The following is a 57,671-nucleotide window of genomic DNA, read 5'->3' as shown; positions in this document are numbered from 1 at the left end:
TGCCTGCCGTATCCTTACGACTGCCGTTGTCAATCTGTGAGGCGTTGAGGTTTAAATCTTTTTGACTTTGAAGCGTGCCACTTTGATTATTGATCTGTTGAGATTCAATAGTTAACTGTTGCCCTAAAATTTGACCTGCGCTGTTATCAAGTTGATCCGCTTTGATCGCAACATCGTGCTTGGTCGAGGCAATTACACCTTTCTGGTTATTCAGTTGCTCCGATTGCAGCTCGACATTGTTCACTGCCAGTAATTTACCCTCTTGGTTATTGATCGTCTTGCTATCAATCTTCAGTGCCTGTTCACTTTGAATACTGCCCGCTTGGTTATTTAACTGTTGTGAACGAATCTCTAGTGCTTGAACTGCATTTAACTGGCCTTTCTGATTATTGACATTGCTGGCTTGAATATCAATCTGGTTGGCAGAGAGCTTACCCCCTTGGTTCTCAAATACCTGCCCCGTAAATTTCAACTCAGGCAGTTGTAACTCACCGCCAGTATTATTGATCTTGTCCGTAACCTTCAAAGCCGTGTCATTATTATTGCTGATTTTACCGCTTTGGTTATTCAGTTGATTTTCGACCAGAATGACGCCATCAGCGAATGTCTTTGGAACGATGTCTTTAGGTTGAATGACTTCAACTGTACTGGCATCCTGCGCGCTACTGTTCTGTCCCGGATTTTTAACAGTTGGTGGAGCTGTATTGCCGTTTTCTGAACCATTATTGCCATTTGAACTGTCTTGTAGCGCACGACCGATATGTCCTTGCTGGTTGTCCAGCGTCTTGGCCGTGATGTTGAGTTTTGATCCGCCGACTTGTTCAATTTGGCCTTTTTCATTGCTAAGTGTTTTGGCCCTTAGCTCCAAACGTCCCGCATTGATCACACCTTGGTTATTATTGATATTGCCTTGGGCATCTAGCTTGACTTCATCCAGACTGGCGATCAGACCCGCATTTTTAATATTTGTGGCCTGTAGCTGAATCTGATTTTGAGTACTACTAATATTGCCTGTATTTTCAATATTCTGTGCCTTAAGTTCAATCTGATCTTTGGCCGCAACAAGATTACCTTGGTTAATCAGATCCCCATTAGCATTGAGCTTTAGTGTCGATTCGGTACTGCTGATCGAACCTGCATTGCGTACTCCCAGACCACGCTCAGTCCCCACCAAGAAAATCTTGCCTGCATACATGCCGCCCAATTTTCCGACATCCAGTGCAAAGCCTGATGGATTGCTTGCTGAACCATTTGCATTTGGGTTTGGCGTATATTGTGGCGTGGTTGGGTCTTTGACTTGAATCTCATTTTGACCTAATACCACATTGAGTTCTTTGGCATATAGACCTGCATTGACTTTCAATGCCTGCGCATAGACATCGGTAAATGGAGTGAGACTACCATTTAAACCTTTACCTTCGATGGTGACTTGTCCCTCACGAACACGGAAGGATTCAAGATAGCCTTGATTCATCACTGCTTGACCCGTCGTCAAGCTAAAGCGATCAGCATTGATCACGCCGCAGCCATCACAGACCAAACCTGACGGATTGGCAATCACCACCTGTGCCGACTTGCCTGCAACCTCAAGGTAGCCCCTAAGCTGGCTTGGGTTACTACTGTTGACCTCATTGAGAATAACTTTAGCTTCACCTCTAGCAAGATTGGCATTACCTTGCACCCAACCGCCAATCTGAGTTTGCGTGTTATTACGTGCATTATTCAGGATTGCGCCTTCCTGCCCCACATCAAATTGCGTATAGGTATTACGCGATACACCACCAGCACTTGGGGTCTGAATGTTGACCTGTACCGTACCATTAGCAGAATTGAGAATTTGCGGTTGTTGATTATTGGGTGCTGAACGGTCTGCAATAATTTGGGTATTGGCAATACTGCTTAATGGCATAATATAGACCACTGCGCCCAGCATACTAATCACGGCGAAATTCAGAGGATTCAGTTTTTTATAAGAATGGACTGATGGCGTCGCAGGCGCATCAGGTGCTACAGCACCACTTTGACCTGCTGTTTTGGTTCGGCTTTTTACAATTTCTGCAACCGCTATAAACAGACCACGTGCCTGACTAAAAATAACGCGATATCGATTCTTATTCATACCTAAATACCCAATCTTTATTTATTTAATTCATTAAAAAAACATCAAAAAGTGTGGACTAGTACATCCAGTTCACACTGAAACCTGTCGTAAAATCATCGGTTTTAAAATATTCTGGTTTTTTCAACGGCGCACCGACAAAAGCGTCGTAACTCACGGACTTAAACACCTGTCCACGTAAGCCCACAACTGCACCTAACAAACTGGTGCCGACCAATGGGTTGGGTTGATACGCAGTGGTTCCACCCACTTCACCATAATCAATGCCGCTGTACCACTGCATTGGAAGTTTCGCAATTGAGCCGCTCAGTTCATTGCGAACCAAAAAGCCATTATCAGCCATCAGGGTTTGTTCACCATCAAAACCACGTACTGTGTAACGGTTACCAATCGAGAAGCGATCTTGTGGTGTCAGTGCTTTATTGCTGTGTTGCATACGCCACTCAGCCAGATATTGTAGGTTTTGTTGGCCGACTTGAAATGGCACTTGCAAACTGGCATTGGCCTGTAAAATACCGACACGGGTATATGCTTCGTTAAATTGTTCTTCTGGTGCACGCATCGCACTAAATGCACCCGTACCTCGTTTATAAGTGACATTACCTGTCAGCGTGGCATTGGCTAAATATTCACTATGATCTAAGCTAGCTTTCCAGCCTGCGGTTTTTCGACGCTGCACTTCCACTTCAACATCATTGATAAAGTTCTGCGACTCACGATACCAACCACCGACACTCGCAGAAGTCTTCCGTTTGGCATCTCGGTACAACACACGGGATAGATCAGCGCCAATTAACTTACTTTTACCGCTATAGTTATAACTTTGGTTCGCACCAGCGACTGTCTGGTTATAATTGGATTGGCTATAACTGGTGTTCAATAACCAGTATTGATAGGGAATGCTATAACTGAGGTAGAAGCCATCTGTACCTCGTTTACCAGAGTCACCGCCACCTAAGTCGTGATTATAACTGCCATAGAACAGGTCATTTGCGGTCAATAGATTATCTAAGGACAAGGTTGCCGTGCCTTGATATTTACCCGTTGAGTCCGATCCTGCATCATCAATACCCAAATGTAAACGATAGGGTTTGGATTGTTGCCAAGCGAGTTCTAAATCACTATAACCAGGTTCAGTACGCTGCTCTGAAGGCTTAATTTTAAAATCAGCTTCAACGGTTGGCACTCGTTTAAAATTTTCTAAACCCTGTTCAATATTACGTACATTGAGAATGTCGCCTGATTTCACCGGTAATGCATTAAATTTATGTGCACGTTTTGAAGTACCATCAACAAACTGAATTTGATCGACCTTACCTGCAACCACTTTAAGTTGAATTGTGCCCGAAGCAATATTTTGTTGTGGCAATAACATTCGCGTCGTAACATAGCCATGGCTGATCAAATCATTCTGGATCAAATCCAAAGCTTGATTGAGTCCCTGCACCCCGATACAGCGTCCAATCAAGTTATATTGACCCTGAGTTACTGGGCGCATAGCAAAAGTAAACTGACGAGCATCTTCGCCGATCAGTACAAATTTTTTGATTTCAAAACAAACTTCTTCACTGTGCGACTTCAAAAACTGAAGTTGTGGTTTGTGTTGTAATTGCTTTTCCAATCCAGTTTGAACGGATGGTTCAGGCTGTATTTGTTTCTGTAAAGCTTCATCGCGTTGTTGCTGGCGCTGTGTAGCATCGGGCTGTAAGACTACACCCGTTGGTGGTTCAGCAGCATAAATTGATGTTCCAAGTAAACTTAACATAATGAATATTTGGTTTTTTTTCATTTTTTTAGATTCACATTAAACAAATAGTAAAAAATTTTAGTTGGATTATTACCAATTGGTTAAGCGCTGTAAATAAAAAAATGATATTTATCTCTTTTTTTATCATTTGAGTGATCAATTTAACAATAAGTACTTGTTAGAAAGTTCTACTTCGTTTTGCTGAAATGCTAGCTTGATTAAATATTGAGACTCATTCAAAAATTATCTTTTCATTAAATACTTACACTCCTTTATTCAAAAATAATTTTTACTTCTAGAACCCCAGACCTCCCCAATAGCATCAAAATTTCAAATACAAAACAGCATGAGCCATCTTTCAGGTTCACGTTAATTTCGACGCTTGACTTCAGTTAGATTAAATTATATACATTAATAATGATACGTTTCGTATCATTATACAAAACTACAAGAACAGGTGTATAAAATGGTAGGACTAATTGGAATAGTCTTGTCCTTAATATTGTTGATGTATTTAGCATATAAAGGATTTAGCGTAATCGTACTTGCGCCCTTACTGGCATTATTTGCTGTCGCATGGAGCGGCCTCAGCGACCAACTACTTGGCTTTTATTCCCAAGTGTTTATGACAGGTTTAGGCGGTTATATCATCAAATACTTCCCTCTATTTTTACTAGGTGCAGTATTTGGAAAATTAATGGAAGATTCTGGCTCTGCACAAACCATTGCCAATTTCTTTGTGGAAAAGCTTGGTCATCATAGAGCTATGCTTTCGATCGTGCTGTCTTGTGCAATTTTAACCTATGGAGGCGTTTCACTTTTTGTTGTCGGTTTTGCAGTTTTTCCGATTGCCTCGGCATTATTTAAAGAACTCGGCATTCCTAAACGCCTGATCCCCGCAGCGATTATGCTAGGTGCACTCACCTTTACCATGACCGCATTACCAGGCACACCCGCAATTCAGAATGCAATCCCAATGCCTTTTTTTGATACTGATCTCTATGCTGCACCTGGACTCGGTGTTTTAGCATCCATCTTTATCTTGATCACAGGTATGTGGTGGCTCAATCGGCGAGTTAAAAAAGCGGATTTAAGCCTCGAAGGATATGGCAACCATCTCGAAAGTCATCATGAACAAAATCTAACGAGTGCCAAACCAAGTCTTATGGTCGCGTTTATTCCAATTTTCATAGTGATTGTGAGCAACTTAGTCCTCACTAAACTGATCTTACCTTCACTGGATACCGCCTATTTAGCAACGGATCAATTTGGGAATACCTCACTTAATTCAGTGATTGGATTATGGGCAATCATATGCGCCTTGGTTTTGGCTTGTTTAAGTATCATTGTTCTCAACTGGAAGTCTATTGTTGATATCAAAAACTCAATCCAACAAGGTGTTTCCTCATCCTTTCTACCTATTTTTAATACTGCCTCAGAAGTCGGCTATGGTTCAGTCATTGCATCTTTGGCAGGCTTTATTATTTTACGAGACTTTCTTGTCGGCATTGCCCCCAACAACCCACTTATCTCAGAAGCAATCGTGATCAATGTATTAGCAGGTATCACGGGTTCTGCTTCGGGTGGTTTGAGTATTGCGCTGAATACAATGGGAGAAACCTATAAGGATTTGGCCTTTCAACATGGCATTTCATTGGAACTGATGCATCGAGTTGCCTCTATGGCTTCTGGTGCACTGGATTCACTTCCTCACAATGGTGCAGTGATTACCATTATTACCTTGTGTGGTTTAACCCATAAACAATCTTATTACGACATGTTCATTGTCGCCGTCATCATTCCACTGATCGCGCTGAGTGGTGTGATCACACTGGGATCAATATTCGGTTCATTTTAAAAACAATCAATTTTGACGTTAATACGGAGAATTAAAAATGTCATTTTCAACACACCTTCCAAGGATTATGGAAATTGGAAAAAATGCGAGAGCTAAGCTTCCGATGATTCTAGAAAGCTTAGGTGCAAACAAGCCACTGATTATTACCGATAAAATGATGGTTTCACTTGGGTATATCAAGCAAATTCAAGACCTGCTCAAAGCAGCACATATAGACAGTGACTATTTTGATGGAACCATTCCAGAGCCGACCTCTAGCTCCATCGAAGCAGGTGTAAAATATATTCAGGCGCAGCAGTATGATGCCATTATTGCGATTGGTGGTGGCAGCCCAATTGATAGTGCTAAAGCGATTAGTATCTTAAGCAAACATGGCGGAGACATCTCTGATTATAAATTCCCTAGACAAGTCAATGAGCTAGGTCTGCCCATCATTGCCATTCCAACCACAGCAGGAACAGGCTCCGAATGCACGCGTTTTACCATTATTACCAATGATAAAACTAGTGAGAAAATGCTGTGTGCTGGGCTCGGTTTTCTACCAATCGCGGCGATTATCGACTACGAACTCACCCTATCTCTGCCTCCACGTACCACCGCAGATACAGGTATTGATGCACTTACCCATGCCATCGAAGCTTATGTCAGCAAGAAAGCCAGCCCATATAGCGATGCACAAGCGCTTGCAGCGATGAAACTGATTGGTCCAAATTTGCAGATCGTCTATCACCAACCCAACAATGAACGAGCACGTGAAAAAATGATGCTTGGCTCTACTTTGGCAGGTATCGCTTTTTCAAACGCCTCTGTTGCACTGGTACATGGTATGAGCCGACCCATTGGTGCTTTCTTTCATGTTCCGCATGGCTTATCTAATGCAATGCTGCTTCCTCTTATCACAGAGTTTTCTATTCAGGCAGCACCAGAACGCTATGCCGATTGTGCCAAGGCAATAGGTTGTGCACATCCAGATGATACAACTGAGCTCGCCAATCAAAAACTCATAAAAACCTTAATCGCGATTAATCAAGATTTGAAAGTCCCCACATTGGCTGAGTTCGGTGTAGACAAACAATATTTTGATGAAGTTGTTCAGACCATGGCCGAGCAAGCACTTGCCTCAGGTTCACCATCCAATAACCCTATTGTGCCGACGATTGAGCAAATGGTCAGCTTGTATCAACAACTTTGGTCAGCATAAACGCTTTCATTTTTTATAACAGAGGAAAAATTCACATGGAACTCATTGGACATTTTATTCAGGGTGCAATCAATACAGCACATACACGCACGCAAGCCATCTATAACCCGTCATTAGGCATACAAACAAAAGAAGTCGCACTTGCCTGCAAAGCAACCGTGGAGGAAGCAATTGCAGCGGCAGAAGCGGCTTTCCCAGAATGGCGCAATACCCCAGTGATCAAACGGGCTCGCGTCATGTTTAAATTTAAGGAATTGCTGGAAAACAATGCTGAAAAAATCTGCCAGCTGATTGGTGAAGAGCATGGCAAAATCGGACATGATGCCGCAGGCGAATTACAACGTGGCATCGAAAATGTTGAGTATGCTTGTAGTGCCCCTGAATTTTTAAAAGGTGAATTCAGTAAGAATGTCGGTCCTGCAATCGACTCATGGAGTGAGTTTCAACCTTTAGGGGTTGTTGCAGGGATAACCCCGTTTAACTTTCCGGTTATGGTCCCACTGTGGATGTTCCCAATGGCCATTGTGTGCGGAAATACTTTCGTGCTTAAACCTTCCGAACGTGATCCATCCTCCACTTTATTTATCGCTCAACTGCTCAAAGAGGCAGGACTTCCTGATGGCGTATTAAATGTGGTGAATGGAGATAAAGAAGCAGTTGATACTCTGTTGCACGATCCTCGTGTGCAAGCAGTTAGTTTTGTCGGTTCTACACCCATTGCAGAATATATCTATCAAACAGCAACTGCGGCAGGTAAACGTTGTCAGGCTTTAGGGGGCGCAAAAAACCATGCCATTGTCATGCCCGATGCAGATTTAGATAATGTTGTTAGTTCCTTATTAGGTGCTGCATTTGGTTCATCTGGCGAACGCTGCATGGCCCTTTCAGTCGCAGTCGCTGTAGGTGATGACATTGCCGATCAAATGATTGCAAAATTATCCAAAGAAATCGATTTGCTCAAATATGGCCCATACTCCAATAAAGACAATGATTTTGGTCCAGTGATTACGGCGCAACATAAAGCCAAAGTAGTCAACTATATTGATAGTGCAGAACAACAAGGCGCCAGTGTAATTGTCGATGGACGCAATGCAGCACCCGAAGGCTATGAAAATGGTTTTTATGTCGGTGCCACACTCATTGATCAAGTAACACCAAATATGACCAGCTATAAAGAAGAGATCTTTGGTCCCGTACTGCAAGTCATCCGTGTAAAAACCATGCAAGAAGCCATGGACCTGATCGATAGTCATGAATATGGAAACGGCACCTGTATTTATACCCGTGATGGAGAAGCCGCACGCTATTTTAGCGATAACATTAAAGTGGGAATGGTCGGCATCAATATCCCGCTTCCAGTGCCTGTCGCTTATCATAGTTTTGGCGGTTGGAAGCGTTCACTGTTTGGTGATTTACATGCCTACGGGCCAGATGGCGCCCGTTTCTATACGCGTCGTAAAACCATTACTCAACGCTGGCCAAGTACCAATGTTCGTGAAGGTGCTCAATTTTCAATGCCGACACTCAACTAATTTTTACTCACTAGAAAAGAGTGAGCTGAATGCTCACTCTTTTCTACACATCAATCAATTTATTTAAATCATTTGCCGCCTGACGTAATAAAGGCTCATATGACACGAGATCTTCAAGAGACTTTCTTATTGTGGGTGCATGTACATAAAGACAGGCCACAATGGTACCAGCTCTTTGAATCGGGACTGAACAAGCCACCATCCCCGAAATAAACTCTTCATTATCAGTGCCAAGTTTATTCAAAAAAATTTGCTCCAGATTTTCTTCAAGTAATACTGGATTGGTAATGGTATTTTTAGTGAGTTGCACAATCGGGAGATGTTCTAATATATTTTTCCTGCGATTTGCAGGCTGAAAACTTAAAAATAATTTTCCGCTCGATGTACACCACAAAGGTACGGTCGCACCAACGGGTAAATACACTTGTAGCGGCCAATTCGCCTGCACTCTGTCGGTATAGAGCATTTGATTATCACTGAGTATCGCAATACCACAAGTTTCATTAATCTGATCAGATAGTTTTTGCAGGATTGCCAAGCGTTCCATCTTTCGAGGTTCCTGCTCCCAAGCATTCATCAGCAGCGTATAGGTGCGATCACCTAAAATATAACCCCCATACATATCCGTCTTTACAAACTTTTCTTGTTCTAAGGTTTGCAATAAACGATGGATACTTGGCTTTGGGATATCCAACTCCACTGAAAGATCTAAAGGTGATGGTGGATGTTTTGCAGTTGAAATTGCCTCAATAATGTCTAAAACCCGAGTAATGGATGAACCTTTTTTATTCATTTTTAAGTCCCAAAACCTGCATCTCGCCAATTTCTTTTCGAATACAGCGCATCTATATTTATGAAAATTACCAATATTCAAGATAGTAATCGTGTTAGGAACCTGGATTCAAGTCATTCTTCCGCTGTAAACAGGAAAGTTACTTTTCCAATAAGCAAACTTATAAGAGAATAATTCTCATATCTAACAATTCATTACTTGAGCTTATGTGAGCTTCTTGGCATCGTTTGTCAGTTGCTTCATTATGGGAATCTCCTGCCGATGGCTAGTCCAGCGCAAGCTATAAGACATAAATTACTTAACACTTTCTTTTCAAGACATTCTGTTTGGTTTCTTTGTATTTTTACTGCTTTAACCATTACTTGGTTTAAATTTACCTATACCCCACATACCATTTATTATTTTATATCCGATACGCTTTTAAACGGTCTTTGGTTAGTCACTGGATTGCTCAGCATTGTTGGTTTACGCGACTTACTGCAAAAGAAACATGCAATTTTGAGAAACTATCCAATTTTGGGACATTTTCGTTTTCTGTTTGAAGATGTTCGCCCTGAAATTCGTCAATATTTCATTGAATCGGATCAAGATGCCCTGCCTTTTTCACGTATGCAACGCAGCCTTGTTTATCAACGTGCAAAAAATGAAAATGCGGATAAGCCCTTTGGTTCAATCATTGATGTCTATGATCCAAACTATCGCTTCATTGTACATTCCATTGCCCCTTGCCCACCTGCGGACCCAGAATCTTTCCGTGTGCTGATTGGTAATGCGCAATGTAGCCAGCCGTATAGCGCATCGATCATGAATATCTCAGCAATGAGCTTTGGTAGCCTCAGTGCCAACGCAATCCGTGCATTGAACAAAGGTGCACATTTAGGCAACTTTTACCACGATACTGGTGAAGGCAGCCTAAGTCCCTACCATTTAGAGCATGGTGGCGATATTGTCTGGCAAATTGCCAGTGGCTATTTTGGTTGCCGTACCGCTGAAGGCTTATTTGATCCAGACAAGTTTGCACAGCAAGCCAAAAATCCGAATATTAAAATGATTGAGGTCAAGCTATCACAAGGTGCGAAACCAGGTCACGGCGGTATTTTACCCAAGCATAAAATCACTGAAGAAATTGCTCGTATTCGTGGTATTTCCAGAGACCATGACTGTGTTTCCCCTTCTAAACACCCAAGTTTTAACACCCCGGTTGAAATGATGCATTTCATTCAGAAGCTTAGAGAGCTTTCAGGTGGCAAACCAGTTGGCTTTAAATTGTGTATTGGTCAACCTTGGCAATTTATGAGCATTGTCAAAGCCATGCTCGAAACCAAAATTGTGCCTGACTTTGTGGTGGTTGATGGTTCAGAAGGCGGAACTGGCGCAGCACCAATCGAATTTAGCGACTATATTGGTACGCCACTCAGAGAAGGTTTACGCTTTGTGCACAATACACTGGTGGGTGCAGGACTTCGTGATCAAATCAAAATTGGTGCCAGCGGTAAAATGATCAGCGCCTTTGATATTGCCAGCACCTTTGCCTTAGGTGCGGATTGGGTCAATTCCGCACGTGGCTTTATGTTTGCGGTAGGTTGTATCCAAGCACAAAGCTGCCATACCAACCAATGCCCTGTTGGTATTGCAACACAGGATAAAGATCGTCAGAAAGCGATTGATGTTCCAAGTAAAGCTGAACGTGTGTTTAACTTCCATAAAAACACCCTGCACGCCTTATCTGAAATGATAGCAGCAGCGGGTTTACATCACCCATCCGACATTAAAGCGCATCATTTGGCACAGCGTATGAATGACCGTGAAATCAAAAACTATGCACAGATCCACTTCTTCTTAAAAGAAAATGAATTGCTGCATAGCGATTTAAATGATGACGAGAATTTCTACTATCGTATGTGGAAAATGGCGGATGCCAATCAATTTTAATATAAACGTTTAAGCCAATAAAAATCACCACTAGTAATAGTGGTGATTTGGTTTTGCATGTAAGAAAGCAGGAATTAAGCCTGTCAGCGCAGCACGAATATCAGCACGTTCATTAATTAATTGGTGTGAGCCTTCTTCCAGCATCAATAAAGTCTGCAATCTAAACTTACGGCGAATATATTCAATGTTATAACGCCAATCTACGGTTTGATCTAAAGCACCCTGTGCGAGCCACACAGGAATACGACATGCTGGTCGCTGTTCCATTTCCAGCATCCATTTTGACATCGCCAAAATCCAGTCCATGCCCATCATTCGAGGTTGCAAAGGATCCTTTAAACGGACAAAGCGTAAAAATTCAGGATTATGATTATTACGACGGAAATGTCGTGGTACTTGGCTTTTGATTCGACGGATAATGCCCAGACCAACCGAGTTATGCCACCATGCCGTTTTCGCAGGCCGAATCAATGGCGACAACAATAATACCCGATCGACAATAGGATCTTCTCGGCGTTCTGCATATTCAAGTAAGTGATGCATCCAAATTGCACCACCCGTACTTTGCCCAATCCCTAACCACGGCTTCGGTAATTGTTTCGCACCACGAACCGCATCGTAAACCGCGTGTAAAACTTGCTGATAGTGATCAAAATTCTGAATACTGGCAGGTGAACCATTGCTTAAGCCATGTCCAGGCAAATCGTAAGTAACAACACTAAAGCCCTGCTCCAGAATTTCTTTGATAATCGGTTGATAAATACCGCTATGTTCCAAATAGCCGTGCAGCAAACATACCGTACCCTGTAATTTCTGTTGATTAGGCTGAAACACTTGGACATGTACACGGAACAGTGGCATTTCTACATAGCCCTGCCAATGTTCACCATCCAATAAATGTAAACCATATAACTTACGATACGCCTGTAATGGCTTTGAGATCTCTGTGGCACGAGATAAATCCAAAGGCTCAAGCACCTGAGGTGTGGTCTCACGATTTGGTACAGGTAAATCCAGTTGTTTTAAAATTGTCGGATTTAAAAATGGAATATCGGACATTAGGGTATCTCTCGACAATCACTTGAGCCAAATAACATATCACGAATCGTAGCCAGCATTTCATAGTTGGCACGGCGGCTATGATCATAGTTTTGTTCACTTGGACGCCATTGCGTTAAGGTCGTTGGCATTGGCGCCATGACAGGCACTGTCTCAATACCATTTAAAGCAAACAAACGTCGTGTCCGTGGCATGTGGTACTCATCGGTAATCAAAATGACGGTTGGCGCGCCACCTTTCTTTTGTAGTAATAGAGAACTAAATCGAGAGTTTTCACAAGTATTCATACTGCGATTTTCTAACAATTTAGCATCCACGCCACGCTCTTTTAACCATGCCTGCATATAAGGTGCTTCGACACCACTCAGTACGATTGGTAAAGCATATTTCTTTTCGACTTGTAAGGTTTTTTCCAAGCGTAAGCGTGTGTAATTATTCACCACAATATCTTTACCATTGGCACCAAGAGTTAGGCCACCACCCAATACGACAATTGCATTCGGCTGTGAAGCACTTTGTGGCTCAACCAAGTTCTCTTTATTATTTTTCAATTCAATCAGGTCTTTATTGGTCTGATCTTTATCTTCTTCCTTCACAGGTAAAGCAATTGGATAGGTTTCTAAAAAGGCAATATATTTACCCATCAATGCCTGATTATCAGGTGTATTCCACTGTAAGAAATCTAATGGTGTATTCATCACAACAGCTGAGCTTGCTTGATCCTGCTCAGCTTGTTGTTCACTCATCAATGGAATATTGGGTTGCTTTTTTTCATCTTGGCTTTCTTTTTCCTGCTCTTCAGCAATCAGCTCTTGTAACAACTTATAACGTGCTTGTATTAATCTTAAATCTTCAGATTGCTCAGATTGAAAGCTCCTCTCCATGAGTTTCAAATAAGCCTGACGAGCAATCCATAGGTTCGAACCAGGCTCTAAGGTTTCGTGCTCACTTAACGCTGCAGGGCGCTGACTCTGCGCTGCAACCTCATTGACATCAACAGGAACAAAGCGGTTCAAACCTTTCACCACCAGCTGTGAATAAAAAGGCGAATATAAAAAAAGCACAAAGCAACCCAGTAGCACGAATAATATGGTAATTACTCGTACTAAACTGACCATCCAATGTACTTTCGTCATAGATTTCTTCATCCGAGATGAGCTTGAATCAACCCTTGTTCACTATATAACACAGGTTCAGGCTCTAACTGAATACTAAACTTTTGTTTTACATCACTTTGTACAGTTTGATAGGTATTTTGTACATCCGCCAGCGTCGCCTCCGCATAATTCACCAATACCAATGCCTGCTTATGAAACATCCCGACTGGTCCGAATTGCTTACCTTTCCAACCGGCTTGGTCAATCAACCAACCTGCTGCCACTTTAACATTGCTATTTGCTTGCGGATAATGCGGTATGTTTGGAAATTGTTGAGTAATCTTGTCGAATTCGGCTTGTGATAAAATGGGATTCTTAAAAAAGCTCCCGACATTTGGAAATTCTTTAGGATTCGGTAATTTACTTTGGCGAATCTGGATCACCTGATTTTGTAAATTCTCTGCAGTCAGCTCGTCACCAACCGCTTGCTTAAGATCGCCATAATTCAATTTCAACTCAGCTGTTTTCAGCAACTTAAACGTCACACTGACAATGATGTAACGATTGGGCTGATCTTTGAAAATACTATGGCGATAAGCAAAATGACAATCTTCTGCTGCAATTGAAGTAAAATGTTTTAATTCACGATCATAGACTTGCACAGATTCGATAAACTCACCGGCTTCAACACCATAAGCACCAATATTCTGTACAGGTGAAGCACCCACCAATCCCGGAATTAAGGCAAGATTTTGTAACCCAAACCATTGTTGTTGCGTGCTATACAAAACAAAGTCATGCCAGACTTGGCCTGCCCCCACTTTAACTATAACCGTACTCTCATCTTCAGCCAGAACATCAATTCCTTGGATATTCAAATGTAAAACCAAGGCTCGAACTTGCTGGGGCAATAGCACATTACTCCCACCCGAGAGTACCAAAACGTTTAAATGCTGATGTTCAGCAAATGCCAGTGCTTCAACAACATCATCAGGCTGGTTAATCTGGACATAATGTGAAGCAATAGCATTCAAATTTAATGTATTTAAGCTTTTAAGCTGAACCTGTGCTTGTACCTGCATATTAAATTAAATCCTATTACCCTACTTTCATTTGCTTTGTAAAAATATCGACCCATGCTTGGCTGCTGGATTCACACTGATCGAGTACTCGATCAAACCCATCTGCACCACCATAATAAGGATCAGGTACCGCTTGTTGGCTAAAATGAGGATCATGCTCACTCATTAACGCTAACTTGGCACGAATCTGACCCGCACCAAATTGTTGGGCGGCTTCAGACATCAGTGTTTGAATATCGTCAAAATTGTCATGATCCATCGCCAAGATCAGATCGAACTCAAGGAAGTCTTGTAAAACAATCTGTCGTGCACGTAAATTAGATAAATCATAACCACGTTTTACTGCATGTTTTTGACTGCGTGCATCTGGTGCTTTATTTGGATGATAATTACTTGTTCCGGCAGAATCGACCATCACATTTAAGCCATGCGCATCACAATAATGTCTAAGAATGGCCTCAGCAGTTGGCGAACGACAAATATTTCCCAAACAGACACATAACACCTTATATTGTGTTGCCATCAGAAAAACCTTCCAATATTTTGTTTTATAAGAAGATTAAAGTGTTGCATGCAAAATTCCTGCAAAATAAACGCGAAACGATTCAATGTCATTATGCCTGAATTGACCATTCTGACATCAATGTATTTTGTCAAAAATTGCATTGATTTGAAAGGAAATAGTGTTTATCTCTATTGAATTTTCTGTATGAATATGTACTTTTTTGAAATTAACAATGTCTACAGTCTATGTATCCATGCTATTTCTTAGGCTTATTTAACAAGAAGCAATGCATTAGACTTTAAGAAGAGGAGGATAAATATTAAAAAATCATGATCTCCTTTTTGAGCACTAAGAACCGTTCATACAAGTTACTATATGATTGATTAAGCTACATCAAGAAATTTTAAATTAATATTGACATATTTGCGTCACTGGCAGAGTTATAATTCTATTCGTATTATTATTTATAATACGCCTTATTACTGTACGCGACACAGAGTATTTTTTTGCCAAGCTATATATACTTATACCCATTTTAAGCTTCTCAGCAATTTCTTCTTTTTGTTTAACACTGAGTTTTTCGGGTCTACCGACTTTTTTCGTTAGGCTTAATTTTGTCGGTTGATTTTTATATTCAATTTTAATTTTCTCAAAATCGTTACATAATTTTAGGATATGCAAAAAAGAGTTCTTGATATCCCCTGTTAACTCTTCATGTGTATAATCTAAACAAATGAGGCGAATTTTCTTATGATCTATAAGACCGATGGTGTTTAATATTTCTAAATAATCACTCCCTAAACAATCAATCCCCTTTGTAATCAACAAATCTCCTTGCTCTAAAGAATAATTAATTACCCCCATGAATTTCTCCCTATAAACTATTGATTTATCAGCAGTAATCTCTTCAAAAACCACTCTATTTTTTTGAACACTATAGTTGTTATAACTTAGGAGAGAATTAAAATCGGCAATAGTTTCTTCTGATACACAATCAGTTCTTAAATAAGCATACGTTCTCATATTCATCTAAATCAAAAACTACCTTAAGTAGTATTTTTGAATCTCCCCGCAAAATCATTAGCAAAGGCTATAAATATCAATAACCTACTATACAAACCAACTAAATTCAACGATAAACCATAAACAAGTATTATTTAAAAAAACGTGAAATTTATACCTTTTGATAAATAGTCCATACTTGTAATTAATCGCATTCTATTCAATGAAACAATTACAAAAGAAGTTAATTTAGTTAGCATTTTGTGTCAAAAGTTGTCATTTTACTTTTTAGTCTTTTTTTTAGCTAGACAATCGGTATTGAATACCACCTCCACCTAAAACATAACATATTGATAAATATTAATTAATCAAGAAAAAATCTATTTGCGTATGACAATTTTCTGACCATTTATTAATTTATGATGAACTATTTGGAAAAGCTCGTTTTTTTTTGGCCCAAAATATTTTAATGTCTATTTTTTATCAATACAGACCTTTCTACATTTTATTTTGCTATCATAGCGCCAAAAATCAAGCATTGAGTCACACTATTATGACTAAACGATATGTAGTCGTCGGATTCCCAACAACAGGCGGCGGTGAGGTAATTAGCGGAAATAAAAATTTTCTAATTAATGGCAAGGCAATTGCCTGCGTTGGTGATGAAGCAACTTGTCCTACACATAACACCGCGGCATTTATAATGACAGGCGATTCAGCAACCCAGTTCGGGGGCATGCCAGTCGCACGTGAAGGTGATTTACTTTCATGCGGTTGCACGCTGCTACTCCCAAGCACTGAATAAGAAAAAATAACAATTAAATAGTGTTTTTTCACTGATGCTGGCAAGAATATTGGTTGTTTGTCCTGTACAACTAGATAAAAGAATAAGAAGCATCTGCATTGATAAATTACTTTTTTAAGATTAATTCACACTTTGCAGCACAGCGCGAAAAACCGACCTAGCTCTTTCCCTCAACTTTTTTCCAACACGGTAACTGACCAGCTGCACTATAAAAATCACCGACATTCAACTTCTTTAGCACAGTTGAATCCTTCAAAGCCTATACGCGAATGTCATATGCAAGGCTAAGCAACGTATCAAATTAATACTGATCATTAACCTGATTTCTATTGGGCTGGTTTTGATACCACCAAACTGATATTCATATTAAACCTCACTAAATCGATTAACTTGAGTTTATGTGAACTTGCCACCTGCTAGAACACATCCAACATCAAAAAAGGTTTGATGCTCATTTTACTTTGCTTTTCCTCTAAACAATAAAAAACCGACCTAAAGATCGGCTCAACTTTAAAATTAATCTGCTCACCAATAAATGAACTTTTTTAGCGCCTATCAATATACTCTAAATAGCCCCTACCGCTAAGATCTTTTCCTTGGAACATCCCTCGCCACTTATACGAAGAAACATAACCTGCCGCTAAACCATAGCAATATGTTGTATCCACTTTAGCTTTGATTGCTAAAACCTTTTCATTATCATGATGTGCAGTCCATTCGAATGTTTCAGGTACATACATGCTATAGCCATCAGGTGTCATCTGAGGTTCAGTCTGATTCTTAGTAACTTCAAATTTGATATCACCATTAAATTGAGTTGAAGTACCATCGATATTACGGTAATAAACTGATGTTAAAATTGGTTGATCTTCATAACAAATAAACGCAAGTACCAATTGCTGTTCACCATCTAAGTTAATTACTTGATAACTAAAAACCTTTACAGGAATTTGAATACTATTTACTAATGTTTGATTTTTAAGCATTGATGTTGCTATAGCTTTCCAAGATTCAAGGGTGCAAAGTCCATTTATGTCTATACTTTCACCTTTTTGAATAATTCGTCCTTCATATTTCATTAATACGCTAAAATGCTTGTATAAAGAGCCATAGGCAAACCATGTAATGGCTTCGGTAGGCACTAGCTTTACTTCAATTTGAAGATCTTCTCTATTTGTAGCTAGAACAAACCCATCATCAATTTCTGAGAGAACAGTTTCGTTGTTAAAATTGACAGAAAATGGCTTTTCACTAAACTGAATATCATCAACAATAGAGTACGTTTTAAATGCTTCATCAGTAGATGATAAAGCTGTTCCATGCACTAAAGAAGCAGTATCACCTTTTCCTCTAGAAGACATTTGATAATCTGAGTCAGTGATAGGGAATCCAACATAACCTATTACGGATGCCCAAGATAGATAACGATATGGTTCAGGTAAGTCAGGTACCATGATCCCGTAATGTGTACTTCCATAACGCTTGTAATCAGTATGCGGACGTAATTCAAATGCTTTAGGAAGTGAGCCTTGCTTTTCTGGGCTTACTGCACCCAATAAAAATCCAGAGAACTTAGCTAATTTGCTATTAATGATATTTTGAATGCCTTTTAACTCTGGATGACTTGAAACTAACATAAACATTTTCCACACTAGGTTTCTTAAATCAATATTAGTTCCATATTAGAACTCACATCTATTTTTACAAATGTCAAAAAAGGACAAAAATAAATCTGTTTTTTGTTTATACAGACTGAAACATTAAAAGAAAACGTACGAATGTGATTGTTTATAGATTAGATCAAACTGCTCTTATCTTTTTTCTTTGCCTGTTTTGGACTACCAAAGTAAAAACTGCAAACGGATGTCAAATAAAACCTAGGGCAGCGTTATTTAAGTTACTGTTTCCCATGGCATATATAAAGAATAAAGCAATCGTGAAAACAAACTACAGTGCAACAAAGGCCAAATATTCTTGAGTCTTTTTACTTGGCATCAATAACATCTTTTAACCGTTCTTTTGTTTGCTCATATTAATTCTTACGCAATTCACAGATCTCTTGAGCCTGCTTATCTTCAAGGAATTTTACATACAACTCATGAAAAATGTGATCATATCAATGAAAACCTTCGTCCCAATCAATGCTTGCTACATACGCTGCCAATGATGCCCCGATGGAAATAAACGCACAGTTTTGCCTCATTCTTTGGTGGAATTGTATGCTTCGCACTGTTGAATACTAACTACAATATTGAAAATATCCTTAACTAAGTTGGGTGTTAGTATAGGTGTTTCAAACTCACTAAGTATCCTAACAAGGAAAAGTTTCAGCTTCTTAGTAATATGGGCCATTTCAACGATTCCATCCATAGAAGTGCAAAATTAAACCATCTTAAAAACTATGTTCTGCAGGAATGTCTTGTCTCTTAAGCCTATCTTTCATCCACCTCACTGATATCTAGGTAGAACACTCCCAGATGCATATGATCAGGATTAAAATATTTTATGTTCAAAACGAAGAAATATAGGCTCTATCCATCGTCATAATTCTGGTATCGATGTAAAATTTGGTCTGTCTTTGACAAAAAATCTAATGAGGTGGTTATAGTCTTACCACGAATCCATTTATCAATGATAAAAAAAATCTGCATCTTGGGGAAAATGCAGACAAAACGAGAAATTATTAACAATATATATTTTATTTAAGCTAATTCATTCATATTATTTTCAATAAATATGAGTTTAATTTTTCATGAACCATTATTAAACCTTAATCCAAGTAAAATATTTATAACTTTATTTGTATATCCGCGACAGATTTTTAAACATAGTCATAAAATTAAATACATACCAAAATCTTACTTAACACTTACAAGATAATGTTGTTAAAATAATTTTTAAAACAACCTTTCTCTTTAAAAATAATTACCACATCTTTCGGTTTAATTTTAAAACCACCAAAAGATAGTTTTATTTCAAACAATATTGTTTACTTTAAAAGTAAAAAATCTTTTTCTTCCTGTGTCTGGTTCATTCCAAATTGCAACATTGAATCTTGGATTGCTTTTAGCATAAACGTTCGATTAGCAGGGTTTGACTGATCTGTTTCGTCCCAATTATGAGGATTCCAACCATTTTGTGAAGAAATTTGATCTGATTTAATTTTCAAATTTTCTAAAGTTTTTTTAATGAATAAATAGCCTTTTAACTTGTCATCCTTGAACACCTTTGTGCCATCTATGTATGTTCGGTTTACTAAATTTGGTGGAAGATTTAGTTGACCATTTGTTGTATCAGAAAGTACTGCCAATCGATGCCACAGTTGATTGTAAGGCACCTCATAAACTTCTGCTATTAATTGCTCTTGTCCATCTGGCAAAGGAGTTAAACCATTTCCACCTTGAGTCCCCAAGCGTAGAACTCTTTCAGCCCAATTTGTCATACCTTCTAAATACCAACCACCTTTAAATTGATTGTATCCATACTGGTAAAGGTGGAAAATCTCATGTGTCACTGTTGTCCAGTAGTTCCCTGGAAACTCTTCTATATTATTTCGAATATAAAGATTAAGAGCGCACTTACCTTCTTTAGTTGGTTTATTAATAAATATTGAAGGATTTTCATACGCTACACCATTACCAGTTAAAGCTGTTAAATGGATATCAATGAATTTTGCTGCACCAGTATATCTATCACTGTTTAAAGGATGAGTAAAACCAAGACTGGTTAAGGCCTCTGTGGTTGTCGTCGCTTGAATCGCTACATTTTCAACATAGTCAGGAATGCTGTTATTGTTTGCATCGCTTTGATCTGGGATATAATCTGCATTTGCAGGGTTAGATGAATAGAAAATTCTAAATTCACCAGATTTATAAACACTATTTAAATTTGGAAGTGTTGATGCAGATGTCCCACAGGTTACGGCTGCATGAATTTGATTTGACATAAATAACAATATTAAAGCATTCAATATACACTTCATTTCTATACCTTTTAATTTATGATTTTGGGATCTTTAATAGATAATTTTTATCTAAATACTATTTTTTAAATATAAAAGTTTACTTACACAAGGTTTTAAAACTATAAATAATTAATTTAATAACTACTTTCCAAAAATTCTTTTAATGTAAAATCCATCTCCATACATTTGGAGTTTTCTTTACATGCTCTAGACTAATACCTTTGACTTATTAGATGAGAAAAGCCATTCTGATGAGTATGATTGTTTCAAACATAGGACAGCAAAACCTAAAGCACGATCTACAGCTGAAACAGAGAAATAACATTGGAGGTAAATAAATAAGTAAAACATCAGCCATCAGTTTTCTAATCTAGTGATTTCGAAAAAACGTATCCTTATTTCAAAGTTGCAAATTTCTACCTTACATGAGATACATACACTCACTATTTTTCTACATAAGAAAATAGTTAAAAGTGCATAAGGCTTGGCTGGCCACTTGGAAAAAATGACTGAGCATTATGAGTTTGGGTATGAAATTAGCTGAAACGATGTAAATGCTAGTATTAAACTACCATTTGCAAAAGTGACAGAAAAAAAGACTACAAAACAATAGCTTAAGTTATTGTTTTCGTTACACTCTAAAAGTACTATTCCTTGCGAAAAATCTCGACAAAACGGCACCATAAAATTCAATAATTTCAATATGATAAATAGGTGAAAATGCATAAGACCTTATAGGTCGTTTTGAACAGCATAATCACCTCAAAGTTACACTTTTAAGCGCGTCTTATGTTAATTTATCTAGGCAGTGAAACCTCTAGTCACTTGATATAAAAATATTGTTTTTATTATGAAAAATAAGGATGTATGTATGAACCCGTTTCAATTTCAAACTGTTCCCAACATCATCGCGGGACTTGGTTCGATACAAGAACTTGAAAATGTTTTAACACAACAAAATTATCATAAGGCATTGATTGTGACCGATGCAGGAATGATACAGCATCAATTGCATCAGCCCATTTTAGAAATTCTGACTCAGATTGGTCTTGAATACATTATTTATTCCGATATCCAAGCTGATCCGCCTGAGCATATTGTATTAGAAGCTGTTGATTTTGCAAAACAAGAACAAATTGATGTGATTATCGGTTTTGGTGGCGGCAGCTCAATGGATGTGGCCAAAATCATTGCCTTGCTCGCCCACCCTACGCAGCAGCAAAACTTAAGTGAAATCTACGGCGTAAACCAAGCCAAAGCCCCTCGTTTGCCGCTGATTCTCATCCCAACCACAGCGGGCACAGGTTCAGAAGTCACCCCCATTTCAATTGTGACTACAGGTGCAACCACTAAAATGGGCGTGGTTTCGCCCATTTTATATGCCGATGTTGCCATTCTAGATGCGACTTTCACTCAAGGCTTACCTGCACATCTTACCGCGGCAACAGGCATCGATGCTATGGTACATGCCATTGAGGCTTATACCTCAAATATTAAAAAGAACTTTTATGCCGATATGCTGGCTAAAAATGCATTGAAATTACTCAATCATAATTTAGCCAAAGTCTTGAAAAATGGAGCTGATTTAGAGGCACGCCAAAACATGTTAGTGGGTTCCATGTTAGCTGGACAAGCCTTTGCCAATGCTCCCGTTGGTGCAGTACATGCCCTCGCATACCCATTGGGTGGGCATTTTCACCTTTCACATGGACATACCAATGCATTGGTACTGGTTGAGGTTTTAAAATTTAATGCACCCAAAGCCAAACAACACTATGCAGAATTGATGCAATTACTCGACCCTCGGAGCACAGGCTGTACCGATGGTTTATGTGACCTGTTTATTGACCATATGCAGAATCATCTGGACCAAAGTGGCTTAAGCTTGAAGTTGAAAGAACTCGATATTACTGAAGCGAAATTGCCACAACTGGCCAAAGATGCGATGTTGCAAACTCGGCTGCTGCAGAACAATCCAAGAGAAATGACCGAGCAAGACGCATTACAGATCTATCAGGCGATTTATGCATGAGCAAACCGACTTTAAAACGACGCGAACAATTTAAGTTCTTTTTCCCCATCCAAACCCGTTGGGCTGATAATGATATTTATGGTCATGTCAACAACGTGACTTATTATAGCTATTTTGATACCGCAGCCAATTCATTACTGATTCAGAAAACAGGTTTCGATATTCATCACAGTGAAATTATTGGTCTAGTGGTTGATTCAGCTTGTAGCTTTCAACAGGAACTGTCGTTTCCAGAAATAGTAGAAGTGGGTGTGGCGATTGGTAAAGTTGGAAATTCATCACTCAGATACGAACTAGCGATCTTTAAACAAGGCCAGGACGAAGCTGCTGCTCAAGGGCATTTTGTCCATGTCTTTGTGGATCGGATAAGCCGAAAAAGCACCACCATTCCAGAAGCAATGCGGGATGTTCTAAACCACTATTTATTATAATTTCAAATCGCAGAAATAAACATGCCACAACATTGTATTGAACGATGTTGTGGCATGCCATGATTAATCTAAATCATTAGATATGTGGTAAAGCATAAGGCACGATATCTTGGAAGGTACGACCATGCACATTTTCACCAATCGCGTGCATTTTCCATGCATCATTGTGGCGATAAATTTTTGCAATAATCAAACCGGTATGTGCACCCTGTGAAGACAGCTTATAACTTGCAATTTCTTGATTGTTGGATTGATCCACCAAACGGCAGAAAGCATTTTCAACTTTCTCAAAGGTCTGTCCGCGAAAGCTACTTACAGTAAAAACCAACGATTTTACTTGTGCAGGAATCTGGTTCAAATTAACGCGAATGACTTCATCATCACCATCGCCCGCGCCGGTTAAGTTATCACCCGAATGCTGGATACTGCCATCTTTACTTTGTAATTGACCAAAGTAAACCACATCTAGTACTTGTTTGTTATCATCAAATAAAATGACAGAAGCATCAAGGTCAATATCCCCACCGCCACCACCAAAGCCGAAAAAGCCTTTGCTTTTCGCAACGTCCCAACCCACACCTAAAAAGATTTGTTGTAAGTTGCTGCCATCTGCTTTCTGTAAGCTGATTTTTTGGCCCTTTTCTAAATTAATTCCCATGTACTTTTACTCCTCTAGATAAAAATGATTATTTTAATTTGATTGATTACGGTTTAAGTTTAACTTCGAAGTTAACCACTGCAGCAAATTGTTGCGGTTTCGAGAACAGATCACCACCTTACCTTGACCCGAGAAACGTAACACCATCCCTTCACCACTGGTTACACTATTGACCAAGTTGCCAAGAAAACCACTACTCTGTGACGTAGATACCGACAGATTATAGTTTAAGCGTGAATCCCAACAGACCACATGTCCATTATCAATAATAACTTCTTTGTTTGGTTCAACCTCAAGCTCAAACAAGGTACCACAGCCAGATACCACCACTTGACCTTGTCCACTGGTTTCCATCACCAGAAAACCGCCTGTATTACCAAAAAATGCACCACCGAGGCTGCTGTTTAAACGGGCTTTGACTTCAACCGAGTCATGTGCTGCCACAAAAGCCCCGTCACTCAGCAAATACTGCGTCGCACCGACATCCAGAATCTGCATATCACCATCCAACGCCGCCGACAACAGACAATCGCCATCACCGCGTACTGCTTCGATATGCTGCTGAAACAACGATTCATCATTGGCAAAACGACGTAAGAGGGATTGCATTAACCCTCCTTGCAAACGCCCTTTTAACTCCAAAGGCGCTTCCATCATCACCATAGCATTACTTTCGCAATAGATTTTGTCGCCACGGCGCATGGATACATGCAAGAACGGTTCTGGTGAACCAACTAAGCTAAACTGTGCCATTGTTTATTCCTTTTAATTTCTCACAATCTGATGTTGCTTCGCAGCGTTTAACCAATCAGGGAATTCTTGCAATAACAATTCATATAGACGTTCATCTGAAACGCTGTCAATGCGATCTAAACTAAAGAAATTACAGTTATCGACAATTCGACCTGACATTTCATCCAGCTTTTCTAGTGCGCCATAATCTCGCCCACCAATCCCGACAAATTGCCAGAAAATAGGCAGTTTGGCCGCTTGTGATAATATTTTCTGCATTTGTCGACGGCTGCCCACACCACCATCCGAAATAAATAAAACATAAGTCGGGATTTGATCTTTGAATTTTTGGAAATAGTTAATCACAGCTTCAATCGCTGGAATTTCCTCATTATAACGCGCCCCAACTTGCCAGTTCTTCCAGCCACGCTGGGTGGTGTTAATGAAATCATTAACATTACTCAGGGTCACATCATCCAGTTGCGTTGTTTTAGCGGCAAAAGCCCAGCATTCAAAACTGCCATCATCATCAAAATGAATAGCTAGTGGCATCAAGCGATTCACTACCTTTTGCACATCACCGCGGCGATATTGCCCATCCATTGAGCCAGATGCATCCAAGACCAGTGCCACGCGTGCGGTTACACCCAGTAAGTTTTTCTTTTCCAGTTGGACCAGTGATTTTTTGGTCAGATCGATAATGGATGCATTGCCCGTTTTTTCGGCCTTTTGCAAAGATAATTTTTTCTTTAAATCGATATTCGATTGTGGTGCTACTGGTGTCGACTGTTGTGCTGTTGGCTCTTCGGCAACCTCTCCACCAAAATGTTGAATTAAGGCAGCAAGACCGGCATTAAAGCCTTGTCCAATAGCGGCTAAACGCCAAATACCGTCTTTTCGATAAATCTCAATCAGCATGGTGGCACGTTCTTGATCAAAGATGCTGCCATCTAACTTCAGTTCAGCAATCGGCTGTAACTGCAAGTTAAGAATTTGAATCGTCGCTTGCTGTAATTGTGACATGATATTCTGGCCATCAATTGCAGCGGTCAAAACCAGATGTTGAATAGTTGCAGGTAGTTTTGCAGAATCAACTAAAAAGCGACTGCATTTATTGTGATTTTCAATCAGACGAACCGCTTGGCATGGCGTTTCAGGCTGATTATAAAAGGTCATGTATCGTTCATCACTTAAACGATACTGTGGATCAAGTCCAAAACTTGCGATATCTAAATCAAAAGCGGCTTGATATTGAATCTGGATATAAAAAGAGGATTGCCCCTGTAAAACATCAGTTAGTTTTATTTTTTGTCCGCGTACTAAATTCAACATATCAAGGAATAACCTATTTTTATCATTTATAAATATCGAAAAAAGAAGATAGTGCCTAAACACTATCTTCCACAGGTATCTTAAACAGAAACACCATAAGAAGCTGCTAAAGGCCCTAAGCCACCAGCAAAACCTTGACCGATTGCACGGAATTTCCACTCGCTGCCATGCTTATAAAGTTCACCAAAGATCATTGCAGTTTCAGTGCTGCTGTCTTCAGACAAGTCATAACGTGCAATTTCAGTACCACCCGCATCGTTACTTACACGAATGTAGGCATTCGCAACTTGACCAAAGTTTTGGTTACGGGTTTGACCATCATAAATCGTAACCGCAAAGATCACTTTTGCAACGTCAGCCGGAACTTTACTCAAGTCCACGCTTAAAGTCTCGTCGTCACCATCGCCTTCACCGGTACGGTTATCGCCATTATGAACGACTGAGCCATCAGATGACTTTAAGTTATTAAAGAAAATAAAGTCATTATCTGCACGAACCTTACCGCCTTCATTGACTAAAAATGCAATTGCATCAAGGTCAAATGCAGCACCATCAGTCACGCGTGGATTCCAACCTAAACCAACAGTTGTTTTTGTAATGCCAGGCGCTTCTTTGGTTAAGCTAACGTTGCCGCCTTTGGTTAAACTAATTGCCATTTGAGTTTCTCCTTATTAAATATCAACTCATTGTTTATTTCATTTCAATCATGGACATCATATAAATGATGTATCCATGCATTTTTATCAAGCTTGTGTTTGTTGTTTACTGTAAGCAATCGAAGATAATACAGCCCAAATGATGAATGCAATACCAATCAAGCCTGTTACAACTTCAGGCACATGACCACCTGTTCCGGTATAAAGCATAATTGCAGCCAAAGCACCAATCGCATAATGTGCGCCATGCTCCAGATAAATAAATGCTTCCAATGTGCCTTTCTCAACTAAATAAATCGTCATCGAACGGACAAACATTGCACCAATTGCCAGACCAAGCATAATCACAACCACATCACTTGTGATCGCAAATGCACCAATCACACCATCAAAACTAAACGAAGCATCTAATACTTCGAGGTAAAGGAAACCACCAATACCTGCTTTGACGATATTACTTGAAGTACCAGTAACCGGTTTTTCATCGGCTTCATCATCTTCGCTGCTGCCTTCAAGCAAATGACCCAATACCTGTACACCGATATAGACCACGATGCCCCAGATCCCCGCGACAATCACGATCAGTTTTTGTTGCTCAGGTACAAAAGCAGCCATGGTCAGTAAAGCAATCAGTGACACAAATACTGACATCGCTGGAATATTTGCTAGATTCGATAAATGGGTTTCCAACCAATGGAACCAGTGCGTATCTTTACCATCATCAAACAAGAAGTTTAAGAACACCAACAGCAGGAACATCCCACCGAAGGCAGCAATTTCAGCATGGTGTGCAAGTAACTTTTCTGAATAAGTTTTTGGATCATTCAGTGCCAGTTTCGCAACTTCAATCATTCCCATGTCAGCGGTTACACCAACAATTAAGAGTGGGAAGATTAAGCGCATACCAAATACAGCAACTAAAATCCCGACGGTAAGGAACAGTTTTTTCCAGAACTCATCCCAGTTTCTGAGTACTGATGCATTGACAACAGCATTATCAAAAGACAGGGATACTTCCATGACCGCTAAGACAGTCGTAATCAATAAAACTTTAAGCATCATCGCGAAACCAGCATTTGGGCCATGCGTAAAGCCCCACCATGCTGATAACCCTAGACAGATTACGGTAAAAATAATTGAGAAACGAAAATGTTTCATTTTTTTCCTTTTCTAAACAGCTTTAAGCTATTCATCATTTATGTGTTGAAATGAGAAGCTTAGCCGACCTGAATACCATATTGTTGGCACATCGCAGCAAGCCCACCAGCATAGCCTTGACCAACGGCTTTAAATTTCCATTCGCCATTGTGACGATAAACCTCGCCAAATACCATGGCAGTTTCAGTTGAATAATCTTCTGCCAAATCAAAACGAACCACTTCGACATTGGTGTCTTGATTCACGACACGAATAAAGGCATTGGCAATCTGACCAAAATTCTGGCCGCGTGCTTGTGCATCATGAATGGTCACAGTAATCGCAATTTTTTCAATTTCAGGTGAGACTTTTGACAGATCAACCAATAAGGTTTCATCATCACCATCACCTTGACCTGAACGGTTGTCACCCGTGTGCTCGACTGAAGCATCTTGAGATTTAAGTTGGTTGTAGAAAATAAAGTCGTGATCACCACGTACTTTGCCTGTTGCAGTTAATAAGAATGCACTCGCATCCAAGTCGAATGCTGCACCGTCAGTCGCACGTTCATCCCAGCCCAATCCAATTAAAATACGGACTAAATTTGGGTCTGTTTTACTTAGGGATAAATTTCCACCTTTATTTAAACTAATTGCCATTTTGTTTTTTCTCCTCGTTTGAACACTTAAAATTCCATGGTCTTAATGACTTTTACATAGATATCGAAATTGTTGTTATCTAATACATCATTAAATATCAACTTTATTTACTGCCTGCAACCCAGCGCAGACCAAAACCAAAGGCTTGGTCCAACTCCCGATGTCCAGGCACATAGCGCACATGACGTTGTACTTGAATACTACCGCCTTGATTCACCAATTCAACAATTCCACACATCCCCAAAGGTTGCCCTTCAGTTAAACGGATTTCAATCGGAGGTTGATCTGGAACATAAATGGTGACCACTGCATCTGTTTCAGCCCAGTTCGGTACACCCTCATAAATAAAGGCAAATAACACTACACGGCGAATCTGCGACCAGTGCTGTCCATTAATTCTGAGCCACTCACCCTCTGTTAATGCACCAGTACGGTCATCCGCAGAAAGCTGAATAAAGGGGAATCCGTTAAAATCACCAAACCGATCACCTAAAGCCTGAATCACCGATTTGCTACCATCGTGCATCTCGAATAGGCAACCTAGGTCCAGATCAATACCTTGATTTTGGTTGAGTAGCTTTTTAAAGAAACCACCTGACTGAGCTTGTTGAGTCCGTTGGTTCCAATTCAGATTAATTTTAATCTCACCAAAACCGTGAGCCTGTTTCTGTAAATTAATCTGGCTATTGCGTTTATCTAAAGTAATTTTGCTTAAATTAAGTTTAGGCTGAGGTGCTGGCGCCGATACAGGTTGAGGCACTGGTTCAGGCGTTGCAGCTTGATCACTAATTTCTACCCCAAAATGTTCGGCTAGCGGTTGTAAGCCACCATTGAACCCCTGATTGACGAAGCGGAATTTCCACTGCTCTTTATGACGATAAACTTCGGCCAAAATCAGTGCTTTTTCAGTCTTTTCAGCACTTTTTACCGTCGCTGTTGCCGTGAGCTGTCCATTTTCCCATAATTCAATCTGAATATCTTGAATCGCATTGATTGCACCTTGCCCATCAATCGTTGCACACATCGCAAGCTTGCTGATATCCGCATCGAACAATTGAGTGTTCAGATTGAATTGCGCGATATACGGTGCTTTTGCTGTCGCCTCGGTCAATTCCACACTACGGTTCGGTGTCTGCTTTTGCCCATAAAAAATCATGTCCGCATCACCACGAACCTTCGCCTGTGCATTCAAGACATAGGCGGTGACATCTAAACCGATATGCGCCGTTAATGTAGTTTTAATTTTCACTTGGCACTGTGACTGGCTCAATGCCAAATTGGCGCCTGTAATAAGTTGTTGCATCGATTATTCCTATATTTTTTGATTTTATACTTTTAGCCCAAACACTTTTGCCCGTTCTAAAATCCGTTCCGCCCAACGACGATGGGTTGCGGGTTCAAGCATACTGCCATGACAGGCAAATACAGCTTTGCTGCCATCCTGTAAAATACCCTGCGCTTGTTTTAACTCAATTTCATTGACCTGATAAGCCTGATGCACAATCGAGATCTGTGCAGGATGAATCACGGTTTTACCCGATAAGCCATGCTGTAAATCCAGATATAATTCATCCTGCAACAATTTCACCTGACTAAAATGCTCACAGACAGGTGCACTCAGCGCAAAACCATAAGGTAAAAACTGACCTGCTAGATTTGCAATAAGTGTGCCGATAGGCGTTTGGTATAAGGTCATATCACTCGGCCGACGTAAGGCCAAACAATTGAGTAAGTCATTGCCTCCAACCCGAAGCACCAATACTTTATGAAATTCTGGCAAGGCTTGTCTCAACTCTTTCATTTGCCCCATATCAAAACTATCAGCTGTTTCAAGCGTAGGCATATAATGAAGTTCTGGAGGAAGAACGCTAAGCCATTGCTTTAAACTGGCTAAACCAAATTTCGGCAATACCATGCCATCTAAAGCGGTGATTTCTTGCCATTCTGCCAATTCGGCAGCCATCGCAATATGACGAGGGCGAATAAACACTTTCGGATGTTGTTCAAGGCGCTGTTGCTGTTGGATTTGCTGCAATAACTGTTTGAGATTTTGTTTGGCAAATGCGATCTCCTGTTCAGTGATTGCATCTTCCAGACAGATCACTAGAGAACGCAACTCTGGATATTTTTCACCCTTCACCACAGCCCATAAGTCTGGACGCGTGGCAGGCATATATAATGTTGCCCCTAAAGATAATGCAGATAACATAAAATTATCCTTTCCCCAATTTTTGAATCAATGTAATCGCTCTATACGGCGCAATTTGATCACCGACCACTTGTACAGGTGTCTCAGTGACTTGCGTTAAATAACGTAATAAACGGGTATCGGCATCATCAGCATCGCGAAGCAAGACCAGATCCGGTACTCGTCTTAAAATCGCTCGGGTTGCTTCAGCAATACTCGGTTTTATCCGATTTATATTTTGAATGTCGTATTCTTGGGCCAGTTTCTGTACCACCTGCTGGCTTTGATCTTGTTGTGTCAGTTGTTGCGTTTGCTCCCAAACTGCATTCGGTTGTGGATTAAGCTGGGTGCGAATCTGGTTGATGCGCTGAATAAACTGCTGCGAAATATCAAATTCTTTTAAATGGCTATATTCAATACAGCGATGCCATTGATCGATATTTTCGGCATTGATTTCCTCGGCACTCAAGGCTTCACCTTCACAAATGCTACGTGAAATAAGACCTGAAATGGTCGACCCCAAAATACCAGATGGAATCAGCCAGTCATCGCCACTGGCCGCCAACCATGCACAACCGGCAATATCCGACAAGACCACCAACGGTAACGGTCGCTCTGCAAAACGAGCATCATCGCCTAAACTACGTTGTAATTCTTGGCGAATCGCGCCTTTCCCCGTCCAACCATCCACAAACACAATCGATTGGTGTCCATGTTTAGCAATAATGGTTTCCAAGGCAGCAAAATCGATACCACGGTCTCGAATAATACTGATGCCATAATGTACACAGTCACAGCCTAAGTCCTGTATCGCATGATAAAGCAGTACACCTAAGGGGACGCCCGCACGTACAAAACTCACCAATACAATTGGTTCCTTAAATGCTGTAACCAAAGTTTGTGCCAACTGCTGAACTTCTTGAGCCAAACGCTGCTGCCCTTGCTGCATGGCCTGTTCAAATAACTGTAAATGACGTTCAGTCGGTGCACTCTCCAAACTGATCATTTGCGAATAATGCTTTTCACCTGATTGAATCAGACGTTCTTTTTCAATGGTATCGGTTGGTTCAATATGCGTCCGTTTAAGTAAAAAAGTCACTTGTTCTGCTTGGTAACTACCACTAAACCCTTGTTTTAAAATTAATTCACTTGCTTTATCTTTATTGATAATCGCCATAATATCCTTCTTGTTTATATTGCTGCGTCAAATTATGTTTTACCCAACGATTCAATTGACTGTGGTTCGGCATGCCCCACCAATGACATAGATTCAAAAACTCTACATCGGACAAACTATCGCCAAAACCGAGAATCGGGCGTTGTTGAGACGCAAACTGTTGCAATAAAAAACGGGCTGCATTGGCTTTACTTACAGGTTCTGGAATCAAAGCCAAGTTATTGCCATTTAAATGAAAATAGAACCCATCCAATACATCTGGGCTTAAGCTATTTAATAGTTCTGGTAAGAAATTCGGTGCATAAGGATTATCATTTTCGGTATTTTGCTTGGCAACCACATATAAGCCCAAACCTTGCTCTTCGACCACCCAAGTACGGATAGAACCAAAATGGGTCGCCTGTTGCTGTACCACCTCAATCAAAGCCTGTTGCCGCGCTTGATAAGGGGCCAATGCATGTTGCATCTGCGCATGCCAATCCAGATTTACACTAAAATCTGCATTCAGTACCGTACCGCCATGAGAACAAACTGCGCCGTACTGAAAAGGTAAATGTACCCGAGACAATGCTTCTGCACTTCGTGCTGTGACGGGAATCAAATGTGTACTATGCAACAACCACTGCACAAAGTGCTGCTGAATCGGGTTCATATACGCCAATGCTTGTCCCTGTTTGTCCGTGGTGACCATTTTAAAGTCAGCTTGGGGAACAATACGACGATGGGTCTGGAATAAAGTATCATCCAGATCAACCAACATGAGCGGCGTTGCAATATTTTGCGTATCAAATAAAAAATTAGTCATTCGCACTACACAGATTAAGAGTTTGATGTGGAAATTCTACTGCGCTGATAACTTCAGCATTTGGAATCGCATCTAATAGACTATTGGCGACGGACTCAGCACAGGTTTCCACTGTAATGAAGATTCGATCATACTCTAATGGATTGATATTGTAGACAAAGTTCTGAATACCTAAACCATAGTTATCTGAAAAAGCCAAAGCAGATTCAATTGCATGTCCCACTGCAATCGGTGAGCGGGTGATCGCACTAAATTTCACCTCTGCACCCTGTCGCTGCAAATCTTCAGCCAATAAGAATGAAGACCAGACATATTCACCGCTTCCTAATACTAAAATCCGTTGCTGAGGTTCGACCTGCAAACGAATATAGGCAGAAGTATCCTGAATCGGTAAACGTCCCCAAGTCGGTTCAGACAAGGTCGCGTACTCACCAAATGCCACGGTATCGACTTTGGGCATATTGATCTGTGGTGGATTTTCGGCATCTTGCCAATGCCATTTACCCGTCATCAATGCCACGGACTGACAATCTAATCCAGCAATATGAATACCTGATGACCAATCCGCCAAAGTAGCCGTCACAATATGGGAAATTTGATCAAAACCAGCCGCTTGTAGTGCAGACACTAAATTGATAAAGGTTTTTCCTGTAGAAGCTTCATCATCAACCAATACAATACTTTTACTGGCTAAAATTTTCTTTTGGATATCAGCATCAGGAGATCCATACAACAATTGATCTTGCGCGTGGCTATGTTCTTCTAAAAAGCGAGCCAATAACGGTGCGCCTTCAACAGGATGCCGAGTCGTGGTGACATACAGTGCATCTGGATAGCGTTCTTGCAACACTTGATGTACACCCGCACCTAGACCTACCGCAGTTTCTGCCATCCCAATCACCAAGATTGGTTCAGGTAAATCACTCGGAATCAGTTGGGCTAAATCAGTAAACGCGTGGCGCATCACTTGAGGACTCACCGGAATATGTCTCCCCAAGACTTTTGAGACAAATAAAAAGGCTCTTTTGGGATTTATTCGTTCAGCAAAACCGAGTAAATCCTGCCATTTCCAGTGACTATTTTCATCGGGCTGTAAATCCAGTTTGCCACGTTGTAATTCAATCTCAATCATATAATTCTTAAATCTAAGTTAAAATAATATACATAATGGTCTTTATATTACACAAATACTCTGACTTATGCTGCGTACAGTGACCGAACTTTTCATCTTTTCAGGTTGATAATTGAGCTGTAGTGCTTGGGCAATCGCCAAATGCACCAAATTCACGCCGCTCATGAAGGTATGTGCAATGCCACCTGATGGCCGAGAGTTCACTTCCAAAATATACAACTGCTGTTGGTCATTATATCGAGCCTGCATATTTACTAGCCCATCACAACCAAATAATGCAGCCACCTGTTTGGCCAACTCAATCGCTGGATCTTCAAATGTCAAACTCTGGCAGCCATTCTTTTGCTTATAACGTGCGATCGCCCCATGCACCTGACCATGTACGCACAACATATCCACTGAGCACTCCAGTCCAGGAAGAAATGGCATGACCAAATACACAGGAGGCTGTTCTAACTGGCGATAACTCTCAATAAAACTTTCAGGATGCGCCTTGAATCTCATACTATTGGCAAACACATCAAAAGCATCCGCTTTAGGATCTAAATGCCAAAACCCGGAAGCAAAAACCCCTTTGGCAGGCTTGACACACACATCGCCTTTTTGCAGCCAGTCATGATATGCATCTTCTAATTGCTCGGCATTCTCGACAATGGTTGCTGGTGCAACCGCCAAACCGTGTGTTACGCAGATTTGAGTGAACAGAGCTTTGTCATTCAGTTGCTCAATCTGCTCAACCGTATCACAGCCCGCCATGAGACGGATGCCCAATTGCTCGAAGCGCTGTTTTTGCGCCAGATAAAGTTCAGCATGATGCCCAGCAATAATCAATTTGACATTGAAGCGTTGTGCCTGCTGTACAACCCACTCGACTCGCTCTGACAAAGGCGGTTCTTGTAAAGCGATATCAGCAACAGATGTAATTTCAGGACGATCATGTGCATGTGATGCCACCACATGAATTCGAGTATCAAACGGCGCCGTTTTTGCGGCCAAAATTAAATCACGTTGACAAGAATGCGCTTGGGTAAACCAAATGCCGATCGAATTTTCTGCAATGCCAATCTGAGTAAGATCATTCACTATTTGTGTCATACACATTCCACCATTTGCACCACCACTAAGCGGCCTCCATCCTGACGTGAAAGTAAAATTTGTTTTCCATCTAGCAATTCAACTTTTTCGCCAATTGGAATCGTTGTTTTGGTTGCCACATCCATGAGATCAGGCAGATTTTCATTGACCAGCCACCACTGATTTTGGTGAAAAATAAAATAGCCGACACGTTTGGTTTGTTCTGCTGTTAGGCGCTCATTCGGTGCAATCAAATTATTGGCATGCCACGGGTAAAGTGACTGCCCTGTCCAGACCATTAAACGGTGATTATCAGGTCTAAAACTGCCTTCTTGGCGTGCCGAATAGAGGTTCAATACAGGTAACTTGCCTTTAAAGGCTGTACCACAAAATGGACATACTGGTTTTGTTGTATTATCAAATACATACCATTTTTGACCGCAATCGCTATTTAAGCATGGCTGAATCAAATCCACCGTTTTAACTAAAGCCGTTTCCCAATCATTGGCAGAAGGTCGTTGTTGTGGCTGCTGTAAACCCGTCACAAAGCTTTGTAAAAACAGTTCTTTTAAATAAGGGCCTGTCACGGTGAACGGAATTTTTTCAGGATCGGCCCACGGTAAAGCAATTGGACGCACCTGACTAACTTTTACCCGATTGCTCGGATCGGTTGGATGTTCAATAAATAAGGCATTGTCACCCATTGCCAGATTTTCATCGCGCTGCGGATCATTCACATCATGGACTTTGCCACCACGCAATGGGTGTCGATACAGCAAATACATGTAGATCAAGACCGCCAAAGCATGCCGATCGGTCATGATATTTGGGAGGTTTCGCTGTGGGTCGTCTTTTTTTAAATGATTGGTTTTCACCACTTCAGGTGCAATAAAATCAGGCGTTCCGACCACATCAGGCGGATATTTGCCAGGCACGACCAGACCATCAACATCAATTACACAGGCACGGCCAGTTACAGGATCAATCAAAATATTCTTATAGGATAAATCTGAGTGTGCCAAACCTGCTGCATGCATACGGCGCACAGCACGGGCAATTAAAATACAAATACGCAGATAGTTCGACCAATTTCCTTTTTCTTTTTCATCTAAAAACCGATTTTGGTTATTGGCACTGGCAAACCATTTCCCTTCTTTTTCCTTACCTTTAATGCCTAAAAAATCATTATTTTTAGACCCATGTTCAAAGAAAAACTGTTTTTGGTAAGTCGGTGCTGTAATCCCCAACAAACCATTATATTCAATCAAACCATCGGGCCAGCAAAACACATTTTTCCAGTAATCCCCGCCGGCACTGTTGAAAATACCTTGCCATTTATTCCCAACAATTTCCTTTAAGCGGTCCTTCTGTCTTTCCAGCTCAGCATGTGACTGATAGAAATGGTTTTTTTCTTTACTGAAAAAACACACCACATAAGATTTATCAGGAGAAAAATAGACATCTTTCATAGCTCCTGAGCCAATGACTTCATCAACGAATGCAACTGGCCGACCATCTAAAGTTTGACACTGGATAATCTTAGTCATGGGCAAGACCCTCCACATCCACACTCACAGGCTTATTCCATAAAATCGCCAAAGTACGATCATCATGATGCCCTGCACTAAAGAACTTTGACCATTCCAATAAAGCCTGATCTGGGTGTGGCTGTTGCAACTGTGGTTCAATTTCTTGCCATAAGGCCTGCCATTTTTCGTGGTTCGCAAGTCCAGCATCTGTTTCAAAGCGCGGATCGGAAATACCATCTGTCATTAAAATCACAGCTTCACAATCATCGTAATAGCCAATATTGACCCGACTAGCAAACTGCTGTGCAAAACTGCGGTCTAAGAAACGGGTTTGCCCAGCAAACTCGCCACCATCTGGTTTGCCCATTAAACGTACTTTATCTTTGGCATATACAACAATCGCGCCATCGCCCATCCAAAAGGTACTAATAAAGGTTTTTTGCTCGCATTGTTTAACCACAGCCACCAATAAAGTCGTGGCATACGCCTTGGCTGCAACCTGCTTTAACTCGGCTTCCTGCTCAATGGCCTCAATGGCCACTTGGGCTGTTTTATAGAAAGTATCGTGAAAATCTTTATAGATTTTCTGCGCAACAGACTTAGTCATTTCATCATCACTGCCAACTTGCCATTGCTGTAATAAGCGATCCAGATGCGGATGATGCTGTTCGAGGTAATCCGTCAGCGTTTTGGCTGCACTTTGCACCGCAAGTAAAGAACCTTGTCGAGAATAACTGGCACTGCCAGCACCGTCTGCAACAATCAACACTGACCAATCGGTCTCTGCAACTTGAGTAATCAGAAAGTCATCATCACGGAAAGTACCTGCGTGTTCATGTGAGCGCCCGCGCTGGCTACAGGCAGCAAGGTTAAAATACTCAGTCTGAATCAGTTGATGGTCACTATGTGCTTTCTGATAAGGCGCATGGATATCAGGCTCATTGACCTGCCACAAACTACGCGGGTCAGCAGTAATAATAAAGGTCACCTCACCCGAAGACCATGCTTGTGTGGCTTCGTTATTTTTATACTGAAATGCCAGTTTAAATTCACCTGCTTGTAGCGGTATGCCCTGTAATTGTTGTGCTTCATCATCAAATACGATGCCTAAGTCGTCCGGAATTTTGATCGATTCAGAGCAAATCAGCACGTCCTCTTTGACTGGATATTGCATTTGGATACGGGCTTGATAGTCTTGCCCAACACGCGCATTGGGTATCTGAAAATGAGGCATTTTTTTCACCATTTTCACCTCATGATTTGGTTTTCCTGAGGCATTATTCTGATTGTGGTCTGTATTCTTTGCGTCGATATTTGTGGTCGAATTAACTGACAGCAGCGAAGTTGTCGGAAGTGGCGTAGCGACAAAGCAATCATTTATAAAAGAAGGATCAGCTTCTGCTCCAACAGGCGGGGACAAATAAAGTTCATCTAGAAAATCAAGCTGATCAACTGACTCTAATGCATCAGCCTCGGTGATTGGCGTCAGTGCCATTTGGGTATGATCGAATAGCGGTTGGGTTGATTCAGTACTATTGATGCTTTCAGCTTTAGAGATGTAAACTGGCAAGCGACCCTGTTCCAGAATGCGCTGTAATAAAGAATACTGAAACGCTGATGACTGTTCTAATTGAAAGCCCATTAGCTCATAAATCTGTTCAGCCAAATCATGATAGGCATTATAAATTTTTTTACTGCTCAGTAATTGACCAATAGAATCATCATCCAGTAAAAGAGAGTTCTGTTGAGTTTGATCTTGTAACAGCTGCTTTAATGTATTTAAAAAAACTGTCTGAACGTCAGGAGTCAAAGTTTGCGACATGGCTTTTCCTAGATCCAATTGTTAACCACGCCCTCGTTGCACATCGAAGCCGTCCATTCCACCATAACCGAAACTGACTTGGCGACGACACCATGGGCAAGTCACGTCCTCGCTAAAACCGTCATAACACATCAATTGGCCACAACCACACATGGCAAAAGCCGTTTCAGCCAAACAATGCGGACATTCTGGAGTACCTTGTAACAGTGTGGTATTGACCTGCTGCTGATGTTGGGTTTGATCAGACCAGGTAAAATAATCCTCATCAATTTTGCAGCATTCGGTCAATTGAAAATGATATAAATTCAGGTTGATATTTAAATCTTGAGGCGCTTGATACTGAATTTCACGTTCAAATTTCATTAAATAGGGTCGATTCAGCTTGCCACAACGCCCCACAAAGGTGACACAGTTTTCATCCACCAAGGTTTTCTTGGCAGGTAAATCCTTAACCAAACGCATATAACGCTCATCAATTGGCGGTAAATGATCTTGCTGCTGCCCATCCCCAATACTTTTACTTTGTGCAACCACAGAAGCACTAATCCACTGGAAAAACTTTTTAAAGTCTTGTTCATTCAACTCATCAAAAGCAATACAGTGCTCTGTTAATTGCTTGAGCATTGCATAATCAACGTTTTTACCCATTCCTAAGGCAATCAGCGTACAGCGTCGTGCATATTTCTTTTGCCAACGGTAAATCGCATCTTTACATTCATCGGTCGGACGACCATCTGTAAACAAATATACGATTGGTTTCCAATCCCCTTTGATTTCTTCTGTTGTTTTAATCAAATGACGATCAAATTCATTCATCAAATGTTCTAAGGCTTTACCTAAATGTGTCCCGCCGCCCAAAGGTAATTTCGCAGGATAATAAGCAAACACTTCCACTAACGGAACTAAGGTTCGAACAATCCCTGCAAAGGCAATAACAGAAACATATACGGTTTCCAAGGCATATGGATCTTGACGTAATTGCTGCATAATCAACTGGATGCCTTGTTGCATCTGTTGAATATTTTGCCCCGCCATCGACTCAGAACAATCCAATACGAAAAAAACAGGTAAACGACGCATCTTCTGATTATCCTTAATATATTCTTTATTTTATTTACAACACCAACTGTACTTCGGGCGGCGGTGGCGGCAATGAAACAGAACCTGAAATCCCAGCACTACTGCTTCCCACCACGACACTGGCAGACACCCATTTAAAGAACCCTGCAAAAGAGGCCGCATCCATAGTATCCAATACCACAACTTTATCGGTCAGTTGCAGGAGATGCTCCTGCTTGGCTTTTGGCCCAGCGGCACAAGCAACAATACTGGCAAAATTTAACTGTTGTATGACAGGAATCGCTTGTTGGTAAGCATAGACATCGGACGGTGAGCCATCAGTCATCACAAATAACAGCGGACGCCAATCCCCTTTGACCTCATCGGTACTTTTCTGTAATTGCTGACTCACTTGTTCTGCCAGCAATTCTAACGCAGCTCCCATAAAAGTTGCACCTGCACTTGGCACATCGATATCGGCAAGCTGTACTTGATCCAAGGGCGTTAAAGGCAAATAAACCTTAGCTTCCAAATCAAAAGTAATAATACTTAAATGCACACTCTCCAATGCATAAGGGTCTTGGCGCAATGCACTCAACATGGACTGCAAGCCGACGTTCACCGAATGAATTGGCTCACCTCGCATCGATCCTGAGGTATCTAATAAAATATAAACGGGTAAACGGCGCATGTTGTTCTAAACCTTTCTTTAGCCGAAAATCAAATTTTTAAGCGTATTGTTTTAACCATTCTACAAATGAATCGGATTGGGAAGCCTGTCCGACTGCATTAAATTTCCATCCTGCTGATTCACGGACAAGTTCAGCAAACAGTAATGAACGTTGTTGATCATATTGCCCCGTGCCCGACAAATCGAAACGAACCATTTCCTTGCCTGTAGTATCCACTGCACGGATAAATGCATTTTTGACTTGACCAAAATGTTGTTTATTTTCAGCAGCTTTATAGATTTGTACCACAAAAACCACTTTTTGGTATTGTTGATTCAGGTCATTGAGTTTCACGATAATTTGTTCATCATCGCCATCCCCCGCACCTGTACGGTTATCACCGGTTAACCAGATATGTCCAGAAGAATGCCTTTGATTATTAAAAAAGATAACATCACTATTTTCTAAGGTGACATTCCCCTGCGCATCTCGCCCCAGATTATTGACCTTGCCATTGCTCCCCACCAGGAAGGCAATCACATCCAGATCATATTCAGCGCTATTGCCACCAAACAATCCACCAAGAAAGCCTTTTTTCTGTTCCTGAATATCCCAACCTAAACCAATCGTTACTTGAGACAAATTATTTTCAGTTTTACTTAAACTTATGCCTTGACCTTTATTTAAACTCACAGCCATGGTTTTACCCTCTTATTTAATATGTGTTTTGCTTTTATAGTACGATGTTGACTTCAGGCGGTGGGGGTGGCAAATCGCCCAACCCTGTAACTTCTTTTTGCCCTGCATCCACTTTCTGGCTGCCTGTTGAAATACTGGCAGAAACCCATTTAAAGAATGCTTTAATCGTATTTGAATCTGCCGTTGCCAATTCAACAACAACTTCTGTGATTTGTTTTAAAATTGAAGTATCGGCGCCATGTCCCGCTGCGCAGGCCACGATTACCCCTGTTTTGACTTGTTGTAAACGTTGCAACCCTTTACGCCAATCATCTGTTGGCACACCATCAGTCATAATGAAAATCAAAGGTTTCCAGTCACCTTTGACCTCTGCAGTGGTTTTTGCCACTTCCTGTTCAATTTTATCGGCTAACAGCGCTAAAGCATCGCCTAATGCTGTAGTCCCAGTGACCTGTAAATCTGGTGCTTGAAAGACAGCCAATTCAGTTAAAGGCACTAACTGTTTGGCTTGGCTGTCGAAACTGATTAAAGATAAATAAGCCGTTTCCAGCGCATAGGGATCTTGACGTAAAGTCGAAAGTAAAATTTGTACCCCATTTTTTACAGCTTCTATGGGTTCACCATGCATAGAGCCAGAGGTATCAAGTAATAAATAAACCGGTAAACGACGCATTATTTTTTACCCTTATTTCGTTATGATTTAAATTTTAAGCATAGATTACACTTTTAGCTTATCTAAATCATTACAAAGTAAAAAATAAATACTCTTCTGTCTATTTTAGCTAAGGATTGAGCTTAATATTGACCAATTCGGCATCAAAGGTATCGACCAGACTCTTAATTGTTGGCTCTTGGTGCAATAATTCAACCGCACGGTTAAATGCTCGCTCTTTACGCTCATTCTGCATCATTAAAGGCGTATTAGAATCCACTGCAGCATATTGCACACTAAACAGCGTTTGTGGCCATTGTGCTTTTAAAGCCTCCTCCAAACCATGCTGCAATTGCGACAACATCCCTTCATATTCTTGAGGAATCTGAAAAACAGAAGTGCCATTGATCTGTCCTTGCATCACACCATGTTGAGCTAACTCTTGAACCGCAGGTGAAAGCTGGCTGGTTCTAAACCAATATTCCCACTTCTCCAAATTCCACTCACCGTCTAAGACCTGCTCACGCAGTTTTAAAATATCTTGAGGCATCAGATCAGTTTGTCCGTGATCTTGCTGTTGTATTATTGGTGTAACCGGTTTGTCTGCGACAACAATCGGTTCCGAAACAACCGCTTCAAGCACTGGCTCTGCGATGAGATCAAGTGCCTGTTCAGCTTGAGGCTGCTCCAGCTGTTCTTGAAAATTTTGCTCAACAGGAAAAACCAGCACCTCATCCGCCGCAACGATATTCGACTGAATCGTGTGTTGTTGCGCTGATACATCCAATCCAATTAACTGACCATCCTCGGCATCAAACACCATGAGATGAGGATCTTGATTGCGCTGTTCAGGTTCAGGTTCAGGTTCAGGTTCAGGTTCAGGTTCAGGTTCAGGTTCAGGTTCAGGTTCAGGTTCAGGTTCAGGTTCAACGTTAACCGTTTCTTGCTGAACTGCAAACTGATTTTCTATCCTTAAATCCTGTACTGGCTTATGCACTTCAGGGGCTGTAATTTGCGTAACAGGTGTTGCCGTTACCGTGACTTCATTCAACGTTAACGGTCTGAACGCCAGTAAACGCAACACTGTCATTTCGAAGCCTTGCTCTTGCGTTACCGCAAGTTGCAACTCAGCTCGACCTTTACAGGCAATTTGATAATACAACTGCAAATCTTGAGCAGAAATGAGTTTCGACAGTTGCAGAATTTTCTGGTTAATTTCTTCACTATATTTCAGTGCAAGATCAGGCAAATATTGCAGCAATGCCAATTCATGCAAGGTAGAAACCAATTGATCCAAAACCAAAGACACGTCTAAAGCTTGCTGTCTAAATTGTAGAAGTAACTGACTTACTGATGCTTGCTGATTTTGATGAATTGCCAAGATCAAATCATAAATAATGGTTCGGTCAATCAAACCGAGCATATCTTTAACATCTTGATGATGGACTGCACCTTGACCATAGGCGATTGCCTGATCTGTTAAAGACAATGCATCACGTAATGAACCTTGTGCAGATTCTGCAATTTGCCAAATCGCATCTTGATCGGCTTCGATATGCTCTTTATTTAAAATTGCTGTCAAATGTTCCGTGATTTCATCGACGGCCAAAGGACGTAAGGTAAATTGCAAACAGCGCGAGATGACGGTAATCGGCAGTTTTTGTGGATCTGTCGTTGCAAAGAGGAACTTCACATGCTCAGGTGGTTCTTCCAGTGTCTTGAGCAAGGCATTGAATGAATGCGTTGAAAGCATATGCACTTCATCGATCAGATAGACCTTGAAGCGACCCTGCGTCGGCGCATAAGGCACATTATCGAGTAACTCGCGGGTATCCTCAACCTTGGTTCGTGATGCCGCATCGATCTCAATTAAATCAATAAAGCGACCTTCATTTACCGCCTTACAAGTTGCACAAACTTCACAGGGCGTTGACGTCACGCCTGTCTCGCAGTTCAAACACTTGGCTAAAATACGAGCAATCGTGGTTTTCCCGACACCGCGCGTTCCTGTAAACAAGTAGGCATGATGCAAACGCCCACGTTCTAATGCGCTGGTTAAAGCACGAGAAACATGGTTTTGCCCCACTAACTCATTGAAATTACGTGGACGGTATTTTCTTGCCAGTACTTGATACATGAATGCTCCTTTTTGCGTCTTAAGCATACTGTTTTTTTGAAAGTCTGTGAATGAATCCGCTTCTAATTGATCAAGATTAAATACATTACCGCACTTTTAATGACTATTTCCGAGCTTTTCATCACATTCAGACAAGACTTGCACCAATATTCAACTCAAGGGAGAATACGCACCAATTTATGTGTTGTTGGTTTTATTTCCCATGTCTCAATCTTTAACGGTACTCGGCGGCATTAGCGCAGAACAATTTCTTAATGAATATTGGCAGAAAAAGCCGTTGCTGGTCCGTAATGCAATGCCTGAAATTATTGGCTTATTAGAACCAGCAGATGTTCAAGAACTGGCATTGGAAGAAGATGTCACCGCTCGCTTAATCCGTCAGAAAAATAAAAATCCAAATGAGTGGCATGTGAAATCCTCTCCTTTAACCAAAGGTGATTTCCAAAAGCTGCCAAATCTTTGGACACTTCTGGTTCAAGCAGTTGACCATTATTCATTTGATATTTCAGAGCTTTGGAAGAAGTTTCCATTTATTCCGCAATGGCGCCGCGACGATATCATGGTGTCTTACGCACCTAAAGGTGGCTCTGTTGGTAAGCACTTCGATTTTTATGATGTGTTCTTGGTACAAGGTCATGGTCATCGCCGCTGGCAATTAGGTCAAATGTGTGATGAATCAACTGAGTTTTTGCCTGATCAACCGCTGAAACTATTAGCAGATTTAGACATTCATTTTGATGAAGTTCTTGCACCAGGTGATTTGCTCTATGTACCTCCTGGCCTTGCACATTATGGCGTTGCTGAAGATGATTGCTTAACCTACTCTTTTGGCTTCCGTATGCCAAACCTCTCAGAAATGATTGATCAAGTCAGTGATAAATTTGCAGAAAATACCTTACTCAAAAATCCATTGATCGATATTGCGCGCCAGCAAACAGCGCATCTAGGGGAAATTAACAGTACTGAGTTTTCATATTTAAAGGCTCAATTACTTGATTATCTCACTCAGGCACCTGAATTTGATGCAGCAATCATGGCCTATATGAGCGAAGCAAGTTATCCGAACAATATTCCGGAACCTGAAGAAGTTGATGCCAATGATGTTGCTGAGATTATTGGTGCGGATTATCAAATTATTCTAGAACCCGCCTCTCGTTTGCTTTACAGAAAACAAGGTGAATCTTTAGAGTTTTGGGCAAATGGCGATACCGTTTGCGTATCAGAACCATTCATTCCTTATCTAAAGCAGATTGCAGATGGTGAAAGCTTATTGCTAGATGAACAATTGAATCAAGCCGAGATTCTAGAAGATATTACAACGCTGCTGAATACCGCCGTTGTAATGTTATTACCACCAAACGAAAACTAGAACATGTATTTCCCCGTGGATAGAGATTGATCTCTATCCACATTTATCTCAAATCCAGATCAAAAATTAAAACCCTACTTTTTATAATGATTACATTTTAATGCTTGAATAAGAATTTTTTTTTAATAGACTAAAGCCAAGTCATTATAAAAATATTTTATATAAATCACTTTGATACAACAGCAAGGAGTCTGACTTGTGTTTAAAAAAATATTATGTTTTTCCTTTCTCGCATCCTCATTCATTCTACAAACTAGCCATGCCTGCACCCGAGCAGTCTATTTAGGCAACAATGACCATATCATCACCGCCCGCTCCATGGACTGGAAGGTTGATGTCGGCACTAATCTTTGGATTTTACCCAGTGGTGTAATTCGTGACAGCAATGCAGGGCCAAAATCTCTAAAATGGAAAGCCAAATACGGCAGTGTAATTGCCACAGGTTATGATATTTCAACAACTGACGGTATGAATGAAGCTGGATTGGTTGCCAATGTATTATGGTTGGTTGAGTCTCAATATCCAGACACCAAGCAATCTAAAAAACCACAACTCAGCATTTCGGCTTGGGCGCAATATGTACTGGATAACTATGCCAGCGTTGCAGAAGCGGTCAGTGCCTTGGAAAAAGAACCTTTTGATCTGATAACAGACAGCGTACCAGGCGAACAACGCCTCGCAACATTGCATTTATCCATTTCAGACAAAACTGGTGATAGCGCCATTATCGAATATATCGGCGGCAAACAAGTCATTCATCACAATAAGAAGTATCAAGTCATGACTAACTCGCCAATATTTGATCAACAACTGGCACTCAACACTTACTGGCAACAAATTGGCGGAACAGTCATGTTACCAGGGACCAATCGTGCTGCTGACCGCTTTGCACGTGCCTCTTTTTATATCAATGCGATTCCCAAAAATGACAATCCTAAAGATGCCTTAGCTTCTGTTTTTAGTGTGATTCGTAATGTATCTGTTCCTTATGGCCTCAATACAGCAGAAGAACCGAATATTTCATCGACACGCTGGCGAACTGTTGCAGACCACAAACAACAACTTTATTTCTTTGAATCTGCAGTCTCTCCCAATGTATTTTGGGTCGATTTAAAGAAAATTAACTTTAAAGACGGTTTAACGCGTAAACTTGATCTTGGCAAAGATCAACAAAATACTTTTGCTGGTGATGCAACCGATCAATTTAAAATATCAAAACCATTTGAATTTCTTGGTCCACAACTACATCATTAACACTGAAATATTGAGTACATCCTAGAGAGTTGAAAAGATGAAAAAAACTTTAAGTTTACTAAGCCTTTGTATTGTGATGAGTGGCTGCGCGACCTTACCTGACTCTTCTGCCAGCTCAACAGGCAATCTCGCAACCGCAGGCTCTTTAAACTGCAAGGCCAACGAACTATGCCCGAATGTATTTGTTGAATGGGATAAACAACATAAAGATCAATTAAGAGTCGAAACTGTACTCAACAGTAGCTATGATTATTATGATATCAAAGGCCTTACTTTCTTAATTGACGATAAGAGCTTTACTTATCAACCTGTGGGTCCAACACAGCAAAAAGACATCAACCGACTGATTCCAAGACGCTCATCGAATAGCTTTATTCTACCAAGCACATTTCTTTATGAGCTGAAAAAAGCCCAAAATGTTGAGCTTTCGATCGAAACAGACAAAGGCAATATCAAACGTTCAGTCTACACACCAAGCCAGCAATCGATGCTGTATCATAACTTTATCAAGCTGATTGCAACCCTGCCATCGCAACAAAGTAAATCTTAAAATAGAAAATTATACGATGAAAGTCAGTTATTTATTTTAACTATATCTAACTGGCTTTTATATTATACATTTATTCAAAATAGATTCCTGAGCACACATTAAAATTAAAACCGTTGCTTAAATATACACAAAATTACAAACAAGAATAGATCTCAATATAGCCCGATTATTAAATCTAAATAGCCTAAAAAATTAGTTGTCCTTTGAAAACAATTAGATGAATAATCACCAATCAAATAATTTTAAATTATTCTAAGGTTTTATCGTATTTTAAGATTTAATTAATAGTTATTTTCTATAGATATAGAACATTATTTTTAAACCCCGCCCTTGAAAATGCGGACGAAAGAATCATTTAAATAAATAATGTTATTTTTTCCTATGATATTTTCAAAATACCATGTAAAATCCCTGCCAAAATTGCATGATGAAATGCAACATGATGCTCTTGGCGATGGGCGAACTCGAGGCGTTGTATGTCAAAAAAAGAAGATATTATTACCACTGCATTAAGACTTTTTAATTCGCATAGCTATAACTCGATTGGTGTCGATCGAATCATTAGTGAGTCTGGCGTTGCAAAAATGACTTTCTACAAATACTTTCCATCCAAGGAGAAGTTAATTGAAGAATGCTTAGTGCAACGCAACATTAATCTCCAAACTTCTTTAAATGCGACTTTGGCAGAATGTGATCCAGATGATCATCTTGCCCAGCTTAAAGCAATTTTTGGATGGTATGCTGCGTGGTTTAATAGCGAAGATTTTAATGGTTGTATGTTTCAAAAAGCATTGGAAGAGGTAATCAAAATCTATCCTTCTACTTTGCAACCAGCAACCCAGTACAAAATTTGGTTAACGGCTTTAATTGAAAACTTATTAAAGAACTTAGATATTCGCAATCCAACTCATTTAGCAACACTGATTGTCAGCATTTTAGATGGCATGACCATTCAAGCACATGTCAACAAACACTCTGTTGAAATGGATGAATACTGGAAACGCGTAGAGCATTTAATTAGTTTCGAAAAAGCATTAGCATAAACACCAAATATCCCTTTATTTATAAAGGGATTTTTTAAATAGAAAGTTTAGAGATAATTAAAAAAATAAAGCGTGATTTATAGTTATTATTGTGGCTCACGCTTGCGTCTGAGTGTAAAAAGAATAATAAGTATTATTACCCTCTGGCGGTTGCGCTTTAGCACTTCCGATCCTTCTTATGCAGACAGATCGTTCTGTCTTGTTTCTCATTATATATGTTTTTTTGTAAAGCACAATCTTTTTTTTATTTTTTTATATTCATTAACTATATTAATCACTTAATTTTATTGTTTAGTATTATTTAAAAATATATCTAACGATATCCGAACATAATAGCTTCAAACTGGATAAAAACCTATCAAAGCCAGATTTATGTGATATTAATCACACATTTTTAATTAAAAACAAAATATTTAACAGTTTATCGCCTTATTATCACTTTTACTGATATACATTTTCATTAAAAACCATTGCAATTATTCAGTTTTACTACAATTTTTCCGTTATGTGACTTTATACTAGCCACGGCTGTAACCTAGAGAGTATATGCATGCAAAAGGATTTCGAGATCGACGCCATGAGAGAGTCTGCTGGTACAATTGTGACTGTACTGAAATCTCTGGCAAATACTGATCGTTTAATTATTTTGTGTCATTTGGCTAAACAAGAACTTAATGTTTCACAAATTGAAGAATTAACCCAAATCTTCCAACCTACGCTTTCACAGCAATTGATGATGTTAAGAAAAAGTAATGTTGTTTCTACCCGTCGCGATGGCAAACAAATTTTTTACTCAATTTTAGATCCAAAGTTGCAAGTGGTTTTGAATACGCTGTATGAGCATTACTGCCCTCAGGCATAATTCTCAAAAAAATTCAATCGTACCCTCTTTAGCATTTTTTCTGCATAATATATATAAATTTATGATTTAGACTATTGCGCATGAAATTGCTAAACCTAAACCTATCTAAACTTTTTCCTGCGCGAAAATGGTTAAGTCATTATCAGCTTTCCAGCCTAAAGTCTGATCTGATTGCAGCCTGCATTGTATTGGCTATGTTGGTACCACAAGGTATGGCTTATGCAATGTTGGCAGGGCTTCCGCCAATTATGGGGATATACGCCAGTATACTACCCATGATTATCTATGCCTTTACAGGAAGTAGTACGACCCTTTCGATTGGTCCTGTCGCCATTATTTCGATGATGGTATTTACAGCGCTCGACCCACTATTTGCTGCTGGATCAACAGCCTATATCGAAGCTGCTTACTTATTAGCGCTACTTGTCGGGATCATTTCTCTGCTTTTAGGTTTATTGCGCTTCGGTTTTCTTATTCAGCTCATTAGTCATCCCGTTATTCAAAGCTTTATCATTGCATCCGCGTTACTGATCGCCTTAGGACAATTTAAGTTTTTACTGGATATTCCGTTACAGGCAGACAATATTCCTGAGTTTGTACTGAGCTTATCTCAAAACTTGCACCAAGTAACTTTGACTGGTTTAAGCTTTGGGCTAATTTCTGTTTTACTCCTGTTTATGCTTCCGAAACTGATTCGATCCAGTTTTCTAAACAAAATATTACCTTTATTACTGGTTTTGCTCTCAATTGCAGTCATCACCTTTATTGGGAACGATGATCAGGCAATCAAAACCGTTGGTGTCATTCCAACAGGCCTACCTAATTTTCATTTTCCGACCTGGAACACTGAGCTAATTCTGCAACTACTCCCAAGTGCCTTCATGATTGCAATGATTAGCTTTATAGAATCTCTAGCGATTGCGCAAGCCACAGCACTACAAAAACGTGATGACTTAGACAGTAACCAAGAACTGATTGCCTTAGGCTTAGCCAATATTGCTGCGGGCCTCAATTCTGGTTTTGCCGTCTCTGGTAGTCTATCTCGTACAGTCGTCAATGCTGATGCTGGGGCAAAAACCCCAATGTCTGGTGTTATTTCATCTGTATTGATGATTGTAGTCAGCCTTTACTTTACAGGCTTCTTTCAAAATCTACCTCTCGCTGTATTAGCTGCAACAATTTTTGTTTCTATCTGGAAGTTGATAACACTGACTCCATTTATTGAAACATGGAAATACTCAAAAGCAGATGGGTTAACAATGTGGGTGACCTTCTTTGGTGTAACCTGTATAGATATTTCAACTGGACTGATCATTGGTATTGTATTGACCTTTGTTCTACTGCTTTGGCGGATCAGTCGCCCCCATATCGCGGTGATTGGTTTAATTGAAGGAACTCAACACTTTAGGAATATTTCAAATTACAACGTCATTACAACCACAGCTGTGGTTTCTTTTCGTGTCGATGAAAACCTCAACTTTTTAAATGCCCATGTTCTAAAAGGTCATGTAATTACAGAAGTCAGCCAGAATTCGCAATTGCAACACGTCGTGATCAACTGCTCAAGCATTAGCAATATTGATCTTAGTGCATTAGAAATGCTTGAGGATCTAAATCTTGAATTGGCTCAGTTGAATATTCAATTGCACCTCTCTGAAGTGAAGAGTCCTGTTATGGAGCGACTCTGTAAATCCCAGCTAAAAAATGATCTTACAGGTCAAATATTTTTATCACATTATCAAGCAATACAAACACTTTCGCCTGAAATGCTTGTAGAATAAACAGCTTTTATTGGATTTTTTTTATACAAAAGGATGTGTCATGTTTTCATAATTTTTTTTAAAAAACATTGTGTTAATTTTTTCGGGATTTTTAAAGTAATTGAATTGCAAAAAAAATTTTATTATTCACGGTTCTTAGGTATAGAATACCGCGCTTGTTTAACCTTAAACCGTGCATAGGTTTATAAGGCCTTTATATGTTTAATGTACTGTCTCGCTTGAGCTTAGTTAGCAAAATTATTATCGCTATTTTTCTAGGGATTGGCGTCGCTTTGCTCTTTCCTAACTTTACACCCTACTTAAGTTTATTGGGTGAATTATTCATTAAAGCATTAAAGTCTGTTGCACCGATTTTAGTTTTTGTTTTAGTTCTATCTTCAATTGCAAATTTCCAGATAGGTCAGAACTCAAATATCAAACCTGTACTGGTTTTATATGTAGTCGGGATGTTACTTGCTGCATTCAGTGCTGTAACTGCAAGTGTTTTGTTTCCAAGCCAGCTATTCTTACATTTACCGGCAGAAACTGGTCTTCAAGCACCAGGTAGCCTTGCTGAGATTTTAAAGAATTTACTTTTAAGTTTTATTGCAAACCCTGTTCAAGCCATTGGTGAAGCCAACTTTATTGGTATTCTGGCTTGGGCAATTGGTTTAGGTTTGGCTTTACGACACAGCTCTGACACAACCAAGCAAGTTCTGACTGATGTGGCTGGTGCAGTCAATAAAATCATTCATACCGTAATTGGTTTCGCTCCAGTTGGTATTTTTGGTTTGGTTGCCGTGACATTTGCAAGTGAAGGTCTCGCAACACTGACCAGTTATGCCCACTTATTAGCTGTCCTAATCGGCACAATGTTATTTGTTGCACTGGTGATTAATCCAATCTTGGTTGCGATTACCATGAAGGCCAACCCATATCCATTAGTGTTCACTTGCTTAAAGGAAAGTGGTATTACCGCCTTCTTTACCCGTAGCTCGGCAGCCAATATTCCAGTAAACCTAGATTTGGCACAACGTTTGGGTGTCAATGAAGCAACTGCCAGCGTTTCTATTCCATTGGGTGCAACAATCAACATGGCGGGTGCTGCGGTCACCATTACCGTATTGACACTTGCTGCAGTACACACACTGGGTATCCCTGTTGACTTGAGCACCATGATCATTTTATCAGTGGTTGCAACGGTTTCAGCTTGCGGTGCCTCTGGTGTTGCCGGTGGATCTTTATTGTTAATCCCTGTTGCTTGTAGTTTGTTTGGTATATCATCTGAAGTTGCCATGCAAATTGTTGCGATTGGTATGATTATCAGTGTATTGCAAGATTCAACAGAAACTGCACTAAACTCTTCGACTGACGTCCTGTTTACCGCTGCTGTTGATTTTAGAGACCATCCAAGATCATAGGTTACTATGCCACTTCAACGTTTACCTAACTGGATTCAACTCGGTGCTTTCTTCCTCGCACTGAATGCAGGGATGGTAAACGTTTTGGGCTTATTTACAGTCCTCCATCAATCTGTTTCACACATGACAGGCAATGTCAGTATGTTAGCAATGAGTTTGCTTGACTGGCAGCCTGAGCATTTTATCTACCTCAGTCTGGTTATCCTTTGCTTTGTGATTGGTTCTTTTTATAGTGGCTTAATCCTTGGCAATAGCAGCGTTGCATTTGGTCGACGTTATGGCCTACCGCTTAGTTTAGTCGCGATCTTTCTGGTTCTCACTTGGCTCTTACTGCCTTATTTTCCACGCTACGGCCTGTTATGGGCCTGTGTTGCCATGGGCGTACAGAATGCCATGGTAAGCCACTACAAAGGTGCAATTATCCGTACAACGCACTTATCTGGCGTGCTGACCGATATCGGTTTAGCTTTAGGCTATAAAGCACGGGGCTTAAAAGTAGAAAAACGCCGTATTTTTCTGCATCTCCTCATCTTTATCGGTTTTTTATGTGGTGGACTCATTGCGAGTCTGCTTTATCCTTATTTAAACTTACAGACCTTTCTCATTCCAGCAGCATTAAGCTTAGCCATGAGTGTTGCCTACTGGATTTTCTATTTTCGTTCTTCATCAAACTCAAATTTGGATTGAATTATGGTTAAAAATGCATTGCAAGCTCAGCTGTTAAAAGCAGGTTTAGTTGACAATAAAAAAGCAAAAAAAATAACCAAGCAAGTACAGCATGAACAACGTCTAGGACAAAATGATGATGCTGTCTTAAAAGCTGACATCGACCGCGCCAAGCAGGAAAAATTAGCCAAAGACCAAGCACTGGATCAAGAGAAGCAAGCGATACTTGAAGAAAAAGCCTTAAAAGCCTCGATTGTCCAGATGATTAAACATCATAAAGTCAAAGAAATTGAAGGTGACGTAACTTATCAATTTATTGATGAGGGCAAGATCAAAAAAGTCTATCTTTCACAGCAAGTGTATAATGCCCTTGTTTCAGGTTCACTTGTGATTGCCAAAGATCAAGACAGTTACGCTTATTTACCTAAAGCGCTTGCGGAAAAAATTGATCAAAAAATGCAAGGTTTTATCTTGATAAATAACAATACCGAGAAAAATGATCAAACGACGGACGAGGAAGACCCATATGCAGCATATGTGATTCCTGATGATCTGATGTGGTAAATCATCCAACAGTTATGTAAAAACGCCTTTACAAATCGTATATAAACTGTGATCAAGTTAATCTAAAACACCATTACACCTTACAATTCCGTCTCAAAGAATTTATAAGGTGTTTTGGGTTTGGATTATTTAAAGTATTTGCGTAGTGAGTTAAGCCATTACCCTTGGCTAGAAACAGCGATCGCATTCATCATTTTGATTTTGTTTGCGGCCCTTGCTAACTTTATTGCGAAAAGAATTATCGTCCGTGGTATTCGCCATTTAATTACAAAATTTAAATCTCCAAATCAATCAATTTTCGCACAGCATAGTGTGACCCAACGTTTTGCCAATATCGTTCCTGCGATTGTCATCATGAATGGCATTACCACAATTCCGCATCTTCCAGAGAAATTCATCAGCTTTGTACAAATGGGTGCGCAGGCATTTATTTTCCTGACCCTAGCACTCACTGTCAGTGAAGCGCTGAATATCTTTAACTTAATCTATCAACGTAATCCCAAATCGAGAAATAAACCGATCAAGGGATATTTACAGTTAGTTAAGCTTATATTGTTTGTGGTCTGTGGCCTGATGATTTTGGGAACCTTCTTGAAAAAAGATGTGTTTACCCTACTTGCAGGCTTCGGTGCAATGGCTGCGGTGTTAATGTTGGTATTTCAAAATACCATTCTTTCATTGGTGGCCAGTGTACAGATCGCCTCTTATGATATGGTCCGCATCGGTGACTGGATCGAAATGCCATCATTGAATGCAGACGGCGATGTCATTGATATGTCATTACATACCGTGACGGTACAGAACTTTGATAAAACCTTTACCACAATTCCAACCAACAAACTGGTGACTGATACCTTTAGAAACTGGCGTGGGATGAGTGAATCAGGCTGCCGTCGTATTAAACGTTCACTGTTCTTAGATCAAAGTAGTGTTCACTTCATGAGTGATGAAGAACAGCAAAAATTAAAAGATTTCTTACTATTGGATCAATATCTCGATGCTAAGAAGTCAGAAATTGAAGAGTTCAACAATCACTTGAGCAATCAGTCTCGGTATAATCAGCGTCGTTTAACCAATCTTGGGACATTCCGTGCCTATGTTGAGTTTTACTTACGTCAGCATCAAGGGATTGCCCAAAATCAAACCATTTTAGTGCGTCAAATGCAGCCAACCAGTGAAGGTTTACCTTTAGAAATCTATGCCTTTACCAATACCATTGCATGGGCTTCTTATGAGGCAATTCAGTCTGATATTTTTGATCACCTGATTGCCATTATTCCTGAGTTTGGTTTAAGAATTTATCAAGCACCATCAGGTCACGATTTTCAGGTGCTCTCTACTGAACAAACCGATAAAGCCTAATCTAGATCAATAAAAAAGCACCGTCAGGTGCTTTTTTATTGATTGATCTCAAAGTACTTTCTGCACCCTTCCATCCACTCTTGTGATACAGGTGACTCATCTGGATTCTCAGTATTTGCCAATTCACAATCAGCCGCGTTTTTTAAACCATTGTCCATTGGGAAGGAATAGCCATAGTAACCATCACTATTTTTGTTATAACCACCAGTTTGCGTATAGTTCCAATATAAATAAGCAACTAAGGTCAATGTTAGTCCCGACAAAATCACTAGCCATCCTCTTAAACTCATTTTTGCTCTATCATGCTTTTTTTACATTATAGGCATTTTTATTAAACATTTAAGGAAAGGATTCTGATTTATCTGCTGGAAATGTACCTATAGAAAGCTCTAAGCTTGGTTCAATGCAGTAACAAACAGTTTGGTTACCATATAAAAAAGCCCCAAACAAATTTGGAGCTTCTTTATGATCTTTAAAATCTCAGTCCCACTCTAGCTGAAACTGAATATTGGTATTGGTAAAATTAGGATTGAGAAATACCCGATAACCCGCTGTTTTTAGCTCGTTCACAACAATATCGGCATCTTCGCTACTAACTTCATGTTTTGAAAATTGTTGTAAAGCATCTCGATCACCATCACTGGCTCTTAATTTAATCGTACTGGAAATTTTTGAGAGAATTTTATCTACTGTTAACTTTTTAACATTTGCATTAGAAATTGCAGTCGCTCGTGATGCAGGTAACAAAACTTCTTCGTTCACCGTATTCCGCCTGTGATATCAGAATAAGAAAAAAATTATAATATGTTCTATTTCCAGTTTTTCAAGTCCATAAACTCAACTAAACGACAGATTTTGGCGCGTAAATACAAGAATAAAGATTTTACGCCGTAAATAAGCAAATAGAAGCACTTAGACTCGCCTACTGACTCCTGATAAGCGGCTTCATCTGTACATTCTTCTGTGGCGGGATAATCATTTGGACACGCTTGTTTGGTACACCTTGAGCCTCTATATCACCAACTGTTAAATTATATCTGAGTGTTTCTGCTGAAATACTGGAACCATCCATGATCACTGATGCATTGCCCTTTAATATGATCTCCGTTGCAGACGTGCTGTAATCTATGTGATCGGCTTTACCATAGACCATCCCTTTTGCTTCACTCACTTTCTGTTGAAACTTGACGGGGCTTCCCGTAAGCGTAATTTGATGAGGTTGGCCGTTTCTCAATGTCCCAATCGCTTTTGCAGCGTGGATATCAATCGTGCCTTGTCTGATTTGAATATTAGCAGCCGAAAAAGTATTTTGGTTCGGACTATAACGGGTATTTTCAGCATCTAGATAAATCGATTGCTGAAAATCAGACTCAATAGCGAAAATAGACGAGCAAGTGATTAAAATTGATGTCATCAAAAAAATTTTCTTCATGATTTTATTGTTAAGCGATAAATTTATAAGCAGCGAATCTTAGCACAGTTATTTAGCTATCATGCAATTAATGATATTAATTCTTATTTACAATAATAAAAAGAGAGGAAATCTCCTCTCTATAGATGCTTATTTACAGGTGATATCCAACTTTTCAGCATAGTAATCAGTCGAGGTTTTGAGATCAGCCATCAACTTTTCTTGTGTATAGTCTTTAGGTGCCAGTTTTAATAATGCAGGAATATATTTAGATTCATATAATTTTGGATAGTCCTTACAAAGAACACGTGTCTGCTCTTCTTTAGGAGTATCCGGATTATCCAGAATATCCATATATTCGGAAATCTTGTTATCTACTACTTCAAAGCTCTCCTGTGCTTGCTCATTTTTGACTTCAGGCTGTTTACTACAACCTACAAATAAGATGGAGATTAAGCCTAAAAATAGAATTTTACTTTTCATAACAATGCTGCATACGATAAATTCATTGAAATCCGCCGAAGCGGGTTATTTGTTCTAATTTATCATTAAAGTGCGACACCGCAGATATCTTTTGTACCAGTTGGGTAAGAAAAATTTAACTGCGTATGATCAAACAAAAATTCTATGGATATTCCGCCAGTACTCACTTCGTGATTCAAAACTTTCTATTAAAAATTAGACAAAGGATGAAAATAGAAGTGGCTTTGAATCACAAAGCCCTTTCAATTAAGCATTCATTATTACAAATAGATCTCAGGTGGATACGGCGTATCATCACTCACAGGGGTATAGAGTGTATTTTCGATAAAGAAACCATTTGGTGCTTGAGCAATATCAATCGTTACAGAATCTTGCATGATTTGCGGATAAGCCCAGATCAGCTGCTTCATCAGTCCCAAAGCATTATTATTCTGCATATCTCCAAACACACGTTGCCAAATTGGAGTTCGATATGGCTTGTTCTTATCAAAGCCATAAAGATGGGCAATCGAAGAATCAGGAACAAATCCGGCTAAATAAGCGACTTTATCCGCAGGATAGTTCAGATCTTGGCTCGGAATTTCAGCAACAGCTTGGTGCGCCAAATTTAATCGAGCCTCCAATATCCAGTCATAGGCCTCGGTCATCAGATAATCAAAATTAGGGTAAGCATAATGCTCACGCGGAAAGTTAATATCAGTTGCCAAGGTTTCAATCGGTGTGCGAATCGTTGGAAAGAAAATCAATGGACAAACTTTAGCATTTGGGTATTTGGCTTTAATCACGGTGCGAATGTCTTGACAGGTTTGCCCTAATTTATTTTTTAACCAAGCTTTAAATTCATCATACGGCGTTCCAGTTTTATTTACGGCCTCATAGATCGTTCCCAAGTCTGGTGCATACAATCCAGTATCTGCATTAAATGCCAATTTAGTTGGATAATCATAAACACATGGTAAATCCGTACCCTGGTTATACCACCACCAAGGTTCACCAATTTGCATATTTACAGGACAGCCGCCTACAGCCATCGTATCAGCAAACTCAATAAACGCTTTATGTAGATAAGCAAGTGCATTTTGATCACACGGGCTAAAGAAATAACTAGGCGGCTCGTAACCGGTACGACCTAAATTACTATTCCAATCACGTTGTGCCCAAAACTCATTTGCACCTAATGAATACATTTCAAAGCTGACACCAAATACAGGCTGCATCCCAGCATTTTGTAATGCTTGAGCAAAACGCTCATGCCATTTACGTGTACATGGATTTACAACAGATTGATTGGTCACCAACGTATCTGGAATTTGCCATTTATTAATACTACTGTCCCAAGACATTTCAGGATACTTAGACATACCACAATAATGATTAATCAAACCGTGATAGCCCAAAGCCTGCAAATTATCGACCAAGCGCTGTGGATTAAGATCATAATGATCATCATAACTGGTACACAGGCCATAATTATGCTGAGGTACCGACACTCGCTTTAACGTGAGTTTGGCATTTGGCCCAGTGGTCACCGAATTGGTAATACGGATATAGCCCTCTTCGGCTTGGGCTAAAGGCTGGGTAGAATGCCCATTATAACTGCTCGTAAAACCTGAAAACGAAATTCGCTGAATATTGGTCACAGGAAAAG

The 57,671-nt window shown here is 40.1% G+C and carries 53 protein-coding genes (2 of these 53 only partly in view); 17 read left to right on the top strand and 36 right to left on the bottom strand.

Translation table 11 applies throughout. The features are described 5' to 3' along the window. Positions 1–2,119, bottom strand: the 5' end (the start) of a protein-coding gene (locus NDN13_RS03340; protein ID WP_353050821.1) for a two-partner secretion domain-containing protein. The gene continues 9,596 nt to the left of window position 1, outside the view; only the first 2,119 of its 11,715 coding nucleotides appear in the window; it begins with the start codon at positions 2,117–2,119; the stop codon falls past the left edge of the window. Positions 2,120–2,177: 58 nt separating this feature from the next. Then, the gene (locus tag NDN13_RS03335; RefSeq protein WP_251117164.1) at positions 2,178–3,884 is read right to left on the bottom strand and encodes a ShlB/FhaC/HecB family hemolysin secretion/activation protein; all 1,707 of its coding nucleotides are present in this window, start codon (positions 3,882–3,884) and stop codon (positions 2,178–2,180) included. A 448-nt stretch (positions 3,885–4,332) separates the two neighbouring features. Here NDN13_RS03335 and NDN13_RS03330 point away from each other — a divergent pair, with 448 nt between their 5' ends. The 3 genes from NDN13_RS03330 to NDN13_RS03320 are packed head-to-tail and all read left to right on the top strand — an operon-like array spanning position 4,333 to position 8,457. Next, positions 4,333–5,724: a GntP family permease gene (locus tag NDN13_RS03330; protein ID WP_251117163.1), complete on the top strand. Its 1,392-nt coding sequence runs from the start codon at positions 4,333–4,335 to the stop codon at positions 5,722–5,724. Between the two features lie 37 nt (positions 5,725–5,761). Beyond that, complete coding sequence (locus NDN13_RS03325) at positions 5,762–6,925, top strand: iron-containing alcohol dehydrogenase (protein ID WP_251117162.1); 1,164 nt, start codon at positions 5,762–5,764, stop codon at positions 6,923–6,925. 35 nt (positions 6,926–6,960) lie between these two features. Then, positions 6,961–8,457 carry a CoA-acylating methylmalonate-semialdehyde dehydrogenase gene (locus tag NDN13_RS03320; RefSeq protein WP_251117161.1) on the top strand — a complete coding sequence of 499 codons (1,497 nt, stop codon included), beginning with the start codon at positions 6,961–6,963 and terminating at the stop codon, positions 8,455–8,457. Positions 8,458–8,500: 43 nt separating this feature from the next. Here the strand turns inward: NDN13_RS03320 and NDN13_RS03315 are convergent, their stop codons facing one another. Next, complete coding sequence (locus NDN13_RS03315; RefSeq protein ID WP_251117160.1) at positions 8,501–9,250, bottom strand: IclR family transcriptional regulator; 750 nt, start codon at positions 9,248–9,250, stop codon at positions 8,501–8,503. A gap of 261 nt (positions 9,251–9,511) precedes the next feature. On the opposite strand from NDN13_RS03315, the gene NDN13_RS03310 reads away from it, so the two are divergent. Next, positions 9,512–11,182, top strand: coding sequence for an FMN-binding glutamate synthase family protein (locus NDN13_RS03310; protein WP_251117159.1), 1,671 nt, complete (start codon positions 9,512–9,514; stop codon positions 11,180–11,182). Positions 11,183–11,212: 30 nt separating this feature from the next. On the opposite strand, the gene NDN13_RS03305 is transcribed toward NDN13_RS03310, so the two are convergent. The 5 genes from NDN13_RS03305 to NDN13_RS03285 all read right to left on the bottom strand — a co-directional run bounded on the left by NDN13_RS03305 (position 11,213) and on the right by NDN13_RS03285 (position 15,948). Further along, complete coding sequence (locus NDN13_RS03305) at positions 11,213–12,241, bottom strand: alpha/beta hydrolase (protein ID WP_251117158.1); 1,029 nt, start codon at positions 12,239–12,241, stop codon at positions 11,213–11,215. Next, positions 12,241–13,377 (bottom strand): YdcF family protein, encoded by a 1,137-nt coding sequence (locus NDN13_RS03300; protein WP_251117157.1) that lies wholly within the window; start codon positions 13,375–13,377, stop codon positions 12,241–12,243. Before NDN13_RS03300 ends, NDN13_RS03305 begins: the two co-directional genes overlap by 1 nt. Positions 13,378–13,385: 8 nt before the next feature. Then, positions 13,386–14,420 carry a UDP-N-acetylmuramate dehydrogenase gene (murB, locus tag NDN13_RS03295; RefSeq protein WP_251117156.1) on the bottom strand — a complete coding sequence of 345 codons (1,035 nt, stop codon included), beginning with the start codon at positions 14,418–14,420 and terminating at the stop codon, positions 13,386–13,388. Positions 14,421–14,436: 16 nt separating this feature from the next. Then, entirely contained in the window at positions 14,437–14,943 is a 507-nt protein-coding gene (locus NDN13_RS03290) for a low molecular weight protein-tyrosine-phosphatase (RefSeq protein ID WP_251117155.1), read from the bottom strand. Between the two features lie 390 nt (positions 14,944–15,333). Then, positions 15,334–15,948 (bottom strand): recombinase family protein, encoded by a 615-nt coding sequence (locus NDN13_RS03285; protein WP_251118153.1) that lies wholly within the window; start codon positions 15,946–15,948, stop codon positions 15,334–15,336. A gap of 532 nt (positions 15,949–16,480) precedes the next feature. Between NDN13_RS03285 and NDN13_RS03280 the strand changes: the two genes are divergently transcribed. Then, positions 16,481–16,732, top strand: coding sequence for a PAAR domain-containing protein (locus tag NDN13_RS03280; RefSeq protein ID WP_251117154.1), 252 nt, complete (start codon positions 16,481–16,483; stop codon positions 16,730–16,732). Positions 16,733–16,889: 157 nt separating this feature from the next. On the opposite strand, the gene NDN13_RS19875 is transcribed toward NDN13_RS03280, so the two are convergent. The 4 genes from NDN13_RS19875 to NDN13_RS03265 form a co-directional block, all read right to left on the bottom strand. Continuing rightward, the gene (locus NDN13_RS19875; protein WP_502799561.1) at positions 16,890–16,973 is read right to left on the bottom strand and encodes a hypothetical protein; all 84 of its coding nucleotides are present in this window, start codon (positions 16,971–16,973) and stop codon (positions 16,890–16,892) included. A 304-nt stretch (positions 16,974–17,277) separates the two neighbouring features. Continuing rightward, a complete protein-coding gene (locus NDN13_RS03275; RefSeq protein ID WP_251117153.1) occupies positions 17,278–18,369 on the bottom strand; it encodes a DUF6670 family protein in 1,092 nt (363 codons plus the stop codon). 562 nt (positions 18,370–18,931) lie between these two features. Further along, on the bottom strand, positions 18,932–19,084 hold the full coding sequence (locus tag NDN13_RS03270) for a DUF2280 domain-containing protein (RefSeq protein WP_251117152.1): 153 nt from the start codon (positions 19,082–19,084) through the stop codon (positions 18,932–18,934). A gap of 637 nt (positions 19,085–19,721) precedes the next feature. Further along, complete coding sequence (locus tag NDN13_RS03265) at positions 19,722–20,702, bottom strand: ricin-type beta-trefoil lectin domain protein (RefSeq protein ID WP_251117151.1); 981 nt, start codon at positions 20,700–20,702, stop codon at positions 19,722–19,724. A gap of 865 nt (positions 20,703–21,567) precedes the next feature. On the opposite strand from NDN13_RS03265, the gene NDN13_RS03260 reads away from it, so the two are divergent. Next, positions 21,568–22,728 carry an iron-containing alcohol dehydrogenase gene (locus NDN13_RS03260; protein WP_251117150.1) on the top strand — a complete coding sequence of 387 codons (1,161 nt, stop codon included), beginning with the start codon at positions 21,568–21,570 and terminating at the stop codon, positions 22,726–22,728. Then, on the top strand, positions 22,725–23,159 hold the full coding sequence (locus NDN13_RS03255) for an acyl-CoA thioesterase (RefSeq protein ID WP_251117149.1): 435 nt from the start codon (positions 22,725–22,727) through the stop codon (positions 23,157–23,159). Before NDN13_RS03260 ends, NDN13_RS03255 begins: the two co-directional genes overlap by 4 nt. A gap of 76 nt (positions 23,160–23,235) precedes the next feature. On the opposite strand, the gene NDN13_RS03250 is transcribed toward NDN13_RS03255, so the two are convergent. The 19 genes from NDN13_RS03250 to dnaX form a co-directional block, all read right to left on the bottom strand. Next, on the bottom strand, positions 23,236–23,817 hold the full coding sequence (locus NDN13_RS03250) for a TerD family protein (protein ID WP_251117148.1): 582 nt from the start codon (positions 23,815–23,817) through the stop codon (positions 23,236–23,238). A gap of 33 nt (positions 23,818–23,850) precedes the next feature. Then, positions 23,851–24,570, bottom strand: coding sequence for a TIGR00266 family protein (locus tag NDN13_RS03245; protein ID WP_251117147.1), 720 nt, complete (start codon positions 24,568–24,570; stop codon positions 23,851–23,853). A gap of 12 nt (positions 24,571–24,582) precedes the next feature. Continuing rightward, the gene (locus NDN13_RS03240; protein ID WP_251117146.1) at positions 24,583–25,881 is read right to left on the bottom strand and encodes a VWA domain-containing protein; all 1,299 of its coding nucleotides are present in this window, start codon (positions 25,879–25,881) and stop codon (positions 24,583–24,585) included. A gap of 80 nt (positions 25,882–25,961) precedes the next feature. Next, complete coding sequence (locus NDN13_RS03235) at positions 25,962–26,537, bottom strand: TerD family protein (RefSeq protein WP_251117145.1); 576 nt, start codon at positions 26,535–26,537, stop codon at positions 25,962–25,964. An 87-nt stretch (positions 26,538–26,624) separates the two neighbouring features. After that, positions 26,625–27,695, bottom strand: a complete 1,071-nt coding sequence (locus NDN13_RS03230) for a DUF475 domain-containing protein (RefSeq protein ID WP_171553061.1) — start codon at positions 27,693–27,695, stop codon at positions 26,625–26,627. A gap of 59 nt (positions 27,696–27,754) precedes the next feature. Then, positions 27,755–28,333 carry a TerD family protein gene (locus tag NDN13_RS03225; RefSeq protein WP_005315964.1) on the bottom strand — a complete coding sequence of 193 codons (579 nt, stop codon included), beginning with the start codon at positions 28,331–28,333 and terminating at the stop codon, positions 27,755–27,757. 103 nt (positions 28,334–28,436) lie between these two features. Beyond that, on the bottom strand, positions 28,437–29,636 hold the full coding sequence (locus NDN13_RS03220) for a TerD family protein (RefSeq protein ID WP_251117144.1): 1,200 nt from the start codon (positions 29,634–29,636) through the stop codon (positions 28,437–28,439). Between the two features lie 24 nt (positions 29,637–29,660). Then, a complete protein-coding gene (locus NDN13_RS03215) occupies positions 29,661–30,542 on the bottom strand; it encodes an HpcH/HpaI aldolase/citrate lyase family protein (protein ID WP_251117143.1) in 882 nt (293 codons plus the stop codon). A 4-nt stretch (positions 30,543–30,546) separates the two neighbouring features. Further along, positions 30,547–31,698, bottom strand: a complete 1,152-nt coding sequence (stiP, locus tag NDN13_RS03210) for a cysteine protease StiP (protein WP_251117142.1) — start codon at positions 31,696–31,698, stop codon at positions 30,547–30,549. Further along, positions 31,682–32,503, bottom strand: coding sequence for an HAD family hydrolase (locus NDN13_RS03205; protein WP_251117141.1), 822 nt, complete (start codon positions 32,501–32,503; stop codon positions 31,682–31,684). Before NDN13_RS03205 ends, stiP begins: the two co-directional genes overlap by 17 nt. Continuing rightward, positions 32,496–33,635 (bottom strand): phosphoribosyltransferase domain-containing protein, encoded by a 1,140-nt coding sequence (locus tag NDN13_RS03200; RefSeq protein WP_251117140.1) that lies wholly within the window; start codon positions 33,633–33,635, stop codon positions 32,496–32,498. Before NDN13_RS03200 ends, NDN13_RS03205 begins: the two co-directional genes overlap by 8 nt. A gap of 42 nt (positions 33,636–33,677) precedes the next feature. Then, positions 33,678–34,730 carry an ATP-grasp domain-containing protein gene (locus tag NDN13_RS03195; protein ID WP_251117139.1) on the bottom strand — a complete coding sequence of 351 codons (1,053 nt, stop codon included), beginning with the start codon at positions 34,728–34,730 and terminating at the stop codon, positions 33,678–33,680. Further along, positions 34,727–36,256, bottom strand: a complete 1,530-nt coding sequence (locus tag NDN13_RS03190; RefSeq protein ID WP_251117138.1) for a helix-hairpin-helix domain-containing protein — start codon at positions 36,254–36,256, stop codon at positions 34,727–34,729. The genes NDN13_RS03195 and NDN13_RS03190 overlap by 4 nt, the downstream gene beginning before the upstream one ends. After that, positions 36,249–38,060 carry a PP2C family serine/threonine-protein phosphatase gene (locus NDN13_RS03185; RefSeq protein WP_251117137.1) on the bottom strand — a complete coding sequence of 604 codons (1,812 nt, stop codon included), beginning with the start codon at positions 38,058–38,060 and terminating at the stop codon, positions 36,249–36,251. The genes NDN13_RS03190 and NDN13_RS03185 overlap by 8 nt, the downstream gene beginning before the upstream one ends. 21 nt (positions 38,061–38,081) lie before the next feature. Then, positions 38,082–39,140, bottom strand: a complete 1,059-nt coding sequence (locus tag NDN13_RS03180; protein ID WP_251117136.1) for a TerY-C metal binding domain-containing protein — start codon at positions 39,138–39,140, stop codon at positions 38,082–38,084. A 34-nt stretch (positions 39,141–39,174) separates the two neighbouring features. After that, positions 39,175–39,810 carry a vWA domain-containing protein gene (locus NDN13_RS03175; protein ID WP_004807629.1) on the bottom strand — a complete coding sequence of 212 codons (636 nt, stop codon included), beginning with the start codon at positions 39,808–39,810 and terminating at the stop codon, positions 39,175–39,177. 37 nt (positions 39,811–39,847) lie between these two features. Beyond that, positions 39,848–40,489 carry a TerD family protein gene (locus tag NDN13_RS03170; protein ID WP_251117135.1) on the bottom strand — a complete coding sequence of 214 codons (642 nt, stop codon included), beginning with the start codon at positions 40,487–40,489 and terminating at the stop codon, positions 39,848–39,850. 34 nt (positions 40,490–40,523) lie between these two features. Next, positions 40,524–41,162, bottom strand: a complete 639-nt coding sequence (locus tag NDN13_RS03165) for a vWA domain-containing protein (protein WP_016540376.1) — start codon at positions 41,160–41,162, stop codon at positions 40,524–40,526. A 109-nt stretch (positions 41,163–41,271) separates the two neighbouring features. Next, on the bottom strand, positions 41,272–43,278 hold the full coding sequence (gene dnaX / locus NDN13_RS03160) for a DNA polymerase III subunit gamma/tau (RefSeq protein WP_251117134.1): 2,007 nt from the start codon (positions 43,276–43,278) through the stop codon (positions 41,272–41,274). Positions 43,279–43,480: 202 nt separating this feature from the next. Between dnaX and NDN13_RS03155 the strand changes: the two genes are divergently transcribed. The 10 genes from NDN13_RS03155 (at position 43,481) to NDN13_RS03110 (ending at position 54,129) form a co-directional block, all read left to right on the top strand. Beyond that, entirely contained in the window at positions 43,481–44,647 is a 1,167-nt protein-coding gene (locus NDN13_RS03155; protein ID WP_251117133.1) for a ribosomal protein uL16 3-hydroxylase, read from the top strand. Positions 44,648–44,845: 198 nt separating this feature from the next. After that, a complete protein-coding gene (locus NDN13_RS03150; RefSeq protein WP_251117132.1) occupies positions 44,846–45,901 on the top strand; it encodes a linear amide C-N hydrolase in 1,056 nt (351 codons plus the stop codon). Positions 45,902–45,938: 37 nt separating this feature from the next. Then, on the top strand, positions 45,939–46,451 hold the full coding sequence (locus tag NDN13_RS03145; protein WP_251117131.1) for a hypothetical protein: 513 nt from the start codon (positions 45,939–45,941) through the stop codon (positions 46,449–46,451). Positions 46,452–46,927: 476 nt separating this feature from the next. Continuing rightward, positions 46,928–47,494: a TetR/AcrR family transcriptional regulator gene (locus NDN13_RS03140; protein WP_065342742.1), complete on the top strand. Its 567-nt coding sequence runs from the start codon at positions 46,928–46,930 to the stop codon at positions 47,492–47,494. Positions 47,495–48,044: 550 nt separating this feature from the next. Beyond that, complete coding sequence (locus NDN13_RS03135; RefSeq protein WP_004807645.1) at positions 48,045–48,356, top strand: ArsR/SmtB family transcription factor; 312 nt, start codon at positions 48,045–48,047, stop codon at positions 48,354–48,356. 80 nt (positions 48,357–48,436) lie between these two features. Continuing rightward, complete coding sequence (locus NDN13_RS03130) at positions 48,437–50,137, top strand: SulP family inorganic anion transporter (protein ID WP_251117130.1); 1,701 nt, start codon at positions 48,437–48,439, stop codon at positions 50,135–50,137. Positions 50,138–50,334: 197 nt separating this feature from the next. Next, the gene (gene sstT, locus NDN13_RS03125) at positions 50,335–51,537 is read left to right on the top strand and encodes a serine/threonine transporter SstT (RefSeq protein ID WP_251117129.1); all 1,203 of its coding nucleotides are present in this window, start codon (positions 50,335–50,337) and stop codon (positions 51,535–51,537) included. Between the two features lie 6 nt (positions 51,538–51,543). After that, positions 51,544–52,224, top strand: a complete 681-nt coding sequence (locus tag NDN13_RS03120) for a YoaK family protein (protein WP_251117128.1) — start codon at positions 51,544–51,546, stop codon at positions 52,222–52,224. Positions 52,225–52,227: 3 nt separating this feature from the next. Continuing rightward, a complete protein-coding gene (locus NDN13_RS03115; RefSeq protein ID WP_251117127.1) occupies positions 52,228–52,767 on the top strand; it encodes a DUF2058 domain-containing protein in 540 nt (179 codons plus the stop codon). Positions 52,768–52,887: 120 nt separating this feature from the next. Further along, entirely contained in the window at positions 52,888–54,129 is a 1,242-nt protein-coding gene (locus tag NDN13_RS03110; protein ID WP_251117126.1) for a mechanosensitive ion channel family protein, read from the top strand. 35 nt (positions 54,130–54,164) lie between these two features. On the opposite strand, the gene NDN13_RS03105 is transcribed toward NDN13_RS03110, so the two are convergent. The 5 genes from NDN13_RS03105 to NDN13_RS03085 all read right to left on the bottom strand — a co-directional run. After that, positions 54,165–54,419 carry a hypothetical protein gene (locus NDN13_RS03105; protein ID WP_251117125.1) on the bottom strand — a complete coding sequence of 85 codons (255 nt, stop codon included), beginning with the start codon at positions 54,417–54,419 and terminating at the stop codon, positions 54,165–54,167. 190 nt (positions 54,420–54,609) lie between these two features. Then, positions 54,610–54,891 (bottom strand): hypothetical protein, encoded by a 282-nt coding sequence (locus tag NDN13_RS03100; protein WP_016540389.1) that lies wholly within the window; start codon positions 54,889–54,891, stop codon positions 54,610–54,612. Positions 54,892–55,051: 160 nt separating this feature from the next. Further along, positions 55,052–55,564: a lipopolysaccharide transport periplasmic protein LptA gene (gene lptA, locus NDN13_RS03095; protein WP_251118152.1), complete on the bottom strand. Its 513-nt coding sequence runs from the start codon at positions 55,562–55,564 to the stop codon at positions 55,052–55,054. 126 nt (positions 55,565–55,690) lie between these two features. Continuing rightward, positions 55,691–56,023: a hypothetical protein gene (locus tag NDN13_RS03090; protein ID WP_251117124.1), complete on the bottom strand. Its 333-nt coding sequence runs from the start codon at positions 56,021–56,023 to the stop codon at positions 55,691–55,693. Positions 56,024–56,283: 260 nt separating this feature from the next. Further along, positions 56,284–57,671 carry the 3' portion of a non-contractile tail sheath protein gene (locus tag NDN13_RS03085; protein WP_251117123.1) on the bottom strand. The gene runs 484 nt beyond the window's last position, so 1,388 of the gene's 1,872 nt are visible here — the last part of the coding sequence; its start codon lies off the right edge, out of view; its stop codon occupies positions 56,284–56,286.

The sequence above is a fragment of the Acinetobacter sp. C32I genome, from assembly GCF_023702715.1.
Lineage (GTDB): Bacteria > Pseudomonadota > Gammaproteobacteria > Pseudomonadales > Moraxellaceae > Acinetobacter.
The sequence above is the reverse complement of the archived record's forward strand: the minus strand, read 5'-3'. Positions and strand labels throughout refer to the sequence as shown.

Bases quoted from the DNA above. Each gene is read 5' to 3' on its own strand.
- NDN13_RS03325 (WP_251117162.1), top strand. From the start codon at position 5,762: ATGTCATTTTCAACACACCTTCCAAGGATTATGGAAATTGGAAAAAAT.
- NDN13_RS03330 (WP_251117163.1), top strand. From the start codon at position 4,333: ATGGTAGGACTAATTGGAATAGTCTTGTCCTTAATATTGTTGATGTAT.
- NDN13_RS03090 (WP_251117124.1), bottom strand. From the start codon at position 56,023: ATGAAAAGTAAAATTCTATTTTTAGGCTTAATCTCCATCTTATTTGTA.
- NDN13_RS03305 (WP_251117158.1), bottom strand. From the start codon at position 12,241: ATGTCCGATATTCCATTTTTAAATCCGACAATTTTAAAACAACTGGAT.
- sstT (WP_251117129.1), top strand. From the start codon at position 50,335: ATGTTTAATGTACTGTCTCGCTTGAGCTTAGTTAGCAAAATTATTATC.
- NDN13_RS03300 (WP_251117157.1), bottom strand. From the start codon at position 13,377: ATGACGAAAGTACATTGGATGGTCAGTTTAGTACGAGTAATTACCATA.
- NDN13_RS03135 (WP_004807645.1), top strand. From the start codon at position 48,045: ATGCAAAAGGATTTCGAGATCGACGCCATGAGAGAGTCTGCTGGTACA.
- NDN13_RS03335 (WP_251117164.1), bottom strand. From the start codon at position 3,884: ATGTTAAGTTTACTTGGAACATCAATTTATGCTGCTGAACCACCAACG.
- NDN13_RS03290 (WP_251117155.1), bottom strand. From the start codon at position 14,943: ATGGCAACACAATATAAGGTGTTATGTGTCTGTTTGGGAAATATTTGT.
- NDN13_RS03155 (WP_251117133.1), top strand. From the start codon at position 43,481: ATGTCTCAATCTTTAACGGTACTCGGCGGCATTAGCGCAGAACAATTT.
- NDN13_RS03175 (WP_004807629.1), bottom strand. From the start codon at position 39,810: ATGCGCCGTTTACCCGTTTATATTTTATTAGATACCTCAGGATCGATG.
- NDN13_RS03180 (WP_251117136.1), bottom strand. From the start codon at position 39,140: ATGCGTCGTTTACCTGTTTTTTTCGTATTGGATTGTTCTGAGTCGATG.
- NDN13_RS03140 (WP_065342742.1), top strand. From the start codon at position 46,928: ATGTCAAAAAAAGAAGATATTATTACCACTGCATTAAGACTTTTTAAT.
- NDN13_RS03285 (WP_251118153.1), bottom strand. From the start codon at position 15,948: ATGAGAACGTATGCTTATTTAAGAACTGATTGTGTATCAGAAGAAACT.
- NDN13_RS03120 (WP_251117128.1), top strand. From the start codon at position 51,544: ATGCCACTTCAACGTTTACCTAACTGGATTCAACTCGGTGCTTTCTTC.
- NDN13_RS03250 (WP_251117148.1), bottom strand. From the start codon at position 23,817: ATGGGAATTAATTTAGAAAAGGGCCAAAAAATCAGCTTACAGAAAGCA.
- NDN13_RS03310 (WP_251117159.1), top strand. From the start codon at position 9,512: ATGGCTAGTCCAGCGCAAGCTATAAGACATAAATTACTTAACACTTTC.
- NDN13_RS03255 (WP_251117149.1), top strand. From the start codon at position 22,725: ATGAGCAAACCGACTTTAAAACGACGCGAACAATTTAAGTTCTTTTTC.
- NDN13_RS03230 (WP_171553061.1), bottom strand. From the start codon at position 27,695: ATGAAACATTTTCGTTTCTCAATTATTTTTACCGTAATCTGTCTAGGG.
- stiP (WP_251117142.1), bottom strand. From the start codon at position 31,698: ATGGCGATTATCAATAAAGATAAAGCAAGTGAATTAATTTTAAAACAA.
- NDN13_RS03225 (WP_005315964.1), bottom strand. From the start codon at position 28,333: ATGGCAATTAGTTTAAATAAAGGTGGAAATTTATCCCTAAGTAAAACA.
- NDN13_RS03275 (WP_251117153.1), bottom strand. From the start codon at position 18,369: ATGTTAGTTTCAAGTCATCCAGAGTTAAAAGGCATTCAAAATATCATT.
- NDN13_RS03200 (WP_251117140.1), bottom strand. From the start codon at position 33,635: ATGATTGAGATTGAATTACAACGTGGCAAACTGGATTTACAGCCCGAT.
- NDN13_RS03270 (WP_251117152.1), bottom strand. From the start codon at position 19,084: ATGGCCCATATTACTAAGAAGCTGAAACTTTTCCTTGTTAGGATACTT.
- NDN13_RS03205 (WP_251117141.1), bottom strand. From the start codon at position 32,503: ATGACTAATTTTTTATTTGATACGCAAAATATTGCAACGCCGCTCATG.
- NDN13_RS03115 (WP_251117127.1), top strand. From the start codon at position 52,228: ATGGTTAAAAATGCATTGCAAGCTCAGCTGTTAAAAGCAGGTTTAGTT.
- dnaX (WP_251117134.1), bottom strand. From the start codon at position 43,278: ATGTATCAAGTACTGGCAAGAAAATACCGTCCACGTAATTTCAATGAG.
- NDN13_RS03215 (WP_251117143.1), bottom strand. From the start codon at position 30,542: ATGTTATCTGCATTATCTTTAGGGGCAACATTATATATGCCTGCCACG.
- NDN13_RS03170 (WP_251117135.1), bottom strand. From the start codon at position 40,489: ATGGCTGTGAGTTTAAATAAAGGTCAAGGCATAAGTTTAAGTAAAACT.
- NDN13_RS03130 (WP_251117130.1), top strand. From the start codon at position 48,437: ATGAAATTGCTAAACCTAAACCTATCTAAACTTTTTCCTGCGCGAAAA.
- NDN13_RS03195 (WP_251117139.1), bottom strand. From the start codon at position 34,730: ATGACACAAATAGTGAATGATCTTACTCAGATTGGCATTGCAGAAAAT.
- NDN13_RS03145 (WP_251117131.1), top strand. From the start codon at position 45,939: ATGAAAAAAACTTTAAGTTTACTAAGCCTTTGTATTGTGATGAGTGGC.
- NDN13_RS03320 (WP_251117161.1), top strand. From the start codon at position 6,961: ATGGAACTCATTGGACATTTTATTCAGGGTGCAATCAATACAGCACAT.
- NDN13_RS03315 (WP_251117160.1), bottom strand. From the start codon at position 9,250: ATGAATAAAAAAGGTTCATCCATTACTCGGGTTTTAGACATTATTGAG.
- murB (WP_251117156.1), bottom strand. From the start codon at position 14,420: ATGCAGGTACAAGCACAGGTTCAGCTTAAAAGCTTAAATACATTAAAT.
- NDN13_RS03190 (WP_251117138.1), bottom strand. From the start codon at position 36,256: ATGACTAAGATTATCCAGTGTCAAACTTTAGATGGTCGGCCAGTTGCA.
- NDN13_RS03260 (WP_251117150.1), top strand. From the start codon at position 21,568: ATGAACCCGTTTCAATTTCAAACTGTTCCCAACATCATCGCGGGACTT.
- NDN13_RS03240 (WP_251117146.1), bottom strand. From the start codon at position 25,881: ATGTTGAATTTAGTACGCGGACAAAAAATAAAACTAACTGATGTTTTA.
- NDN13_RS03220 (WP_251117144.1), bottom strand. From the start codon at position 29,636: ATGCAACAACTTATTACAGGCGCCAATTTGGCATTGAGCCAGTCACAG.
- NDN13_RS03245 (WP_251117147.1), bottom strand. From the start codon at position 24,570: ATGGCACAGTTTAGCTTAGTTGGTTCACCAGAACCGTTCTTGCATGTA.
- NDN13_RS03165 (WP_016540376.1), bottom strand. From the start codon at position 41,162: ATGCGTCGTTTACCGGTTTATTTATTACTTGATACCTCTGGCTCTATG.
- NDN13_RS03185 (WP_251117137.1), bottom strand. From the start codon at position 38,060: ATGTCGCAAACTTTGACTCCTGACGTTCAGACAGTTTTTTTAAATACA.
- NDN13_RS03235 (WP_251117145.1), bottom strand. From the start codon at position 26,537: ATGGCAATTAGTTTAACCAAAGGCGGCAACGTTAGCTTAACCAAAGAA.
- NDN13_RS03280 (WP_251117154.1), top strand. From the start codon at position 16,481: ATGACTAAACGATATGTAGTCGTCGGATTCCCAACAACAGGCGGCGGT.
- NDN13_RS03105 (WP_251117125.1), bottom strand. From the start codon at position 54,419: ATGAGTTTAAGAGGATGGCTAGTGATTTTGTCGGGACTAACATTGACC.